This is a genomic window from Parafannyhessea sp. LCP19S3_B1, from assembly GCF_052121955.1.
Classification (GTDB): Bacteria; Actinomycetota; Coriobacteriia; order Coriobacteriales; family Atopobiaceae; genus Parafannyhessea.
The window spans coordinates 57,672-115,342 of record NZ_JBQKDH010000004.1 but is presented as its reverse complement, the minus strand read 5'-3'; the positions used below and the strand labels follow the sequence as shown (position 1 = coordinate 115,342).

General features: G+C 66.7%; 43 protein-coding genes and 1 riboswitch (2 of these 44 cut by a window edge). Of the genes, 12 read left to right on the top strand and 31 right to left on the bottom strand.

Annotated elements, in window-relative coordinates; translation table 11 throughout:
- The 12 genes from dnaE to ACTQWE_RS02860 form a co-directional block, all read right to left on the bottom strand.
- Positions 1 to 3,493, bottom strand: partial view of a DNA polymerase III subunit alpha gene (gene dnaE / locus ACTQWE_RS02915; protein WP_441856634.1) — the 5' portion only. Its footprint begins 419 nt before the window's first position; only the first 3,493 of its 3,912 coding nucleotides appear in the window; the start codon lies at positions 3,491 to 3,493; its stop codon lies beyond the left edge, outside the window.
- Between the two features lie 229 nt (positions 3,494 to 3,722).
- Positions 3,723 to 7,247, bottom strand: coding sequence for a UvrD-helicase domain-containing protein (locus ACTQWE_RS02910; protein ID WP_441856635.1), 3,525 nt, complete (start codon positions 7,245 to 7,247; stop codon positions 3,723 to 3,725).
- The gene (locus ACTQWE_RS02905; protein WP_441856636.1) at positions 7,244 to 10,585 is read right to left on the bottom strand and encodes a PD-(D/E)XK nuclease family protein; all 3,342 of its coding nucleotides are present in this window, start codon (positions 10,583 to 10,585) and stop codon (positions 7,244 to 7,246) included. Before ACTQWE_RS02905 ends, ACTQWE_RS02910 begins: the two co-directional genes overlap by 4 nt.
- 170 nt (positions 10,586 to 10,755) lie before the next feature.
- A complete protein-coding gene (locus ACTQWE_RS02900; RefSeq protein WP_170103336.1) occupies positions 10,756 to 11,421 on the bottom strand; it encodes an AAA family ATPase in 666 nt (221 codons plus the stop codon).
- 72 nt (positions 11,422 to 11,493) lie between these two features.
- Positions 11,494 to 12,141: an amino acid ABC transporter permease gene (locus ACTQWE_RS02895; RefSeq protein ID WP_441856637.1), complete on the bottom strand. Its 648-nt coding sequence runs from the start codon at positions 12,139 to 12,141 to the stop codon at positions 11,494 to 11,496.
- 3 nt (positions 12,142 to 12,144) lie between these two features.
- Positions 12,145 to 12,882, bottom strand: coding sequence for an amino acid ABC transporter permease (locus ACTQWE_RS02890; protein ID WP_170103334.1), 738 nt, complete (start codon positions 12,880 to 12,882; stop codon positions 12,145 to 12,147).
- Between the two features lie 9 nt (positions 12,883 to 12,891).
- Entirely contained in the window at positions 12,892 to 13,782 is an 891-nt protein-coding gene (locus ACTQWE_RS02885; RefSeq protein ID WP_441856638.1) for a transporter substrate-binding domain-containing protein, read from the bottom strand.
- An 8-nt stretch (positions 13,783 to 13,790) separates the two neighbouring features.
- Positions 13,791 to 14,522 carry an amino acid ABC transporter ATP-binding protein gene (locus ACTQWE_RS02880; protein ID WP_328804309.1) on the bottom strand — a complete coding sequence of 244 codons (732 nt, stop codon included), beginning with the start codon at positions 14,520 to 14,522 and terminating at the stop codon, positions 13,791 to 13,793.
- 262 nt (positions 14,523 to 14,784) lie between these two features.
- Positions 14,785 to 15,087 carry a YerC/YecD family TrpR-related protein gene (locus ACTQWE_RS02875; protein ID WP_441856639.1) on the bottom strand — a complete coding sequence of 101 codons (303 nt, stop codon included), beginning with the start codon at positions 15,085 to 15,087 and terminating at the stop codon, positions 14,785 to 14,787.
- A gap of 74 nt (positions 15,088 to 15,161) precedes the next feature.
- Positions 15,162 to 16,379: an Mbeg1-like protein gene (locus tag ACTQWE_RS02870; protein WP_441856640.1), complete on the bottom strand. Its 1,218-nt coding sequence runs from the start codon at positions 16,377 to 16,379 to the stop codon at positions 15,162 to 15,164.
- 127 nt (positions 16,380 to 16,506) lie between these two features.
- On the bottom strand, positions 16,507 to 17,667 hold the full coding sequence (gene fucO, locus ACTQWE_RS02865) for a lactaldehyde reductase (protein WP_441856641.1): 1,161 nt from the start codon (positions 17,665 to 17,667) through the stop codon (positions 16,507 to 16,509).
- Positions 17,668 to 17,879: 212 nt separating this feature from the next.
- On the bottom strand, positions 17,880 to 19,187 hold the full coding sequence (locus ACTQWE_RS02860) for a C40 family peptidase (RefSeq protein WP_441856642.1): 1,308 nt from the start codon (positions 19,185 to 19,187) through the stop codon (positions 17,880 to 17,882).
- A 384-nt stretch (positions 19,188 to 19,571) separates the two neighbouring features.
- Here ACTQWE_RS02860 and ACTQWE_RS02855 point away from each other — a divergent pair, with 384 nt between their 5' ends.
- Positions 19,572 to 20,408 carry a YdcF family protein gene (locus ACTQWE_RS02855; RefSeq protein ID WP_441856643.1) on the top strand — a complete coding sequence of 279 codons (837 nt, stop codon included), beginning with the start codon at positions 19,572 to 19,574 and terminating at the stop codon, positions 20,406 to 20,408.
- Positions 20,409 to 20,436: 28 nt separating this feature from the next.
- Here the strand turns inward: ACTQWE_RS02855 and gatB are convergent, their stop codons facing one another.
- The 5 genes from gatB to ACTQWE_RS02830 form a co-directional block, all read right to left on the bottom strand.
- Complete coding sequence (gene gatB / locus ACTQWE_RS02850) at positions 20,437 to 21,972, bottom strand: Asp-tRNA(Asn)/Glu-tRNA(Gln) amidotransferase subunit GatB (RefSeq protein ID WP_441856644.1); 1,536 nt, start codon at positions 21,970 to 21,972, stop codon at positions 20,437 to 20,439.
- Positions 21,972 to 23,483, bottom strand: coding sequence for an Asp-tRNA(Asn)/Glu-tRNA(Gln) amidotransferase subunit GatA (gene gatA / locus ACTQWE_RS02845; RefSeq protein WP_441856645.1), 1,512 nt, complete (start codon positions 23,481 to 23,483; stop codon positions 21,972 to 21,974). Before gatA ends, gatB begins: the two co-directional genes overlap by 1 nt.
- Positions 23,483 to 23,800, bottom strand: a complete 318-nt coding sequence (gatC, locus tag ACTQWE_RS02840; RefSeq protein WP_170103325.1) for an Asp-tRNA(Asn)/Glu-tRNA(Gln) amidotransferase subunit GatC — start codon at positions 23,798 to 23,800, stop codon at positions 23,483 to 23,485. Before gatC ends, gatA begins: the two co-directional genes overlap by 1 nt.
- A gap of 156 nt (positions 23,801 to 23,956) precedes the next feature.
- A complete protein-coding gene (locus ACTQWE_RS02835; protein ID WP_441921247.1) occupies positions 23,957 to 25,276 on the bottom strand; it encodes an MFS transporter in 1,320 nt (439 codons plus the stop codon).
- A 116-nt stretch (positions 25,277 to 25,392) separates the two neighbouring features.
- A complete protein-coding gene (locus tag ACTQWE_RS02830; protein ID WP_441856647.1) occupies positions 25,393 to 26,406 on the bottom strand; it encodes a bile acid:sodium symporter family protein in 1,014 nt (337 codons plus the stop codon).
- Between the two features lie 350 nt (positions 26,407 to 26,756).
- Between ACTQWE_RS02830 and ACTQWE_RS02825 the strand changes: the two genes are divergently transcribed.
- The 7 genes from ACTQWE_RS02825 to ACTQWE_RS02795 all read left to right on the top strand — a co-directional run bounded on the left by ACTQWE_RS02825 (position 26,757) and on the right by ACTQWE_RS02795 (position 34,745).
- Positions 26,757 to 27,806: a hypothetical protein gene (locus ACTQWE_RS02825; RefSeq protein WP_441856648.1), complete on the top strand. Its 1,050-nt coding sequence runs from the start codon at positions 26,757 to 26,759 to the stop codon at positions 27,804 to 27,806.
- Positions 27,807 to 29,145: 1,339 nt separating this feature from the next.
- A complete protein-coding gene (gene sufC, locus ACTQWE_RS02820) occupies positions 29,146 to 29,913 on the top strand; it encodes a Fe-S cluster assembly ATPase SufC (protein WP_441856649.1) in 768 nt (255 codons plus the stop codon).
- 2 nt (positions 29,914 to 29,915) lie between these two features.
- A complete protein-coding gene (gene sufB / locus ACTQWE_RS02815; protein ID WP_170103320.1) occupies positions 29,916 to 31,337 on the top strand; it encodes a Fe-S cluster assembly protein SufB in 1,422 nt (473 codons plus the stop codon).
- Positions 31,337 to 32,488, top strand: a complete 1,152-nt coding sequence (locus ACTQWE_RS02810; RefSeq protein ID WP_441856650.1) for a SufB/SufD family protein — start codon at positions 31,337 to 31,339, stop codon at positions 32,486 to 32,488. Before sufB ends, ACTQWE_RS02810 begins: the two co-directional genes overlap by 1 nt.
- Positions 32,472 to 33,767 (top strand): aminotransferase class V-fold PLP-dependent enzyme, encoded by a 1,296-nt coding sequence (locus ACTQWE_RS02805; protein WP_441856651.1) that lies wholly within the window; start codon positions 32,472 to 32,474, stop codon positions 33,765 to 33,767. Before ACTQWE_RS02810 ends, ACTQWE_RS02805 begins: the two co-directional genes overlap by 17 nt.
- 1 nt (position 33,768) lies before the next feature.
- On the top strand, positions 33,769 to 34,278 hold the full coding sequence (gene sufU / locus ACTQWE_RS02800) for a Fe-S cluster assembly sulfur transfer protein SufU (protein ID WP_090861429.1): 510 nt from the start codon (positions 33,769 to 33,771) through the stop codon (positions 34,276 to 34,278).
- Positions 34,279 to 34,283: 5 nt separating this feature from the next.
- On the top strand, positions 34,284 to 34,745 hold the full coding sequence (locus ACTQWE_RS02795) for an RrF2 family transcriptional regulator (RefSeq protein ID WP_441856652.1): 462 nt from the start codon (positions 34,284 to 34,286) through the stop codon (positions 34,743 to 34,745).
- On the opposite strand, the gene ACTQWE_RS02790 is transcribed toward ACTQWE_RS02795, so the two are convergent.
- The 3 genes from ACTQWE_RS02790 to fba all read right to left on the bottom strand — a co-directional run bounded on the left by ACTQWE_RS02790 (position 34,742) and on the right by fba (position 39,141).
- On the bottom strand, positions 34,742 to 35,659 hold the full coding sequence (locus tag ACTQWE_RS02790) for a zinc ribbon domain-containing protein (protein ID WP_441856653.1): 918 nt from the start codon (positions 35,657 to 35,659) through the stop codon (positions 34,742 to 34,744). The two genes, ACTQWE_RS02795 and ACTQWE_RS02790, sit on opposite strands and share 4 nt — an antisense overlap.
- A gap of 137 nt (positions 35,660 to 35,796) precedes the next feature.
- The gene (locus tag ACTQWE_RS02785; RefSeq protein WP_441856654.1) at positions 35,797 to 38,109 is read right to left on the bottom strand and encodes an LTA synthase family protein; all 2,313 of its coding nucleotides are present in this window, start codon (positions 38,107 to 38,109) and stop codon (positions 35,797 to 35,799) included.
- A gap of 159 nt (positions 38,110 to 38,268) precedes the next feature.
- A complete protein-coding gene (gene fba / locus ACTQWE_RS02780) occupies positions 38,269 to 39,141 on the bottom strand; it encodes a class II fructose-1,6-bisphosphate aldolase (RefSeq protein WP_170103314.1) in 873 nt (290 codons plus the stop codon).
- Between the two features lie 265 nt (positions 39,142 to 39,406).
- Between fba and ACTQWE_RS02775 the strand changes: the two genes are divergently transcribed.
- The 3 genes from ACTQWE_RS02775 to ACTQWE_RS02765 all read left to right on the top strand — a co-directional run bounded on the left by ACTQWE_RS02775 (position 39,407) and on the right by ACTQWE_RS02765 (position 44,738).
- Complete coding sequence (locus tag ACTQWE_RS02775) at positions 39,407 to 40,567, top strand: hypothetical protein (RefSeq protein ID WP_441856655.1); 1,161 nt, start codon at positions 39,407 to 39,409, stop codon at positions 40,565 to 40,567.
- A 133-nt stretch (positions 40,568 to 40,700) separates the two neighbouring features.
- On the top strand, positions 40,701 to 42,113 hold the full coding sequence (locus tag ACTQWE_RS02770; RefSeq protein WP_441856656.1) for an aminopeptidase: 1,413 nt from the start codon (positions 40,701 to 40,703) through the stop codon (positions 42,111 to 42,113).
- Positions 42,114 to 42,272: 159 nt separating this feature from the next.
- On the top strand, positions 42,273 to 44,738 hold the full coding sequence (locus ACTQWE_RS02765; protein WP_441856657.1) for an LTA synthase family protein: 2,466 nt from the start codon (positions 42,273 to 42,275) through the stop codon (positions 44,736 to 44,738).
- A 150-nt stretch (positions 44,739 to 44,888) separates the two neighbouring features.
- Here the strand turns inward: ACTQWE_RS02765 and ACTQWE_RS02760 are convergent, their stop codons facing one another.
- From ACTQWE_RS02760 to ACTQWE_RS02735, 6 genes are all read right to left on the bottom strand, one after another.
- Positions 44,889 to 45,734, bottom strand: a complete 846-nt coding sequence (locus ACTQWE_RS02760; RefSeq protein ID WP_441856658.1) for an ABC transporter ATP-binding protein — start codon at positions 45,732 to 45,734, stop codon at positions 44,889 to 44,891.
- Positions 45,734 to 46,783, bottom strand: a complete 1,050-nt coding sequence (locus ACTQWE_RS02755; RefSeq protein ID WP_441856699.1) for an ABC transporter substrate-binding protein — start codon at positions 46,781 to 46,783, stop codon at positions 45,734 to 45,736. Before ACTQWE_RS02755 ends, ACTQWE_RS02760 begins: the two co-directional genes overlap by 1 nt.
- 86 nt (positions 46,784 to 46,869) lie before the next feature.
- The gene (locus tag ACTQWE_RS02750) at positions 46,870 to 47,610 is read right to left on the bottom strand and encodes an ABC transporter permease (RefSeq protein WP_441856700.1); all 741 of its coding nucleotides are present in this window, start codon (positions 47,608 to 47,610) and stop codon (positions 46,870 to 46,872) included.
- 198 nt (positions 47,611 to 47,808) lie between these two features.
- A complete protein-coding gene (locus tag ACTQWE_RS02745) occupies positions 47,809 to 48,147 on the bottom strand; it encodes a thiamine-binding protein (protein WP_173455458.1) in 339 nt (112 codons plus the stop codon).
- A gap of 52 nt (positions 48,148 to 48,199) precedes the next feature.
- A riboswitch (TPP riboswitch) is annotated at positions 48,200 to 48,310 on the bottom strand.
- Between the two features lie 48 nt (positions 48,311 to 48,358).
- Positions 48,359 to 48,784, bottom strand: a complete 426-nt coding sequence (locus ACTQWE_RS02740; protein WP_441856659.1) for a Fic family protein — start codon at positions 48,782 to 48,784, stop codon at positions 48,359 to 48,361.
- A gap of 269 nt (positions 48,785 to 49,053) precedes the next feature.
- Entirely contained in the window at positions 49,054 to 50,604 is a 1,551-nt protein-coding gene (locus tag ACTQWE_RS02735; protein WP_441856701.1) for an ATP-binding cassette domain-containing protein, read from the bottom strand.
- A 668-nt stretch (positions 50,605 to 51,272) separates the two neighbouring features.
- On the opposite strand from ACTQWE_RS02735, the gene ACTQWE_RS02730 reads away from it, so the two are divergent.
- Positions 51,273 to 52,514 carry an MFS transporter gene (locus ACTQWE_RS02730; protein WP_441856660.1) on the top strand — a complete coding sequence of 414 codons (1,242 nt, stop codon included), beginning with the start codon at positions 51,273 to 51,275 and terminating at the stop codon, positions 52,512 to 52,514.
- 222 nt (positions 52,515 to 52,736) lie between these two features.
- Here ACTQWE_RS02730 and ACTQWE_RS02725 read toward each other — a convergent pair whose 3' ends face one another.
- The 5 genes from ACTQWE_RS02725 to ACTQWE_RS02705 form a co-directional block, all read right to left on the bottom strand.
- Entirely contained in the window at positions 52,737 to 54,032 is a 1,296-nt protein-coding gene (locus tag ACTQWE_RS02725) for an ATP-binding protein (RefSeq protein ID WP_441921245.1), read from the bottom strand.
- A gap of 208 nt (positions 54,033 to 54,240) precedes the next feature.
- Entirely contained in the window at positions 54,241 to 55,275 is a 1,035-nt protein-coding gene (locus ACTQWE_RS02720; RefSeq protein ID WP_441856662.1) for an acyltransferase, read from the bottom strand.
- A gap of 33 nt (positions 55,276 to 55,308) precedes the next feature.
- Positions 55,309 to 56,235 (bottom strand): ribokinase, encoded by a 927-nt coding sequence (locus ACTQWE_RS02715; protein ID WP_441856663.1) that lies wholly within the window; start codon positions 56,233 to 56,235, stop codon positions 55,309 to 55,311.
- Positions 56,236 to 56,237: 2 nt separating this feature from the next.
- Entirely contained in the window at positions 56,238 to 56,984 is a 747-nt protein-coding gene (locus ACTQWE_RS02710; protein ID WP_090864110.1) for a type 1 glutamine amidotransferase, read from the bottom strand.
- Positions 56,977 to 57,671, bottom strand: the 3' portion of a protein-coding gene (locus ACTQWE_RS02705; protein ID WP_441856664.1) for a MurT ligase domain-containing protein. It continues 592 nt past the right edge of the window; 695 of the gene's 1,287 nt are visible here — the last part of the coding sequence; the start codon falls outside the window, past its right edge — the gene reads right to left on this strand; its stop codon occupies positions 56,977 to 56,979. The genes ACTQWE_RS02710 and ACTQWE_RS02705 overlap by 8 nt, the downstream gene beginning before the upstream one ends.

Below are 57,671 nucleotides of genomic sequence, written 5' to 3'. Positions count from 1 at the left end.
CGACGAGCGAGATCTCGCCCTCCATGTCCTCAAGCGTGACGATGGCCATCTGGTCACCCTTCTTGGTGACCTTCTTTGCGACGCCGCCGACGGGGACCATGCCGGCAAGCTTTATGACCTTGCCGTCCTCCACCTTGAAGCGCTGGGAGGTCGCGCCCGTCACCGGGTCGACGTAGTCCTCCGAGGCCATCGCCTCGGATATGGTGCAGTCACGGGCCTTCGACAACGCGTACTCGAACGGGCGCAGGGGGTGGTCCGAAACGTAGAGTCCGAGGACGTCGTGCTCCTGCTGCAGCTTGAGGTGGCGGTCCCACTCGTCGTCGGGATCCGGCTCTGGCACGTCATCCGTGAAGCCGGAGCCGGCGACGTCCGCGAACATGTCGAACATGGACACCTGCCCGTTCGCCTTGTCCTTCTGGCGCTTCGCCGCCGCGTCGATGATGTTCGCGGGATTGTTCTTGTCCACGAACTCCATGAGCTGCTTGCGAGGGTAGCCCGTCTCGTCGAACGCGCCCGCCTTGATGAGGGCCTCGACCACGCGACGGTTCGCCTGGGAGGAGTCGACGCGCTCACAGAAGTCATGCAGGTTCTTGAACGGGCCGTTCGCGGCGCGCTCGGCCATGATCGCCTCGGCGGGCCCCTCGCCCACGCCCCTGATGCCGGCGAAGCCGAAGACGATGCCCTCGTCGGTGGCCGTGAAGTCCTTGCCGGACTTGTTGATGTCCGGCGGAAGGACCTTGGTGCCGTCATGGTTGCACGCCGTGACGTAGTGGACGATCTTGTCGGTCTTGCCCATGTAGGACGTGAGGACCGAGGCCATGTACTCCTTCGGGAAGTACGCCTTCAGCCATGCGGTCTGCATGACGAGGATCGCGTATCCGGCGGAGTGCGACTTGTTGAACGCGTACGACGCGAACTCGAGGACGTTGTCCCAGATCTCCTGTGCGATGTCGCGGCTATAGCCGTTCGCCTCGGCGCCGTTCATCCAGTGGTCGTAGATCGTCTCGTCCGCTCCGGTCTTCTCCCAGTGGAAGACCTGGTCGGTCAGCATCTTGATCTTCTTCTTGGCCACGGGCTTGCGCATGCGCGAGTCGGACTCGCCCGGCGTGAAGCCGGACATCTTCATCGAGATCTGCATGACCTGCTCCTGGTAGACCATGGTGCCATAGGTCTCTTCCAGGATCGGCTTCAGCCTGTCGTCGTAGTAGGAGATCTTCTCCTCTCCATGCATGCGCTTGATGTAGCTGTCGACCATGCCGGCGCCCAGGGGGCCGGGACGGTAGAGCGCGATGAGAGCGACGATCTGCTTGTACTGGTTGGGCTGCATGTTCTTGATGGTCGCGGTCATGCCGCCGGACTCGACCTGGAAGACGCCCGCGGTCTGGCCCGAGCCGAGGAGCTCGTAGATCTTCGGGTCCGAGAAGTCGATCTTGTCCACGTCGATGTCGACGCAGGTCGCGCCATCCTTCAGGCACTTCCTCACGGCCTCCGGCACGCGCTCTATGTCGGACGCCTTCGGGTACCTGCGCCTGATGTTCGCGAGCGCCTTGTTGATGACCGTCAGGGTCCTGAGTCCCAGGAAGTCCATCTTGAGCAGGCCCATGTCCGCGACCGAGTGGCCCTCGTACTGGGTGATGGTGACGTTTCCCTTCGTGTCGAGCTTCGTCGGCACGTGGTCCGTGACGGGCGTCGGCGCTATGAGCGTCGCGCAGGCGTGCACGCCCTCGCCGCGCATGAAGCCCTCGATCGAGAGGGCCGCGTCGATGATGCGGTGCGCGTCGGGGTCCTTGTTGTAGGCCTCCTCGAAGTCCGGCGAGTACTGGTCCGGCTTCTTCTCGTTCTTGTGCAGCGCGTTCGGCAGGGTCAGCTTCGGGTCGTTCGAGAGCATCTTCGAGAGCTTCTGTCCCATGAAGACCGGGAAGCCCAGGACGCGGTTCGCGTCGTTGATGGCCTGCTTCGCCTTGATCGTCGAGTACGTGATGACCTTGCATACGTGGTCCTCGCCGTAGACGTCGCGAACATGCTGGAGCACGTCCTGGAGGTGCTCGTCGTCGAAGTCCATGTCGATATCGGGCATCTCCGAACGCTGCGGCGAGAGGAACCTCTCGAACATCAGGCCGTTCTCGAGCGGGTCGAAGTTCGTGATGTTCATGGCGTACGCGACGATTGCGCCGGCGGCGGAGCCACGCCCCGGGCCCACGCCGATGCCGTTGTCCTTCGCCCACTGCACGTAGTCCTGGACAATGAGGAAGTAGTTCGCGAAGCCCTTCTCGGTGATGATCTTGTACTCGTGCTCGAAGCGGTCCTTCACGTTCCAGTCGCCTATGGTGAGGTCGCGCCAGTTCTCGCCGTAGCGTCGCGCGAGGCCCTTCTCGCACTCCTCGCGGAAACGCTCCTCCGCGGTCTCGCCGGGACGAAGCCCAGGGTACTCCGGCAGGTACATGCTCGACCAGTCGAGCTCGTAGTCGCACTTGTCCGCGATCTCGAGCGTGGTGTCCGCGGCCTCGGGGCACCACGAGAACAGGCCGCGCATCTCCTCCTCGCTCTTCATGTAGAACTCGGTGCCTTCCATGCGCATGCGGTTGGGGTCGTCGAGCGTGGTCGCCTTCCCGATGCAGCTCAGGATGTCCTGCGTGGAGGCGTCCTCGCGCGTGAGGTAGTGGAAGTCGTTGGTGCAGACGACCTTGATGCCCTCCTCGTGGGCGAGCTTCACCAGGTACTCGTCAAGCTTGCGGTCGTCCCAGCCGTTGCGGAACGTGAGGCCGTGATCCTGGATCTCCATGTAGAAGTCGTCACCAAACAGCGCATGGAACTTGCGAGCCCAGTCGCGCGCCTCGTCGAACTGCCCGTCCAGCACGCACTGCTGGATGATGCCCTGCACGCACGCGCTCTGGCAGATGAGCCCCTCGTGGTACCTCTCCAGCATGTTGAAGACGGTGTGCGGCTTGCCGTAGTACATCATCTCGTGGCCGGCGGCCTCCGACATGCACTTCAGCAGGTTGTGGTAGCCGGTCGAGTTCTTCGCCAGCAGGATCAGGTGGTAGCGCTTCTCCCTGTGGCCGCGCTCGACGTGGTCCCCCGGTATGAAGTAGGCCTCGCAGCCGAAGATGGGCTTGATCTTGAGGCGCGGGCGGTTCGCCTCCACGGCCTTCACGTCGTGGCCGCTCTCCTCCCACACCCTGACGTCGGACGCCCACTGGTCGTGCACGCGGTCGAAGTAGTCCGCGTCGTCGGGGTCCGCCGCCGGCTCCTCGAGCTTCCACTCCTTCTTGAAGCACTCGACGTCGTGGCGCCACTGCTTCATGTTCTTCTGGCCGTCGTTGTACTTGCGGCACTCCAGGTCGAGCTCGGGTATGCCAAACATGTAGCCGTGGTCCGTGATGGCGACGGCAGGCATCCCAAAGTCAACGGCACGCTTCACCATGTCCGGAATCGGCGTCGCGCCGTCCAGGATCGAGAAGTCCGAGTGGTTGTGCAGGTGGACGAAAGCCATGTAACCCTCCGAAGGCAAGCCCAAGTTTTGACCCGTCCATGATACCCCACGGCGACGCCTCGTGCAGGCGAGAAGAACACGTGTTCTTATTCCGTACACGTCCCCTGAGCTGCGGTGCCATGCAAGGTCCTCGCGCATCCGCAGCTCAGGGGGTCAACCAGGCGTCCGCCACGCTCCAGACGACGCACACAAGTCCGACGCCGCGGCCGCGAAAGGCGCGTGCCGCGCGCTACATCCGCGGGGGGTTGTCTGCGTCGAAGCGGTAGCTCACGGAGTACGGCTCGTCGGGGTCGTCCGGGTCCGCAAGCTCCACGCACACGAAGCGGCAGTCGACGGAAGCAAACCCATGGCGCATGAGCACCGACGCATAGAAGTTCGCCTGCATCTCGTGTCGCGCGCGAACCTGCTCCGCGGAAAGCCCGCGGTCACCCGTCTTGTAGTCCACCAAAAGCGCGGCGCCTGTGCCCTCGTCCGTTGCGAGCAGGTCGATCGCACCCTCGACGTACTCCCCGAACTCGGAGTCCGCGGGCGAGAAGAACGGCACCTCCGCCCGCACCCGTCCGTGGGAGAGGACCTCCCGCCGGAGCCGCGAGGTGCGCCAGCGGTCAAGAGCCGTGCGCAGGCGCACCCTGTTTCTCGCGGAGAGGCGCCAGAGGTCGCACGTCGCATCGAACCTTCTCTCGGGAAGGGTCGCCTCGCACGGGTCCCCAAGCCCCTCGCCCACCTCCACCAGGCACTGCGCAAGCTCGTGGAAGGCGGACCCAAAGTTCGTCGCCCGGTCCTCGTCGCCCGTCACGGGCGCGCCCTCCTGCTCCGCCGCACGCTCCGCGCGCGTGGGGACGCGGACGGGAAGGGGACGGGAGGCGTCCCCCGCGGCATCGCGCCCGCCTCCGGGCTCGCCCTCCGCAAAGCGCTCGGTCATCTGCTCGTGCGCGCTGCTGAAGCTGAACACGCCCTCGCGCGGCTTCCAGACGTCGACGCGTCCGGCTGTCGGCTCGTCCTCGACCGCATAGATGTCGAAGCTCGCGGCCGCCCCGTCCGCCGCGCCTTCGACGGCTTCCGGCTCCGCCGCGAGCGCCCCGTCGGCGCCGGCGAGCGACCCCGCGGAGTCCACCGCAAACTCGCCGTCCGCCTTCGTCACGTCTATCACGCGCAGGCGCCCGGGCTCCGTGCCGCCATACCCGAAGCGGTGCTCCCCCGCCGCGGGCACGCCCCCGGGCAGGAGCGCATCCAAGAAGCCGCAAGCGAGCGCAGGGTTCATGCCGTCCTTCTTCGCGGCGACGTTGCACCCCACGATGAGGGCCTCGCGGGCACGGGTGAGCGCGACGTAGAGGAGCCTGGTCTTCTCGGCGGCGGCAGCCTCGTCGTTCGCGAACGTCGCGTGACGCAGCCATTCCGCAAGGTTCGACGGCCGGTCCGTCTCCGCGATGCGATCGAGGTCCCCTATCGCGTCCTGCGGCGCGAGCACGCAGACGCTCCCCCGACCGCTCGCGAGCGTCTTGAGCCTGCCTCCCTCCGGCCTCTGCCCCCAGCACTCCGCCACGGCCGTGACGGGAAACTCCAGGCCCTTCGAAGCGTGGATCGTCATCACGCGCACGGACTCCATCCTGCCGCCCGCAAGCGACGCCGGCGGGATCTTGGACACCTCGAGCCACAGGTCGAACTCCGTGGCGGCGCGGGCGGGGCCGAGCCCCATGCCGTCCGTCAGGTCCCGTATGTAGCCCACGGCGGCAAGCACGTTCGCCTCGCGTGCCACCCCGGTGGCCCCCTCCGCCTCCAGCCGCGAGAGCCAGCCCGACTCGCGCACGACCTTAAGGCATACGTCTGCGACGGGCATGCGCCTCATCGCAAGCCGCGCGCGGGCCAGCACGTCATGCGCATGTGCGAGGCGATGCGACGGGTTCGCGCCGTGGAAGAACTCCATGGTCTCGATGCCGCGGTCGATCTTGCGCATCGTCGGGGCGTCGAGCTCGCGCTGGGCGCGGGTGCCCAGCTGCAGCAGGTCGCTGGCGTCGAGCATGAACATCTCGCTCGTGAGCAGCGGGAAGAGTCCGGACTGCGTGTCCTTGGGGTTCGCGAGCACGTGCAGGAGCTTCGCCATGGTGGCCACCTCCGGCGCGCTCGTGAACGTCGAGCCTCCCGTCACCACGCACTCGAGCCCGCGCTCGCGGATTGCGTCGATGTAGAGGGCCGCCTTCGTGGTGGTGCCCAAGAGGAGCGCCATGTCGCCCGGGCGCTCGCCGTGCGCCGCGTACTCCGCGAGCCTGTCCGCCATCGCCGCGGCGGCGACCTGCGCCTGCTGGGCGCCCACCTGTCCCCTCGTGCCCACGCCGCGCGTGACCTCCACGTCGATGCGCGGAAGGTCCCGCGCGCGATACCTGTCGTCGCGTCCCGGGTTGGGGTCCAGGTGCATGAAGTCCGCAAGCACACCGGCGTCGCCGCCGCACACGCGGTCCACCAGGGACAGCACGTCCGCGTGGCTGCGGTAGTTCACGGCAAGCCTCACGTGCCGCTCCGGGGGAAGCTCCTCCCCCCTGCCGCGAAACACCCCCACGTCGGCGCCGCGGAAGCGATAGATGGACTGCTGCGCGTCGCCCACCGTGGCCAGGTGGCGGGCGCCGCGCCCCGCCAAAAGGCCGATGAGCTCCAGCTGCGTCGCGTCCGTGTCCTGGAACTCGTCCACCATCACGAGCCTGAAGCGCCCCGCGTAGTCGCGGGCGATGGCCTCGTTGTCGCGAACGGCCCGCAGCGCAAGGCTCACGAGCTCGTCGTTCGAGAGCACGCCCGCCGCACGCTCCAGCTCCGCCACGCGCTCGTCCACCCTGCGCGCGAGCCCCACGATGTCCTCGACCCACGCCCGGGGACGGGCGAGAAGGACGCAGGCCCTTGCCTCCGCGAGGGCCGCCTTCGCAAGATCCGCCTGCTCCTTCGCCTCCTTGTTGACCCTGCGGGGAAGCGTCACGGAGTCGAGCGCGGCGGCGGCCGCGGACGCCGTGCGACGGCCCGGCGCGAGCCCCATGAACGACCTCAGCGCCTCCAGGGAGGGAGCGACCTTCTCGGCCGCTTTTGCCGTGAGCTTCTGCGCGGCGAGGGACTCCATCTCCTCCGTCAGGCGCGCCATGACCTCTGACGCGCTGTCTGCCTGCGGAAACGTCAGGCCCTCGTACCCGTCGGGCACCGCACGCGCCGCGGCGCGCACGTCCTGCACCACGCCCATGAGGCCGGAGTAGCCGCCTTGGGACCTTCGGCCGAGCTGGTACTCCCCGAACGCCTCGCGAAGCGCGGGGCTGGCGTCGCTGTCCCTGTAGGCGGAACCCACGACCTCCTCCAGGGCACGGTCCCGCATGGCCTCCGCATCGTTTCCCTCGGCGATCTTGAACTTCGGGTCAAGGCCGAGCTCGAAGGCGTGGCGTCTCAGGATCCTGGCGCACATGCCATGGATGGTGCTGATCCACGCGGAGTCGACCTGCAGCGCCTGCTCGCGCATGCCCGCCTCGCGCAGCGTGGAGCGCACGCGCTCCCTGATCTCCTGCGCGGCGGCGTTCGTGAACGTGATCACGAGCACCTGCGACAGGTCGTCCAGAAACGGCGCACCGTCCGTGCCCGAGCCGGGCGTGAGCGCCCATGCCACCCTCCGGGTGAGCGTGAACGTCTTGCCGGAGCCGGCGCCGGCCTCCACGAACAGGGGCTCGTCCAGGGTCGTGACGATCTTCCTCTGCTCGTCATTCAGTGTGGAAAGGTCGATGCCGCTCACTTCGCGATCCTCCTTACGCAGTTCATAACCGGACAGTACGCGCACGCGGACGCGTCGACGGGCGCCGCCTCGATGTCGCCGTCAAGCATGCGGGCGACCGCCGCCCGGATGGCCTCCTCCGTCGCGTCAAGCAGCGCGTCCATGCCGTGCGCCCCGTCCGTCCCGAAGCCTCCGCCCGGGTCAACGGCCACGGCCTCCGCCGTCGCCTTCGAAGGCGTGCGGCTGCCGTACACGCGGTCCATCAGGTTCGCGTCCACGGCGCCGGAAAGAGCGTGCTCCCGCCCGCGCGTCGAGAGGTACACGGCACCCCTCACGTCGAGGTTCGGGAAGCGCCGCCGAACGACCTGCCCGTAGATGAGCGATTGCACGCGCCTGGGGAGCGAGAAGGGCGAGGCCTCCCCGCCCTCGGACCCGTCGGGAAGCGCGGCGTACTCCCGGGCGAAGCCCGCGACGCCCTTGTGCTTGTAGTCGATCACGACGGCGTTGCCGTGGGCGTCGACGTCGATGCGGTCCACGGTTCCGTTCAGCCATGCGCCCGCGTACTCAACCAGGTCCCGCCCATGGCCGAAGTCCCACTCGAACAGCCTCGGCTCGAAGCCGACCAGCAGGCCGGACTCGTAGTCGATGGCGGAGAGCAGGTCCCTCTCGAGCGTCTCGAGCTGTCCCTCGTCCTGGGCGGAGTGTGGCACGAACGCCTGCGGGCGCTCGCGCCGCCGCGTGACGAGGAACTGCGTGCGGCGGTCCTCCTCCAGCGCGCGCGAGAGCACCCGCTTCGCATGGGCCACAAGCTCCGGGTCCTCCTCGCTCACGCCCGAGCCGGGGATGCGGGCAGAGAGGTCCCTCGCGACGTCCGGCTCCGCGTCCCCCGCCCCCTCGAGGGAGCCGAGCGCCTCCTCAAGAAGCGTCCGGTGCGTCACCTCGAGGACGTGGTGCGCGAACGTGCCCATCTCCATGGGGCCGAAGCCCGCGTCCGAGTCGCGCAGCCGCAGGCGGCGCAGGCTGAACCACTTGTACGGGCACTCCAGGTACGACTCTATCTGCGACGCGGAGAGGACCGGCCTTCCGTCCAGCAGGTCCGGCTTTCCCTCCGGCGGCACGTTCACGAGGGCGCGCGCGGAGGCGTCGGCCACGCGACCCGCCGCCTCCGGCTCCTCGCTCGCCACGAGCTCAGGCGCGGTCCCCGTTGCGCTGAGGTTCGCCGCGGCCTGGGTCTCGGCCAGCGAGCGGATGGCAAGGCCCTTCTCGGCGGGGTCGCCGTCCCCTCCGCCGTAGCAGGCCAGCAGCTCCGTCATCATGACGGAGGGGTAGCACTCCTTCGACGTAGCGTCGTAGAGCGTGCGCTCCAGCGTCACGTGGTGCCGCGCCACGGCAAGCCGCGACCAGAACTCCGCGCGCGGCCGCGCCATGGGGTCTTCCCGCGGCTCGACCCCCAGGGCCTCCAGCAGGGCGGAGGCGACGTCGTCCTCCGCCCTCACGGGCGCCTCCACGGACGTCTGCCCGCACACGACGACCGCGTCCGCGGAGCACTGCGCAAGCGACGCCGACCCGGCGGCGTCCAGTATGCGAACGCGCGCGGCGCCCTCCTTGCGTACGCACGGCCGCACGACGACCGCCTGGTGCTCGAGCGCCGAGGCCGCGTGGGTCACGAGCTCGGAGAGCGACACGTGGCCCGCCGCCTTCTGGTCCGCCGAGAAGCCCAGCTCCTTGAGCGTCGCCGCCACGTTGAGAACGGCCATCAGGGCACCGGCGGCCAGCGCGTCGGAAAGCCGGTCCGCCTCATGCGGGAAGCGCGCGACAACCTCGCCGCCCTCGCCAAGAACGTAGTCGTCCAGCCTGGCGCCCGCGCCACCCCGCGCAGCCGGCGAGCCAATCTGCGACGACACGTACGGGGCGAGGAGCTTCGAGGCCGCAGACCCCAGCCTCCCCTTCAGGAGCTCGCGCGTCGCCGCCGCCACCTCGCCGGACGTCTTCTTGGGATTCTGGAGCTGCAAGAGCACGTCCGCTGGCGTGAGCAGGCGGTCGCTGCGCCAGTCCGCGTCGAGCGCGTACGCCCGGGCCGTCGGGACGTGCGCGACGTCCGAAAGGAGGAAGTCAGACAGCGCCCGCGGCGGCCACCAGGACATGTCCCCCAGGCGCACGTACGTGCCCTCCTCCGCACGCACGGGTCCCGGCCACGTCGCGTCAAGCTCCGCCAGCTGCGCCACGCTCTCCGCATACTCAAGAAACGCGCGGCCGGCGGGGATGTCGCCAACGCGCACGGACAGCTGGGCGCTCACGCCCAGCCCGCGCGCGACGAGCTTGGGGGCGAGCTCGCGCCACGCGCGGCTTGCGTCCGGGACGCTCACAACGACGTCCGTGGCGCCCTCGCCCGAAAGGGCGCACACCTCGCGCGCAACGGCCTCGGCCTCCGCGAGCGGGCCCGCGGGAAGCAAGAGCGACACGGCGCCCGTGGGCGCAACGGCCTTTCCGTCGCCGGAAAACACGCTTGCGAGAAGTGCCGAGAGCTCTGGGTCGCAGTGTTTCTCGCCCGTGGGGACACTCACGTTATCGAAGCCCGTACCAGCGGAAACGCAAGGCTCTTGCACACGCCCGACGCCAATGCCGTCCCGCGCGCACGCCGTTGCCACAAGCTCTGCGGAGCGGCGCTCCCCAGCGGTTGCCTCCGCGTTCCGCGCACGGACGCAGAGCGTCACGTCCGTCGCGTCTGCGAGGGCGCGCAGCAGCTCGCGGACGGGGCGGGCGAGCGACCCCAGGCCGACCGCGACCGTGGGCCAGAGCGAGCACGCGGCGCCCGAGGCGGTCACGCGCTCTGCGACGCGGGCCATGGCGGCGGACTCCTCCGTGAACGACGACCTCGCAAGCAGCGCGCGATAACGGTCGAGCACGCGCACCACGTCCGCCTCGCGGCGCGTAAGCCCAAGGTCGAGAAGGGCGTCCGCGTCCACGCGACCATTGCTCGCGGGAATCCACGGCAGGGCGTCCTTCGCGAGGCGCCCGAGCACGTCCACGGTGCCGGCGTTGTACGCGACGTCCTCCCCCGCGGCAGATGCCGCAGAAAGCGCGTGCTGCAGGGCGACGGTGCGCGTGAGCGGGTCGACCACCTGCGTTCCGTCGCCCCAGACCTCCCAGCGCTCGCGCGTGAACGCGAGCGGCGTCGTCACCGTGACGCCCAGGCCAAGCCCGCGACGGGCGAGGTCGCGGCTGACGTCGAGCTGCACGGCAAAGCTGGGCACGAGAAGCGTCGCGCGGCCTCGCGCGGCAAGCGCCCCCCTGAGGGCGGCCTCCGCGGCCTCGCCTACGAGCCGTGCGTCGTGCGTCTGGGCAATGGTTAGGGACATGGTCGACCTTCCGTCGGTTTTGGCTGAGAGCTATGGTAACGCGACGAGTGGACATTTTTTTGCCCCACGCGCGACGCGGACGCGCATGGCGCACGAACCGGGTGCGCCGCCGTGACGACGCACCCGGTTCGACAACGCTCCTGCGCAAGCGCCGGCATGGGGCCCTGGGGCTAGTCCCTCCCCAGCTGGTGCTCCTTCAGGCGGTACGCCGCCGCGATGATCTGCGCCGCTCCTTCTCGCCCGAAGACGGAACGGTCCACCACCAGGTCCTTGTCGGTGTACATGTCCCACCTTCCGCCGCTGTAGCGCGTGTAGAACCGCTCGCGCTCGTGCTGGCGCTTGCGAACGAACGCGCTCGCGTCGTGCGTGGTCATGCCGCGCTTCGCGCGCACGATCTCTACGCGCACGTCCAGCGGCGCCGTGACCAGCACGGAAATGAGGTTGGGGTTGCGTCGCAGGATGTAGTCGGACAGGCGTCCCTCGATGATGCACGGTTGCGTGCTCCCCAGGTCCAGGATGACCTGACGGATCGCCTGGAACGCGCGGTCCGCGTCCGAGCGCTGGTCCATGCTGTCCGGCAGAAACGCCAGGGGGCCGCGCTGCGGACGCTCGTCCACCGCCGCCAGCTGGTCGACGTCGAGCCCCATGCGCAGCGCCGAGCGCACGAGGAGCTCGTTGTCGTAGAGGGGTATGCCCAGCATCACGCTGAGCAGCTTGCCCACCTCGTGGCCCTCGGCCCCGTAGTCGCGCGCTATCGAGATGACGATGGGTTCCTGGCTGTCCGGGTCCGCGGACCCGTTGACGCTTGTGCTGTGTCTGAGGTCGCTTGCGCTCATGAGTGGCCTTTCGTTTGGATTTCTATGCTGGGCGCGGGGGGGCGGTCCTTCTCGCCCGCCGGCGCCCGGGCGCTATGCCGCGGCGCTCCTGCGCTGGTAGGCGCGAACCGCGAGCGATATCGCGAAGTTGAGGACGAAGTACGTGAGAAGGACGAACCCGTACAGCAGGAGGATCTGCGGAAGCGTGGACGCCTGCCCCATGACGACGGCAGAGTTGCGCATGAACTCGTGGACGTCGATGCCGCGGAGGTAGGACGTGTCCTTGATGACCGTCGTGCACTGGCTGAACAGCGCGGGGACGATCATCTTGAACGCCTGGGGAAGCACGACGAGGCGCATGGTGTCCACGAACCCGAAGCCCTGGGACTGTGCCGCCTCGAACTGGCCCTTGGGCAGCGCGTTCAGGCCGCCGCGGACTATCTCGGCCATGACGGCGGAGGTGAAGACCGTGAACGTGAGGATGGACACGAGGATGTTGTCGCCCTGCACCGTGAAGCGGAAGATGAGGATCCACAGCAGGTTGGGCGTGCAGCGGAAGAGCTCGATGTAGACGGTCACGAGCCACCTGAGCCACGACCAGCGACCGCGGCAGTACGACTTCGTCAGGGCGAGCAGCGTGCCGAACGCGATGGACAGCACGATGGACGCGGCGGAGATGACGATGGTGTTCAGCAGGCCCTGCAGCATGAAGGCCACGTTGCTGGCGGTAAAGACTCCCATGCGCTACACCTCCGCTTCCGTTGCGCCCGCGGTTGCGGTGCGGCGAGCCTTGCGCGGCGCGCGGGAGCGCTTCTCGAGCCAGGTGACGAGCATGGCTATGGGGAAGCAGATGAGGAAATACATGGCGCAGCACACGATGTAGCCCTGCAGATAGCCGCTATCGGCCACGAGGATGTCCGCCTGGTACATGAGGTCGCCGCCCGCGATGAGCGCGAGGACGGACGTGTTCTTCACCAGGTTGAGCGCCTGGTTGGCAAGGGGCGGAAGGATGATCCTGAACGTCTGCGGCAGGATGACGTATCGGTAGGCCTGCACGCGCGTGAATCCCTGCGACTGCGCGCCCTCCATCTGCCCGCGCGGGATGGCCTCGATGCCTGTGCGGATGACCTCCGCGACGTAGGCGCCGTGGTAGAGGCCGACGCAGATGACGACGAGCACGAACGGCGCGATGCGCACGACGTGCTCCGCTCCAGTGATCGCCTGGAGAAGCATGGGACCGGCGGTATAGACGAAGAACACCTGCACGACGATGGGCGTGTTCTGGAAGAACTCCACGTAGACGCGGGAGATGCCGCGAAGCACCCGCGACTGCGTCGTAGAGAAGACGCCCAGCAGCGTGCCGACGAGAAGCGAGACCAGAAGCCCCGCGAGCGAGACCTCTATGGTGAAGAGGAAGCCCTGCCACAGCAGGTCCGTGTTTGCGAGCGTGGCGGCCCAGCGCTCGGGATTGAAGAGTTCCATGTGACCTCCCTACAAGAGCCGGTACTTCTTGGCCCACCGGTCGATCGCACCGGACCCCTTCAGGTCCTTCACGACGCCGCCGACGAGACTCGTGAGCTCGGTTGCGGACTTGGTGGTGCACACGCCGTACTCCTGCTTGCCAAAGATCAGGCTCGGCTCGAGCAGCTCGTTCGAGTCGTTCATGTACGTGCGGATGATGGAGCGGTCGATGGCGAACACGTCGATGTTGCCGGACGCGAGCGCCGCCGCGAGCGTGGGATAGTCCAGGTACTGCGGATAGCTCACGCTGAAGTCGCCATGCCCCTGGTCCTTGAGCATCTGCTGGATCTGGTTCATCGTGTCCGCGCCCTCGCCCACGCCGACGATGCGCCCGTCGAGATCGGCCACGGACTTGATGCCGGAGCTCCTCAGCACGAGCATGCCGATGGAATCCGTGTAGTACGCAGGCGAGAAGTTCCAGGACTTCTTGCGCTCTGGTGTGATCGTGTACGTGGCGCACACGAGGTCCACCTGGCCGGAGTCCACGAGGGGGCCGCGGGTCTTCGCCGTGACACCCGTGAAGCTGGCAAGGCCGCGGCGCCGTGCCTCGGACGTCGACACGCCGAACACCTTCGCCGCGATGGCGTAGCAGATGTCGATCTCCATGCCCTGGAACTTGCCGGTGGCCGTGTCCTGGTAGCCGTAGCCTATGACGTCGGTCTTTACGCCGCAGTTGAGGTGCCCTCTGCTACGGATCGCGTCGACGCTCGCGGCAGACGGCGCGTCAGAGGACGAGCAGCCGGCAAGCCCCACGACGGACGCCCCGGCCACGCCGATCATTGCGGCGCCGGCAAGCGAGACGAAGCCCCGACGTGTCAGCTGGGGACGGGCCGACTGCCAGGAATCGTACGTTCTTCTCATCGTGCCTCCTAGAGAATCTTGTCCAGGAAGGCCTGGCAGCGAGGGTTGTCGGGGTGCGTGAAGAAGTGCTCGGGCGTGCCCTCCTCCAGGATCTGGCCGTCCTCCATGAAGACGATGCGGTCGGCCACCTGGCGCGCAAAGCCCATCTCGTGCGTGACGCAGATCATGGTGATGTTCTCCTGCGCGAGCTCGACCATTACGTTCAGGACCTCGTTCACCATCTCTGGGTCGAGGGCGGAGGTGGGCTCGTCCAGCAACATGATGGGCTGCTTGGTGCAGAGAGCACGCGCGATGGCGACGCGCTGCTGCTGGCCGCCCGAGAGGTTTTGCGGGTACTCGTCAGCCTTGTGCGCGAGGCCGACCCTCTTCAGGCTGCGCATGGCCTCCGCCTCGGCCTCCTCGCGGGTCTTCTTCTGCAGCTTTATGGGGGCCAGCGTCAGGTTGCCCATGACCGTCATGTTGGGATAGAGGTTGAACTGCTGGAACACCATGGACGTGTACTTGCGCGTGATCTCGAGGTGGTTCTTCTTGGTCATGAGCTCGCCGTTGATGCGCACCTCGCCGCTCGAGGGCTCCTCGAGCCAGTTGATCGAGCGGATGAGCGTGGACTTACCGGAGCCGGACGGTCCGATGAGCACGACCTTCTCGCCCTCGCGCACGGAGAGGCTCACGTCCTTGAGTACGTGCAGGTCGCCGAAGTACTTGTTCAAGTGAACGATGTCGATCATGTTGTTGGGCATGTGCGGACTCCTCTCACCGCGCTTCGCGGCATGTGTCATGCGGCGACGCGCGGCCGTCGCGGACCTTGCGATGAGGCTCCCGCGCTCGCGTCACGGGGCCGCTGCGATTGAGCTGCGTTTGACGAACGTGGCAACGCTGGATGTAGGCACATGCGCAGGTACGAGCCACGAAATCGTATGTAATTCTGAACGAACGATGACAAGTTCGGTAAAAACTCTACAAGTACGACACCTGCCTGACACGCAGGCGCGGCACATGTTCCTAGACGCCGCCCTCCAGGCGCGACAACACGGTACGATAGCCGCCCACCTCGCCGTTGAGGCATTTCGAGACGCGACTCACGGTCGTTGAGGACGCGCCGGTCTTGCGTGACACGTCCACGTAAGAGCAGCCGTCCGAGAGCAGCGTGGCCACCTGAAGCCTCTGGGCCAGGTCCTCGATCTCCTTCGGACTGCACACGTCCAACAGGAAGGCACGCGCCTCGTTCGCATCGCGTAGCGACCCGAACGCTGCGAACAGCCTGTCCTCCTCCTCGCGCAGCCTCTGCGTCTGTTCCTCTGTCATGTGCGCTCCTCGCGACAGTCGTTGCGTGGAGAATACTTTATCGCAATAAAGCATGCCGTGTGTTACGGCAACGTTTATTCAGCATGCGACTGGCGGCGCGGAAGCGACACCGCAAGGCCGCCCGCCGCATTGCGCGCGCTCTGGACGACCCCCTCGTACGCCCTGCGGACGACGTCTGACGTTCTTTCCGCCTGCTTTGCCACGACGCACTCCACGAGCTTCCACACCAGGCGCTTCGTCTGGTCGCTTGCGCCGTTTGCCGCGGTCATCACCTTCGGCAGCCCCTCGCGAGACGTCACGTCGGTAAGCTCCGGGCCACCGGCGGACAGGATGTCGAAGAACTCGTTCGTGAATCGCTCGCGCTCGCCCATGTCCACGGGCCCCATCCACTCGTCGAGGGCGGCATCGAACGCAGCGGCGTCTGGGTCGAGCCCGCCGGCAAGCACAAATCCAGAGGGAAGAACCCTCCACGTGAGCGGATCGTGTTGGAGCATGCCCGAGCCCGTACTTGCGACATACGTCCTTGGCTCGTCTGCCCGGTCGAACAATTGCCCTATGACGCTATACGCGGGCTGGTAGCGCACGAACCTGTCGCCGATGGCATCGCGCGCGTCGCGCTCGACAACGCGCCCATCAAGCCCGGGCCCATCGAAGCTGTAGCACCGAAGCAGGTGGTCCGCAAGCGTCTTCGGCATAGCCGCGACCGCATACGAGACCAGGTTTCCGCCCTTGGAGTGCCCGCCCGCCATAAGCGGCTCCCCCGCTGTCGCAGAGGCCTCCAAGGCCCTGCTCAGGTAGTTCGCCGCAAGCCTCTGGGCACCGGTCACCTCGAAGCTCAGCATGAAGTCCTCTCGCCAGCCGGCAAGCGTTAGGTCCGTGCCACGAAACGACACGTAGCGAATGCCTCCCTCGCAACCCATCACGGACCCAGGCGGCAACAGTACCTCAACCGCGGCAAACTGAACTGCTCGATCGTGGTCCATCACGTCCACGTACCGTCCGATTCTCAGACGCCCGAAGCGACGACTTTCCACAACCGCCTTGAGGTATCCCGCATCGATCGTTGCAAGCGACCGCACGTACGGCGTGACGTCGCCCCCTGAGAGCTCCAGGAGCTCGCCCAGGGCAGCGCCTACCCCGACCGTCCCGCCAGCCGCCTCGTTCGGGACGATGCCGACGAGGTCGATGTAGCTCAACGTCGCAAGCACCAGGGCGTCCACGTCGTTGAAGGGTCGCTCGGCAAAGTCAAGGTCGCCGCGCCACCTTGCGTAGTCAATCAGATTATCGGCCACGGTCACCTCCCACGCGTTGCATCGTCCTGCCGTCGGGTCGATCGAGAAAAGCCGCGTCGCTCCTCGAGAGGAGCATCGGGGCGGCGCCCGCATGGGCACCGCCCCGTAAAGTCCTCTTCTCGACAGTCTACGCCATGATCTGGCGGAACATGTCCTTCACCTGTTCGGGGGTCGCCTCACGCGGATTGCCGGGGTAGCAGGCATCGGCAAGAGCGTCTGCCGCCAGCTGGTCGAGATCCTCTTCGACGAGGCCCTTGCACGTCTTGGGAATGCCGACGTCCTCGCCCAGCTTGCGAACGGCGGCGATTGCGGCATCCGCGGCCTGCTCGTCCGTCATGCCCTCCTCGTACACGCCCATGGCGCGTGCGACGCCAGCCTGCTTGTGCGCGGCGACCGGCTTGTTGAACTCCATCGAGATGGGCAGCAGCATGGCGCAGGCGACGCCGTGCGGCGTGTCATAGTGCGCAGACAGCGTGTGCGCCATGGAGTGGTCGATGCCCAGGCCGACGTTCGAGAAGCCCATGCCCGCGATGTACTGGCCAAGCGCCATCTGCTCGCGACCGTGGCCAGGCTTCTTGTCCTTGGCCTCCTGGACGGCGTCGCGCAGGTTGTGGCTGATGATCTCGATGGCCTTGTAGTGGAACATGTCGGACATCTCCCACGCGCCCTTCGTGGTGTAGCCCTCGATGGCGTGCGTGAGCGCATCCATGCCCGTGGATGCGGTAAGCCCAACCGGCATGGATGCCATCATGTCGGGGTCGACAACCGCCACGTCGGGGATGTCGTTGGTGTCTACGCAGACAAACTTGCGCTCCTTCTCCGGGTCGGTGATCACGTAGTTGATGGTGACCTCGGCGGCCGTGCCGGCCGTCGTCGGGACCGCAATGGTGAAGACGGCATGCCTCTTCGTGTCGGCAACGCCCTCGAGGCTCTTGACGTCCGCAAACTCGGGATTGTTGGCGATGATGCCGATGGCCTTCGCCGTGTCCATCGCGGAGCCGCCACCAATGGTCACGATCGCGCTCGCGCCGCTCTTCTTGAACGCCTCGACGCCATCCTGAACGTTCTTGATCGTGGGATTGGGCTTCACCTCGTCGTAGAGGTCCCACTTGATGCCCGTCTCGTCCAGCAAGTCCGTCACCTTGGACGTCACGCCAAACTTCACGAGGTCAGGATCAGAGCTCACGAAGACGTGGTCGTAGCCGCGACGTTTGAGCTCGCCCGGAATCTCCTTGATGGCCCCTGAACCGTGATAAGAGATGCCATTGAGAACGAACCTGTTCGCCATGTTTCCTCCTCGGACGTTGAGATTCTGTCATCACGCTCTGTTGCGGATGGTTTCAGCTATACCCCAACGCCCGGTATGCGAACACATGTCCGTATCGCCATCCGCGAATGGTAGGTTGTCGCCCGCGAACGCAATTCTACACGCGTAGGAAAAAGGGCACGCCCCTTGGACGCGCCCTTCTCAAACAAGTTTTTCTAGTGCCGACCCGCAGCCTACACGGGCGAGCCGCACCTGGAGAAGCTGCTCACGCTGCCGTAGCCAATGCCCTGGCTGGGCGAGAACGCCTCGATCGTGACACCTCCGCCAATGTAGATGCCCACGTGGCCGGGACGCCAGACGACGTCGCCAGGTACCGCCTGGGAGATCGGCTTCGTGCAGAACGAGGCCTGCGACGCGGAGCTGTGGCTGATGCCGATGCCCGCGACGCCGTACGCATAGCTCGTAAGTCCCGAGCAGTCGAACGTCTTGGAACCGGGGTCAGAGGCACCCCAGACGTAGGTGCCGCCGACCATGCGCGTCGCCGCCGCGATGACGGTGTTGCGCCATGCGCCGGAGACGCTGGAACTGCCCTTGTTCGAGCTGCCTCCCGCATTGGAGCTCGAGCCACCGTTGCCCTTGTTCGAGCTGGCGCCCGCATTGCCGTTGCCCTTGTTCGAGCTGGCACCCGCGTTGGAGCCCGTGCCGGCATTGCCCTTGCTCGAGTTCGTGCCGGAATTGGTGTTCCCCTTGCTCGAGTTCGAACCGGAGTTGTTGCTCTTGCCGGAATCGGAGTTGCCCTTGTTGGAGTTTGCGTTGCCTTGGGTGCTCGCGTTGTTATCGGGCGTGTAGTACGCGCCGCCGTTGGCCTGGGCCTTCGCGGCAGCCTCCTCGGCAGCCTTCTTCGCCGCGGCCTCACGCGCCGCCTGCTCCTCGGCAAGCGCCTTCTGCACCTCGGAGCTCAGGCTGTTCACGTAGTCCTGCGCCTTCTGGGACTGCGCGTTCAAGGCCTCGCTCTGGGCCTTCTTGTCGGCCACGAGCTTCTCCTGGGAGGCCTTCTGCTCCTCGAGCTCGGACTTCTGGGACGACAGCTGGCTCTCGAGCGTCTTGACGTCGTTGATGGCGTTGGAGTCCTTCTCGCTCACCTTGTTCGCGTACACGATGTTGCTCGTAAGCGTATCGAACGAGTCGGAGCCAAGCAGGATGCTCAGCAGGTCGGTGTCGCCATACTTGTAGTTCGCGGCAACGCGCTTGCTCAGGACGGCCTGCTTCTCCTTCAGCTCCGCCTGCGTCTTCTCGATGTCGGAGTTAAGGGAGTTGATCTTGGAGTTTGTCTGGTCGAGCTCTACCTTCGTCTGGTTCAGGTCCTCGGAGGCCTGCTCCGCCTTTGCGTATAGGCTGTTCAGCTTCGCCTGGGCGTCACTCAGCTGTGACTTCAGCTCGGAGCTGGAGGGAGTTGCGAGCGCAGGAACGGCTGCGCCGGAGAAGACTAGCGTCGCGGAGAGTGCGGCAGCTATAGCTTTTTGGGCCTTATTTCGCTTCAAAACCCGCCTCTTTCGTATTGCATCGTCGTTTGTAAGGTCCCGAAGATTCTATCATTTTGAGGACGTCGCTTCCCAAAATCCGCCGCGCGCACGTCGTCACGACCCCGGCCCACCCGTTTTGGACCGCATGTCTCTCGAATGCGAGAAGGGAGCCTTTTACCAGATGGCACGTAGGTTTTTAGGTATCCCCAAGCCGTCCCGAAGCAGGCGTTAAGCGTCATGGGGGCTTCGTGAATGTGCAGACAATTTGGAGCAGTTATGAACAAACGCCCAGCTAAACCCTCAAGCCACCCTCAAGCGTCCTCGCATGGGGCACGCGGGGCTGTCGCCGTGCGCCCCGCGCGAGCCTCCACGCTCGGAGGCTCCGAGCGCCGCTGGCGACCCGTGGTCTACGCCGTTTGCGCGGCCTCGCTTGCGCTTGGCGTCGCGTTTCTCGCGATGGCGCTTCCCGCCGGGGCGCCGCGCCCGAGCACGTTCCTTTGGGTTGTCTGCGCGCTCGCCTTCGCGGCTTCGTGCGCCTCGAACGCAGCCTACCTCGCACGGCATCCTGGCCGTCCCACCATCGGCATGGCGCCCGTCGCCGTCGCGTCCGCCGGCGCGGCGGCAGCTCCCCTCGCGACGTCCGCGACGGTCGCGTCCCCGCCGCTGCGCGTGCTTGCGGTTGCGGCGCTTGCGCTGGGCATCGCCTGCGCCGCCGTGTTTGGGTACGTGTTCGCCAGGATGCGCGCAGCGTACGCAAACGCGCCCGCGCCGGGCGAGAAGAGCGTGCTCATAGTGCTTGGCGCCGCCGTGCGCGACGGCAGGCCCTGCCAGACGCTGGCCCGAAGGCTCGACGTGGCCGCAAGCCTTCTGCTTGGACATCCCGGCCGTGTGGCCGTGCTTTCGGGCGGTGTCTCGGCCACGCGGCCCGGCGAGCCGACTGAGGCGGAGGCAATGTCACGCTACCTGCAGGATCGAGGCGTGCCGACAACGCAGCTCCTGTTGGAGCCACGTGCAGCGAACACCAGGCAGAACGTGTCCTTCTCGCTCGAGGCGCTACGCGACGCGGGGCTTGCGGGGCGGCAGCTGTGCGTGGTGTCGAACGACTACCACCTGTGGCGCGCGCTTCGATGCGCGCGGCGCCAGGGCGTGACGCTTGTGCCCGTGGCCGCGCGCACGCCGCGCGCGAGCGCCCCCCAGCAGTGGTGCCGGGAGGCGCTCACGATCCTTGCGGGACGCTAGGCGGCCGCCGCGATGGTCCCCTCGTCGATCACGCCTCGAGCCGCGCGGTCAGCAGCTTGTTGAACAGCTTGGGGTTGCCGGTGCCATGGCTCGCCTTCATGCACTGCCCCACCAGGTAGCCCACGACCTTCTTGTTGCCGTCATGGTACTGCTGGACCTGGTCGGTGCAGCATGCGAGGACCTCGTCCACGATGGGCTCGAGCGCCGCTGTGTCCGTCACCTGGCGCATGCCGCGCTCGTCCACCACGCGCTCCGGGTCCTCGTCGGTGCCGTTGACCGCCTCGAGCACCTCGCGCGCCTGGGCGAAGGTGATGGCGTCCTCGGCGAGAAGCCCGGCAACCCGCCTCACCTGCGCGGGAGTCAGCGCATCGAAGCTCGGCGCCAGGTTCACCATCACGTTGGCGATGGTTGCCACGACCTTTGCCGGCGCGCCCTCGAGCGCCTCCTCGAAGAAGGACGCGACGGCGGGGTCGCCGGCGATCTGGCGGGCGTCGGCGCGCTTCAGTCCCAGCTCCGCCACGTAGCGGGCCGCCTTGGCGTCCGGAAGCTCCGGGATGCGAGCGCGGGCCTCCTCGATGAAGTCGTCCGTCAGGTCGAACGGCGCGAGGTCGGGGTCCGGGAACAGGCGGTAATCGTCCGCGGTCTCCTTGACGCGCATGACGACGGTGCGCCGGCGGCTGGGCTCCCAGTGGCGCGTCTCCTGGTAGATGATGCCGCCCTCCTCGAGCACCTCCGCCTGGCGGCAGATCTCGTACTCGAGCGCGTCGTGCAGGCTCTTGAACGAGTTGATGTTCTTCATCTCGGCTTTGGTGCCCAGGCGGGTCTCGCCGCGGCGGCGCAGGCTGATGTTGCCGTCGCAGCGCATTGAGCCGTTCTCGAGCGAGCAGTCGCTGATGCCGAGCGTCTTGAACGTCTGCTGCAGCTTCTCCATGAACAGGCGCGCCTCCTCCGGCGTGCGGAGGTCGGGCTCCGTCACGAGCTCGATGAGTGGCGTGCCGCAGCGGTTGTAGTCGATGAACGACTCGGACGCGCCGGTGATGCGGCCCTCCTCGCCACCGGAGTGGACCATCTTCGCGGCGTCCTCCTCCATGTGGATGCGCAGGATGCGGATGGGTACCGTGTACGAGCCGTCTTCCGCGCGCGCGATTGGGGTCTCGCCGTCCGCGGCGACGTCCTCCCACAGTGGGCGCTCCGCGGCGCCGGCGCCCTCGACCTCGAGGTCCAGGTGGCCGTGCATGCAGAACGCGACCGGGCCCTGCGTGGTCTGGAAGTTCTTAGCCATGTCCGGATAGAAGTAGTGCTTGCGATAGAACATGGAGTGCTTCATGATCTGGCAGTTGGTGGCAAGGCCGGCCATCACGATGGACTGGATGGCCTTGCGGTTTGGCACCGGCAGCGCGCCGGGCATGCCCAGGCAGACGGGGCACACGTTCGTGTTGGGCGGGTCGTCGTGCGAAAGCCGGCAGTTGCAGAACATCTTGGTGTCGAGCGCGGTGAGCTCCGTGTGCACCTCGAGGCCGATCACGGCCTCCCAGTCCTTGAGGACGTCCTCGAGCTTCCTCATCACAGGTCACCTCCCCTTCCGGCGAACGCGGGCGCGACGGGGGCGCCGCCTCCCAGGCCCAGGCCCTGGTCAACCCCGCGCTCGATCGCACGGGCGAACCGGAGCAGCCTGCGGTCGCTGAACGCGGGGCCCTGCAGCTGCGCCGAGACGGGCATGTGCGTCTGGGCGGAAAGGCCCAGCGGGACCGAGACGCCACCGTTGCCGCAGATGTTGTTGGAGATCGTGAACATGTCGGACGCGTACATCTGCGTGGGGTCGCTCACGTCGCCGAAGCGCCACGCCGTCGTGGGGGCGCTCGGCAGCAGGATGACGTCACAGCTTTGGTACGCGCGGGCGTAGTCCTGCGTGATGAGGGTGCGGACCTGCTGCGCGGGATAGTAGTACTTCTCGTACACGCCGCTGGAGAGCAGGTACGCGCCGAGCATCTGGCGGCGCTTCGCCTCCTCGCCGAAGCCGTGGGCGCGCGAGAGCGACGTCTGCTGCGCGAGCGTGGCGCAGTCCGGCTCCTGGTAGCCGTAGCGCACGCCATCGAAGCGCGCGAGGTTGCTGAACGCCTCGCACGGGGCGATGACGTAGTACGCGGCGATGGCGGACGCGATGTTGGGAAGGTCGACCTCCACCACGCGGGCGCCCTGGTCGCGCAGGGAGTCGAGCGCGGCCGCAAGGGCGCTGCGCACCTCCTGCGAGAGGCCCTTGGCCTCCATGAGCTCCGGCACGACGCCGACCGCGAGGCCGTCGACGGGATCGTCGAGGTGCTCGAGGAAGTCGACGGCGCAGTCCTGGCTGGTGGAGTCGAGCGGGTCGCGGCCGGGCGCGGTGAGCGCGTTCATGGCGAGGGCAACGTCCTCCACGCGGCGGCCGAACGGTCCCACCTGGTCGAGCGAGGAGCCGAACGCGACGACGCCGTAGCGGCTGACGGCGCCGTACGTGGGCTTCATGCCCACGACGCCGCAGAAGCTGGCCGGCTGGCGGATGGAGCCGCCCGTGTCGGAGCCGAGCGCGAGCGTGGCCTCGCCCGCGGCGACGGCCGCGGCCGACCCGCCCGACGAGCCGCCCGGCACGCGCGAGGTGTCCCACGGGTTGTTGGTGCGGTGGAACGCGGAGGACTCCGTGGTGCTGCCGAACGCGAACTCGTCCATGTTGGCCTTGCCGACGGGCGTGGCGCCCGCGTCGAGCATGCGCCGCACGCACGTGGCCGTGAACACGGACTCGTAGTTCTCGAGCATCCTGGACGCGCAGGTGGTGCGCGTCCCGACCAGGTGCATGTTGTCCTTGAAGGCCACGGGCACGCCGGCAAGGGGGCCGATCTTCTCGCCCGCGGCGCGACGCGCGTCCGTGCGCGCGGCGGCCTTCAGCGCGAGGTCCGCGGAGACCTGCAGAAACGCCTGGACGTCCTTCTCGCGGCCGTCTATGGCGTCCAGCGCGGCCCGCGCCACCTCCGTGGCCGTGAAGTCTCCGTTGCGGACGCCGGCCGCGATCTGTGCGGCGGAAAGTGAGTCGAGGCTCGCCATCAGAAGTCCTCCTCTGAGTCGCCCAGGATGGAGGGCACGCGGAAGTAGCGGCCGTGCGCGGACGGCGCGTTCTCGAGCGCCCGGTCGATGGGCAGCGCGCGGACGGAATCGTCCACGACGTCGGCCCCCATCACGTTGGAGAGGTCCCCGATTGGGTGAAACGTCGGCTCGACGCCCTCGAGGTCGTACTCGCGAATGGGCTCGAGCAGCTCGACGGCCTCGTTCATGTACGTGGTCATCTGCTCGAGCTCGTCCGGCGTGAGCGCGATGCGCGCGTAGTCCGCGATGCCCGCCACGTCGTCTTGGGACAGTGCCATGTCTGCCCTCCTTGCAGGTTGGGTCTGCGGCACGGCGTGCCGCACGTGTGTCACGACCATGATACGCAAAGCCGGCCGGGCGAGCGCCGCGCCGGCGCGGGGCGCAACCGCACCGTTACGTTGCCGTCACGCCGGCGACGCGGCCGGCGCAAGACGCTAGCCCAGGAGCTCGCGGCGCGAGCGGGTGCGCGCCACGAACAGCGCCGCCACGGCAGCGACCATGGCCGACGCCGCAAACAGCGTGGCCTGCACGCCAAGGGCGTCCGCCACGAACGGCGCCACCAGCAGCGGCAGCACGCCCGCGCTGTTCATGCCGACGCGCATGACGGACGTGACGCGCCCGACGTGGGCGACGTCGCAGCGCGCCTGCGCGAGCGTGGTGCGCGTTGGCCCCATGGCGCCAAAGCCCAGCCCGCTGACCAGCTGGCCCACGCACGCCCACGCGACGGACGCCGTGCCGACGTATAGCATGGACCCCACCCCCGTGACGAGGAGCATCGCGGACAGTGCCGTCATGTCGAGCCTGCGCGAGGGAATCCGCAGGACCGCAAGCGAGCCCAGCGTGCCGCCGACGCCCGCTATCGCGGAGAGCCATCCCATCCACTGCGCGCCGGCGCGCAGCACGTCGCGGTAGAACAGCGACTCGAGCGAGTCGAACGCGCCGTACGCGAAGAACCCCAGGAACCCGATGAGGAAGAGCGTACGCAGGCCCTCGCTCTGCCAGGTGACGCGCACGCCCTCGGCAAGGTCGCCGAGAAACCCGCGCACGCCGGTCGCGGGGCACGCCTTAAGGTCGGGGTCGCCGTCGCCCGTGCCCGCGGTGCCCATGCCCGTGGCGCCGGCCTCCCCGGACGCCGGCCGCTGCCGAGAGGGCGCGATCTTCTCGACCGTTGCCCAGACGAGCGCGAGCGCCGGAAGCGACGCGAACGCCATGATCGCGAAGTCGCACTTTGTGGGAAGCGCGCTCACGATGAGGCCGCCGAGCGCCGGCCCCGCGATGACGGCCACGCTGGTGGCGGTGTAGACGAGGCTGTTGACCCTCTGCAGGTAGCGCGGGTCGTCAGACACGAAGCGCGGATAGGCGTCCATGGAGGTGCTCCCGACGCCGAATGCCGCGCCCTGCACGGCGGCAAGGGCGTAGAGAAGCGCGTAGCTCAGCGGCAGGAGCCAGCCGGCGAGCCCCGCCACCGCCATGACGGAAAGCGTGGCCGCGAGCGTGCGCCTGGGACCCACGGCGTCGACCAGGGGGCCTGCCACGAAGCTCATGACCACGAGCATGACGTTGAGCACCAGAACGAGCGAGGAGACGACGAGCGCATCGGCACCCAGGTCGTAGGTGGCGCATCCGATGATGCCCACGAAGTATATGGCCTGGAGCCCCAGCTGCATGAGGAAGTTTGCCGCCACGATGCGGGCTTCCGGCTTTGAGAGGAGGTTGGACGAGAAGATCTTGGATGCGAAATCTTGCAAACGCATGGGTGCGGCCTTTCTGCATGGGGCGGAGGGACGAGGTGGGGACCGCCGTGCCGACGGAGAGGAGCGGCGCACGGGCCGCTTCCGGAAGGTGAGGCCGGCCGGGGTCGAGAAGGCCGTCAGTGCGCCGCCGGTGCTGTTGGCACGGACGTTGCGGACGTTGCGTCGCCAGGGGCGGGCGCATCGGGCCGGACGCCGAGGACCCTGCCCATGACCTTGCCGTACGTTGCGGCAAGCACCTGCTGGAACAGCGTGCCCGCCACGACGGGGAACATGACCGCCGGCGGGAAGAACTGCGCCGCGATGACCGCGCCGCACGAGATGTTGCGCATGCCGCACTGGAAGACCATGGACACCGTGCCGGGGACGTCCTGCCCGGCAACGCGCGCGAGGGCGAGCCCCGCGAGATATCCCGTGGACGCGAACAGCAGGATGAAGACCAGGACGCCCACGAGCCGGGACGTGAGGTTGGTGAGGTACGGAGCCGCGGACGTTGAGTTGGAGGCGATGACCAGGACGATGGCGACCCGCGCCGCCGGCATGAGGTCCGGCGAGAGACGCCGGGCGGCCCATCCGCGCGTGGCGTCGTTCAGGACCATGCCGAGGACGGCGGGGAGCGCGACGGTGAGCACGACGTTGAGCACCATGGGTAAGGCGTCGACGCGCACGGCATGGCCGAGAAGGACCTGCAGCGTGGCGGGTATGGTCACCGGGGCGATGACGGACGAGACCATGAGCGTTGCCAGGCCCTGCGCGACGTTGCCCCCGTACATCGATATCCACATGGTGGAGATTGCCGCGACGGGAACGCTGTATTCGAGCACGATGCCGGTAACCAGGTGCACGCTGCTGCCAAACAGGGCCCTGGCCAGCAGAAACGCGACGACCGGCATCACGCCGGACGCGAAGGCGATCGTGATCAGCATGGGGGCCGGCCGCCTTGCAGCCTCTGCCAGGTTGCGAAGGCCGTTGGTGAGTGCGCCCTGAAAGGACACGAGCGCGAAGAGCCACGGGACGGCGGGCGCGAGGTGGGACAGCTGCGCGGGAAACGCGCACGCCGCCACGACGCACGCGATGGCGATGGGCGCCATGTGGGCGCCGATGAACTTTCCGAACGAGTGCCAAGCGTCCAAGATGGCCTTCTCCCCCGCCGTGGCCGCGTTGGCCCCGAGCCGACGCCCCGACACGAGAAATACTAGCAGACGCAACGCCCACAGCGCCGCACCCGGGCAAACTCGACGCAGATGTTAATGCGTGGGCAACGCGCGAGTGCGACAGGAGTGAGCGCGGGGGCTTCGTGTTGTTCCCGTGGAGGACGGATGCCAGCCATTGGGCGCAAAGGCCGAGGAGCGGATGGACGCTCTTCTCGCCCGCAGCGTCTACCTGCGAGAGCGACGGGCTTGCGACGAGAGGTGACAGGTGCAGCAGACAGCGGAAAGCGGGGTGAAGGCCATCTGCAAGTGCCGCATGGCACCATACCCGCATGAGCATCTACATCTCACATAGGACGGCGCTGTGGCTTATGTGCAGCCCCGGCATTTGGCCACTCGTAGCGGGCGGACGGGGCGGCGCGGGCCCGAAGCCGACATTTGGAATCGGCCGCACCAGCGGCATCATCGCAGAAACGCGAGCGCTCCTCCCGAAGATATGCGCTCTGGCCGAATGGGACGACGGGCGCGTCAACCCCCTGGACATGCTCGTCCCGAAGGGGGCCAGCAGAAGGAGAAACGACGTTTGCGTGCGGCACTCTTGGGGCCGTGCGCTACCGGAGAACGCCGTCATCAGGCTCGATGAGGGGATATACCTATCGACCCCGGAGTTTGCCTTCCTGCAGATGGCAAACAGCCTCGACGAGATGGAGCTCGCGATTCTGGGATGCAGCCTGTGCGGCTGCTATTACCCTTGCGAGGGACCTACGGGATTTGTCAGGCGACCGCAGCTGACGACGATCAAGCGGCTCCATGGGTTTCTCGCTCAGTTTAGGAACGTGAAGAACGCCTCGAAGGCGCGCAGGGCGCTGAGATGGGTGCACGAGGGCTCCAGGTCTCCCATGGAAACCGCGACAGCCATGCTGCTGTCCGTTAGCAGGAGGATGGGAGGGTATGGGCTTCCAAAACCTGTGCTCAACCAGATGGTCGAACTTTCGGGAGGGTCATCCGCGATTGCGGGGACGCCCTACTATGTGGTGGACCTCTATTACCCGAAGTCGAACGTAGCGGTGGAATACCTTGGCAAGGCGTATCACAAGGACGTCGACCGCGACGTGACGAGGGAGTACGTCCTGAGGGGCGAGGGCTGCACCATGTTCAACGTGACCATTACGCAAGTGGTGACGAGTTCCCTAAGAAACCGTCTGGTGATGGACATCGCGCGGGCGATTGGGTATCGCCTTCGAAAGAGCACCCCAGCCATAGGTGAAAAGAGGAACGCCTTCCTGAACAGGATTCTTCCTCACCCGTCCCAGATCTTGAAATCGGGAGAGGTCGTCTGGAAAAGCGCCCCCTGGGCACTGCCCTCGCGACGGCCAGATTAGGCGTTTGCAAATTCGCGCAGCATCGGACGCACGCACACACAAACAAAGACATGCCAACGCCGGCAACGTTTTCCATCTGAGCATGGCACGCGGCGAAGATACATCCCCTCGTGCCTGAGACTAAATGCGGGCAACAGAGGCAATGCGCTGGGGGACTCCCGCGACGAGGCTATGGCCTTTGCAGAGTGAGTCTTGCGCGGCCGCAAGGCAGACCCCCACACGCCCCACCGGCCCCGCTGGATAAACGAGCTCGCAAAAGGTGCGCCCATATGCGGAAACCCAGCACGCCCAAGATGAAAACTCTAAGCTTCGCGAAATGACTCTTGGAGCACACCTGCAGCTTTGGCGCTGCCGCACACACCCCGGATGAGCTTGCGCATCCGCGCGAGCTCGGGGCGGGTGTGTTGCGCGGCCGAGTGTCCCGCGACAGAAACCTTCAGGTATGTACCCGGGTTGTAATCAAAAAGCTCGTGACGAGGCCCATCTGCCTGCAATCATACATTATTGAATCTCTTGCGCATGTACCACACCCAAGATGATCTCGCATTTGGCGCAACACACCCGCCCGTCCCTGGCATCATGCGCCTTATTCGGCAACACACCAGAGGCGAGCTTAAGAAATCGCGCTAAGTGAGCGCGAGTGTGTACCCTCGGCTTTGGCACCCCCGCACACACCCCGCCTGACCTTGCGCACCGGCGCAAACTCGGAGCGGGTGTGTTGCGCGGAGGGACATCCCGCGACGAAAGCCGCCTGGTGTGTACCAAGAACGTAGTCGGGCGCTTCGCAGTGCATGCCACATACCTCCTGCTATGACAAATTAAACCAACATGGAATGTTTCACACCCGGGGCTTCCTTTCATTTCGCGCAACACACCCTGGGATTTCTGGCTGCGGCCCCCTCTTCTCGCAACACACCCGAGGCAGACTTGCGAGGTCTCGTGAGCTGAAGGCCGGGTGTGCGACCTTGCCCCGCAATACCCATCACACACCAGCACCAACCCCGTAAAGTCGCAAAAGCTGGGGGCGGGTGTGCACCCCATCCGCAATGGCTCCTGCGCACACCCGGCACGAGGCTGCGGACCGCGCAGGATGGCCCTTGGTGTGTACCGCACGCTTTAGGTCGCCTGCTGCCCTACCTCCGTCCACACCCAAATTCCCACCTCTGCACCATGAATTAGCTGTGACCAAAGAAAAACATGCCCCAAACGATTGAAAACACCGCGCACGTCGGGGTAAAATCCCCCTTCGTAAGTAGGATTTACGCCGAGACCGCCACGACAGACACGCGACCGCCCCGGCACAGACAATTCGGAACTTCCCGAAGCAGAGAGAGGCGTCATGTCACAGCTACTCACCATCTCAGGGCTTTCCGCAGGTACGGACGAGAAGCCCATCCTCCATGGCATCGACCTTTCCGTGGGCGCGGGCGAGACCCACGTCCTCATGGGGCCAAACGGCGCAGGCAAGTCCACGCTCGGCCACGTGATCATGGGCGACCCCGTCTACAAGGTGACCGGCGGCGCCATCTCCTTCGACGGCGAGGACATCACGGACAAGACCCCCGACAAGCGCTCGCTCGCCGGCATCTTCCTCAGCTACCAGGCTCCCGTCGAGGTCCCCGGCGTCCCCCTGTACAGCTTCCTGCGCACCATCACCCAGATGCGCCCGGAGCTCAAGACCACCGCGCGCAAGTTCCGCCAGCGCGTCGGCGAGATCTGCGACCAGCTCGACATGGACCAGGGCTTCCTCACGCGCGAGCTTAACGTCGGCTTCTCCGGCGGCGAGAAGAAGAAGGTCGAGATGCTCCAGCTCCTTCTCCTCCAGCCTAAGCTGGCCATCCTCGACGAGACCGACTCCGGACTGGACGTCGACGCCCTCTCCGTGGTCAGCCGTGGCATCGAGGCCTACCGCAAGGAGTGCGACGGCGCCCTGCTCATGATCACGCACAACACCCGCATCCTCGAGAAGCTCGACGTCGACAAGACCCACGTCATGGTCAAGGGCCATCTCGTCGCCGAGGGCCCCGCGTCGCTCATCGACGACATCGACCAGAACGGCTTCGCCCGCTTCGAGCAGGCGCCCGCTGGCCAGAAGGTCGAGGCGTAGCAATGGCCGAGAAGAGCAAGAGGACCGAGGTCGAGGACGTCGACCGCTCCCTCTACGACTTCGTGAAGTCGGAGGAGGGATACGAGCGCTACGCCGACGGCCTCACGCCCGACATCGTGCGCTCCATCAGCGCCAAGAAGGACGAGCCCCAGTGGATGCTCGACATGCGCCTGAAGGCGCTCGAGATCTACCAGGACAAGCAGATGGCCCCCAACTGGGGACCCAGCATCGCCGGGCTCGACATGGACCACATCTCAACGTACGTCAGCCCCAAGACGAAGCAGGCCAAGGACTGGAACGACGTCCCCGCCGACATCAAGGACACGTTCGAGCGCCTCGGCATCCCCGAGGCCGAGCGCGAGTCCCTCGCGGGCGTCGGTGCCCAGTACGACTCCGAGATCGTGTACCACAACATGCGCGAGGAGGTCGCGAAGCAGGGCGTCGTCTACACCACGATCGAGGACGCGCTCCACGACCCCAAGTGGGAGCCCGTCGTGCACGAGTACTTCGGCACGCTCATCCCGCCCACCGACCACAAGTTCGCGGCGCTGCACTACGCCGTGTGGTCCGGCGGCTCGTTCGTGTACGTCCCCAAGGACGTGCACCTGGACTACCCGCTCCAGAGCTACTTCCGCCTCAACGCCCAGGGCGCCGGCCAGTTCGAGCACACGCTCATCATCGTCGAGCCCGGTGCGGACCTCCACTTCATCGAGGGCTGCTCCGCGCCCAAGTACTACGAGGCGAACCTCCACGCCGGCGCGGTCGAGCTCTTCGTGAAGGACCACGCGCGCCTGCGCTACTCCACGATCGAGAACTGGTCCAAGAACATGTACAACCTCAACACCAAGCGCGCCACCGTCGGCGCCGACTCCAAGATGGAGTGGGTGTCGGGGTCGTTCGGCAGCCACGTCAGCTACCTCTACCCCACCACGATCCTCAAGGGCGATCGCGGCAGCTGCGAGTACACGGGCATCACGTTCTCCGGCGCCACGCAGGACCTCGACACCGGCTGCAAGTTCATCCTGCTTGGCAAGGACACTAACGTCTCCGCGGACGCGAAGTCCATCTCAAAGGACGGCGGCGTCAACACGTTCCGCTCGTCCGTCTTCGTCGGCAAGGACGCCCAGAACGCCCGCGCCACGGTCAGCTGCTCGTCGCTCATGCTCGACGACATCAGCCGGTCCGACACCATCCCGCAGATGGACATCCGCAACAACACCGCCCAGGTCGGCCACGAGGCCACCATCGGGCGCATCTCCGACGACACGGTCCTCTACCTCATGAGCCGCGGCTGCTCCGAGGCCGAGGCCAGGACCATGGTCGTCAACGGCTTCGCCGACCCGGTCTCCAAGGAGCTCCCGCTCGAGTACGCCGTCGAGATGAACAACCTGATCAAGATAGAGATGGAAGGGGCGATCGGCTAATGGCAGACAACGCCAAGACGGAGCCCATGGTCACCCTCGAGCGCGTCAACACGCCGCCCGCGCAGACCTGGAACTACCTCAAGACCAACGACATCACCCTCACCGTCCCCAAGCTGTCCCGCAAGGGCGACGTCTACTTCGCGCTCCCCCGCCTGTTCGACAAGGTCGAGACCGGCATGGGCCCCAAGGTGACCGACTGGGTTACCTCCCAGGCCGCCGACGCCACCTACGTCGAGGTCAGGGCGGGCGAGAAGAACCATGCCCCCATCGTCGTGGACGTGGACTCCAACGCGGGCGTCGTCAGCGACTGCGGCGTCATGGTCCGCCACGACGCCGACGCCACCGTCGTCGTGGTCTCCCACGGCGCGGACGACGTCGAGCGCACCTCCGCCGCCCTCGTCAGGATCGTCGTCGAGTCCGGCGCGCGCCTCAGGCTCGTCGAGGTCGTCGCCGAGGGCGACGCCCACCAGCACCTCGAGTCCGTCGGCATCTCCGCGGACGAGGGCGCCACGGTCGAGGTCCGCCAGTTCTTCCTCGGGGCGGGCACCACGGCCGCAGGCATCTGCTGCGCGCTCAGGGGCGACAACGCCCGCGTCGACCTCCAGAGCCACTACCTCGGCCAGGGCGCCCAGGTGCTCGACATCAACCACGTCGTGCGCATGGCCGGCAAGAACGGCCGCGCGGACGTGCGCGAGTCCGGCATCCTCAACGACGCCGCGCACAAGTCGCTGCGTGCCACGATCGACCTCGTCCACGGCGGCTCCGGCTCCAAGGGCAACGAGATCGAGTCCGTGCTCGTGAACGGAGACGACGTCGTCAACAAGACCATGCCCGTCATCCTGTGCGACGAGGACGACGTCCAGGGCAACCACGGCGCCACGATCGGCTCCGTCGACCCCCAGCAGATGGACTACCTCATGGGCCGCGGCCTCTCGCGCGAGCAGGCGCAGGACCTCTTCGTCCGCGCCCTGTTCGATGACGCCCTCATCGAGGCCGCCCATCCGCTCGCCCGCAAGGCCGTCTTCGAGCGCGCCGCGGCCGTCCTCGGCCAGGAGGTCGCGCGCGACCTCATCGACACCCTCGGCATCGAGCTTTCCGCGGATGCCGAACCCACCGCACCCACTACCAGGGAGGATGCAAGCAATGCTTAGCGAGCAGCAGCTCAAGGACATCGAGAAGAGCCCCTACAAGGTAGACTTCCCGCTCCTCTCCCAGAACCCGGACCTCACGTTCCTGGACAGCGCGGCCACGGCGCAGCGCCCCGGGGTCGTGCTCGACGCCATGCGCGAGTTCTACACCACCATGAACGCGAACCCGCTGCGCGGCCTGTACCGCCTCTCCGTCGAGGCGACGTCCGCGATCGACGAGGCCCGCAACAAGATCGCCCGCTTCATCGGCGCGGTGGACGAGAAGGGCAACCCCCAGGGCAGCCAGATCGTCTTCACGCGCAACGCGTCCGAGTCGCTGAACCTCGTCGCGAGGACCCTTGGTCCGAAGGTCGTGCTCGGCCCGGACGACGAGGTCGTCATCAGCATCATGGAGCACCACTCCAACCTGATCCCGTGGCAGCAGCTGTGCAGGCGCACGGGCGCGAAGCTCATTTACCTGCGCCCGAACGAGGACTTCCGCATCACGCCGGAGGAGGTCGCCGCCAAGATCGGTCCGCATACCAAGATCGTCTCCGTCACGCAGGTCTCCAACGTCCTCGGCGTCCAGAACGACGTCAAGGCCATCGCGCGCCGTGCGCACGAGGTCGGCGCGTACATGGTGGTCGACGGCGCGCAGTCCGTCCCCCACATCGCGGTCGACGTGCGGGACCTCGACTGCGACCTCCTGGCCTTCTCGGCGCACAAGCTCGGCGGCCCCATGGGCATCGGCGTGCTGTGGGGAAAGCCCGAGGTGCTCGACGCCATGCCGCCGTTCCTCACGGGCGGCGAGATGATCGACGCCGTGACCGAGACAGATGCCGTCTGGGCGCCGGTGCCTCAGAAGTTCGAGGCCGGCACGCAGGACGCGGCCGGCTCGTTCGCGACGGGCGTCGCGATCGACTACCTCACCGGCCACGGCATGGACGCGCTGGAGCGCCGCGAGCGCGAGCTCGCGACCTACCTGTGCGACTCGCTGGCGGCGCTGCCCTACGTCGACCTCATCGGCCCGGCGGACGGCAGCCGCCACGTAGGCGCGGTGGCGTTCAACGTGCGCGGCGTGCACCCGCACGACGTCGCGTCCATCCTGGACATGTCGCAGGTGTGCATCCGCGCCGGCCACCACTGCGCGCAGCCGCTGCTCAGCTACCTCAAGGTGGAGAACGGCGCCACGTGCCGCGCCAGCGTGGCCTTCTATAACGACAAGCAGGACGTCGACAGGCTCGTCGAGGGGCTGGACAGGGTCTGGTCTCTCTTCGGCGGCGCCGTCACGGGAAAGGCGTAGCATGGACCGCTCTACTCCGGCAAGCCTCTACAACGCCCAGTTCATGGACCACGTGGCTCACCCAGACTACAAGTACCAGATGGACGACCCCACCCTCACGCACCACGGCGTGAACCCCTCCTGCGGGGACGAGCTCACGTTCTCCGTGCGCATCGGGGACGACGGCCGCATCGAGGAGGCCGCGTACCAGGGTCACGGCTGCGCCGTGAGCCAGGCCTCGGCCGACATGATGAGCGACCTCATGGTCGACAAGACCCCCCAGGAGGCCATCGAGCTCTGCCGGCTCTTCGGCCGCATGGTCCGCGGCGAGGAGACGGACGACTCCAAGCTCGCCGCCCTGGACGAGGCGGCCTCCCTCAAGGACGTGAGCCACATGCCTGCGCGCGTGAAGTGCGCGGAGCTCGCGTGGCGCACGCTCGAGGAGATGCTCCAGAACGGATCGGACAAGCCCGGCTCCACCGCCACGGCAAGCTGCGTCATGCCGCCCCACACCCACGACGGGCAGGAGTAGTCGCCATGGCCTCCATGTTCTCCACAAAGGGACGCTATGCCCTGCGCATCATGGGCGACCTCGCGACGCACCCCGGCTGGGTCTCGCTCGGCGACGTCGCCAAGCGCCAGGGCATATCGCGCAAGTACCTCGAGCAGGTGGTCTCGCTCATGCACAAGGCGGGCTTCGTGGAGAGCCTGCGCGGCAAGGGCGGCGGATATCGCCTCACGCGCGACCCCAGCCAGTACACGCTCGGCGCCATCCTGCGCGCCGCGGAGGGCTCGCTCGCGCCCGTCGACTGCCTGGACTGCACAAACGACCGCATCTGCCCGCAGTTCGAGACGTGCCCCACGGTCACCATGTGGCGCGACCTGGGCAAGGTCACGGCATCCTACCTCGATAGCAAGACGCTGCAGGACATCGTGGACCAGATGCGCGAGCGAGGCACCACGGGCGAGGAGCCCCACGGGCCCGGCGCCACGTCCTAGGCGCCCGCGCCCACGGCCTTTATGTCCCAGGGCACGGCCGAAAGGTAGTCGTGCGCCCCCATGCCCACGAGGTCGTCTCCCTCGCCGCGCCTCACCGCGTCGTCGTAGGTGAGCGAGCCGCCGGTGGACAGGTCCACGAGCGCACGAAGCTCGCTGGTGCTCGAGACCCCGGTGTCGCCAGCGTTGCCACTCGCCACGAGCCACGGCCAGTTCGTGGCCCACACCTCTACGTGCTGGCCGCCCAGGGTCTGGCTGTACACCAGGAAGTTGCCGATGTCGCCGGCGACGTCGGGCTCCGTCCCGTCCTCCAGCTCGAGTGACGCCAGCGCCCCCTTGTCGTGGTCGTCTCCTGCGGTCGGCGCGTATCCCTTGGGATAGACCTCCACCTCGTCCTCGTCCACGACCACGTCCACCTTGCCGCGCCAATAGCTCGGCAGCGCAAACTGATAGCCTTCCGCACGGACCACGTAGGACGCGTCGCCCGTGACGGCGTTGCCGCCGGCACCGCCGTCCTTCTCGTTCGCGCCAGAGTTCGCGCCAGAGCCTGCGTTGTCCGCGCCAGACGTGTCGGAGGCGTCGGGCTTGCCCGCATCAGCCTTCGCTCCGCCCGTGGGCTTTGCGGACTTCTTGCCGCCGTCGGCCTTCTTCCGCACCGTCTGCGACGCGTCCGCGCCCGGCTCCGTGGCCGCGCGCGTCAGCGCGTACGAGCCAACGCCCACCACGGCAACGGCAAGCACGGCCACGAGCGCAATGAGCCACCTTGGCGTCGGCCTCTTCGCCGGCGCGGGTGTGGGTGCCGCCGGCGCATCCGGCGCATCCGGCGCGGTCGGCGCGGGCGCCGTCAGGTCGCGGCCGCAGTTCGTGCAGAACTTCGCTCCGTCGGGAACGCTCTTCCCGCAGCTTGGACAGAACATCGCATCCTCCCAGGTCGTGGCCGTGAGGCGGCCTCCCGCCACGGCGTGGCGCACGGGCGCGGGGGCTTCCCCGCCTTCAGTATGGAAGACGGAGGGCCCCCGGGCGGACGCGATTCGGCGTGCGGCGCGGCCGGCGCCTACACGCGCGAGCCAAACTCGTAGTAGAACATGGTGCGCAGGTCCGCAAGGTCCTTCTCCTGGGCGCCCTGGGCGTCGGACATAGCATGCCACGTGCCGTCGGGCGCCTGGTAGCCCAGCGAACTGACCTGCGGAACGACGGTGGTCGAGAAGAGCTGGGCCTTCTGGTAGCGACTGAGCGGCGCGCCGATGGCGTTCATCAGGGTCGCGCCGAGGTTGGACGCGGAGACCGTCGCGTCGGCCGCAAGCTGGTCGCATCCCGCGACGTCGTAGTTTGCCCAGATCACGTAGCGCGTCTGGTACGTGCGCGCGGAGTGGCCGGGCTCCTCCTCGCCCGGGTACGACACGTCGTTGTACGCCGGCGAGATGCCGGGCTGGTGGTCGCCAAAGAACACGAGCACGACGGGCTTGCCAATGGTGCGCAGGCGCTCCACGAACGCGCGCAGGTCCTCGTCGGACGCGCCAATGACCGAGAGGTACTCGTTCAGGTCGTCGTTGTTGCCCGCGCCCTCCACGTTGTAGCCCGTCAGGATGTCCGCCGGCGTGTTCCGCAGGTTGTAGCCGCCGTGGTTCTGCATGGTGATGTCGAGTATGAACTGTGGGCCGTCGCCCTTCTCCACAAGGTCGAGCACCTTGTCGTACGTGACGGAGTCGCGCACCCCCGCGTGGAGCGTGGGTGCGTCCCTCGGGAAGGAGTCGATGTCCAGGAAGCGGTCGAAGCCCAGCTCGCGGTAGGCCATGTTGCGGTTCCAGTTCGTGCCCAGGTTGGGGTGGAGCGCCACGGTCTTATACCCCAGGGCCTTGAACTGCCGCGCGAGGTTGTCGACGCGGCGCAGGCTGTACGTCTGGTACGGGAAGACGTTCGCCGGCACGAAGCCCATGGATATGCCCGTCAGGAACTCGAACTCGCTGTTGCACGTGCCGCCGCCGCGCACGGACACGTCGAGCGCGCCCTGCTGCAGCGAGTCCGTGAGGCCGTATTTGAGGTACTGCGGCCCGTCGTAGCCGGCGGCCTTTATGTCCTCGAACACGGACATGTCCGAGAAGGACTCGTTCATCACGGCTATGACCGTGGGCTTGGTCTGGGCAAACTGCTGCTCCGCGGCCTTGCGGGCATCCGTCTGGTTCTGGGCGTCGAACTTGGCGGCGTAGCTCTTCTCGAGCCTCTTCGCGCGGGATTCGCGATAATCTGCGGGGCGCCTGATCTGGGCCTCGCGCACGCCCATCACGAACGAGGGCAGGAAGCCGTACTGCTTGTAGCTGGCCACGCTGTCCCAGTAGCTTATGTTCACGCCAAACGCGGTGCGGTAGTTGGGCACGAGCACCAGCGCGAGCGTGGCGGCGCACGCCACGGCGCCGGCCGCCAGGTTCGTGGCGCAGCGCCGGCGCCACCACGGCACGTCGCGACGCGCGGGCGCCCATGGCACCAGGTAGCCGGCGAGCACGTACGCGATCATGGCGTACGTCGCCGCGACCGCCACGTCGTCCGTGAGAGTGAACGTGTAGCCGGAGCTCACCTCCGCCGCGGTGCCGAGCGCGTGAAGGTCGGAAAACGTGATGGCGGAGTTCCTGAACAGGATGACGAAGTACTCGGCTATGCCGATGACCAGGCACGCGACCGCGACGATCGCGGGGCCCGCACCATGGCCGAGCGAGAGGAAGTACGCCGTCACCACCACAAGCAGGACGATGGCGGCCTCCAGCAGGAAGTATCGCGCCGCAAGCGACTCGATGGCGTCGTTCGACGGAACCTCGATGGCAAGCGCGCTCAGGATGGAGATGGCGACCAGGATGACGACGGTGGCGCCGGCGTGCAGCGCCCGCAGGTTGGAGCGGAGGAAGCGCGCGGCGCTGGCACCGTCGAGCCGCCGCAGCGAGTCTTCGTCCGAGGCGTCCGCGTCCTTCTCGTCCGCGGAGCGCGCGTCCGTACGCGCCGCCCAGGCCGAGGCGAGCGCTGCGAGCCGGTTTCGCACGAGCAGGAGCGCGATGCCCGCAAACGTGACGACAGACAGCCGGTCGACGGAGTTTCCGCCCGTGAACAGGCCCTGGCTCACCATAGACTGCAGCGTGGCCAGAAGCGCAATGGGGACGACGGTCCACGCCACGACGCTGGGCTCGAGCACGCTCACGAGCGTGCGAACGTAGCCGCGCTGGCCGTCGTGGCGTGCCGCCTCGCCCATGAGGCGACGCCTCCGGTTTGTGCGCACGAGCACGTCCGCGACGGAGTAGGCGACGACGAGCAGCACGCTCGAGAAGACGGTGGCGGAGAGGCTGGTTGGAAGGGAGGAGGTTCCGGGGTCGTTTGCGATCAAAGGTGGTTCCTAACGCGCAGACCGCCCGGACGGCGCGGCCCGGACGGCAAGGTAGACGAAAAGGGGCCAGCCCGGAGGCTGACCCCTTAGAAGTGTAAAGGAATCTTAAGGAACGCAAAGACTCTTTACAAACGCGCTCCCGGCGAAGCGGAAGCCGCGCTATGCCCAGCCCTTGCCGTCGGAGCCGAAGTCCCTGATGAGGCCCTCGGCGGTCTCGACGATGGCGTCGAAGCCCGGCTTCAGGAACTTGCGCGGATCGTAGTTCTTGCCCTCGAGGTCCTTGCCGCTCTCGACGTACTTGCGCATCGCAGAGTGGAAGGAGAGCTGGAGCTCGGTGTTGATGTTGATCTTGGCGACGCCCAGGGAGACGGCCTTCAGCACCTGCTCCTTGGGGATGCCGGAGCCACCGTGCAGGACGAGCGGCAGGTCGCCGGTCTTCTCCTGGATGGCGGCGAGCTGGTCGAAGTTCAGGCCCTTCCAGTCCGCGGGGTACGGGCCGTGGATGTTGCCGATGCCGCAGGCCAGGAAGTCGACGCCCAGGTTGGCGATGGCCTCGCACTGCGCAGGGTCGGCAAGCTCGCCCTCGGCCGTGACGCCGTCCTCGGTGCCGCCGATGCCGCCGACCTCGGCCTCGATGGAGAGACCCTTCTGGTGGGCAAGCTTCACGAGCTCCTTGGTGCGCTCGATGTTGGTCTCGAACTCGGGCTCGTGCGAGCCGTCGTACATGATGGAGGTGAAGCCGGCGTCGATGCACTTGAAGCAGTCCTCGTAGGAGCCGTGGTCAAGGTGCAGGGCGACGGGGACGGTAATGTTCATGGACTCGACCATGTCGTGCACGACGTCGGACACGACCTTGAAGCCCTTCTGCCACTTGGCAGCGCCCGAGGTGCACTGGATGATGACGGGGGACTGGGTCTCCTCCGCCGCGGTGAGGATGGAGCGGGTCCACTCGAGGTCGTTGGTGTTGAATGCCGCGATTCCGTAGTGGCCGGCCTTTGCGGCCTTGAGCATGGGTGCAGCGTTGACGAGCATGTGTACCTCCATATGACGTGATGGACGTTCCCACTTAGGACATATTACAGCGAAATTACGGCCCCGTGTCGCAGGGCATGGCACCGTATGCAGATTTTGGTGGTAGACGCGCCCGGTTGACGCTGATTCGAATGCATTTCGTGAAGTTTGGCCCGCGGCGCGGTCGATGCCTATAGTCGGGTATCCAAGAGCTAGGCGGGCACCCGTTGCCGAGCCCGCCCGCGCTCCACGCAACGCGGTCGGCAACAAGAAGGAGACTTCCTAAGTGGCATTCGATCAGCAGGGTCGACAGGTCGACCAGACCATGTCCCAGGGCAGGACCTCCGTCTATGGGACGCAGCGCTACCAGCAGCCTCAAGGCGCAACGCAGGGCCAAGGCACGCAGCGGTACCAGCCGTACGGGCAGGGCCAGGCGCAGCAGGGCCAGGCGCAGCAGGGCCAGGCGCAGCCAGACGCGGGCGAACCGCAGAAGAAGGGCGTCCTGAGCGAGTTCTCGGGGTCGGCCGTGATCGCGAGCGCGCTCGCGGCGGTCACGTCGTTTGCGCTGCAGTCCAAGATCGGACTCGCGGGCTCCATCATCGGCGTGGGCGTCGCCGCGGCGGCGACCACCATCGCGTCGCAGGTGTACAAGGGCATGCTCAACGCGTCCGCGCAGAAGCTGAAGGACCTTTCGGACCAGGCGCCCGCGACGGACGACGCATACGGGGTCACGCGCGACCTGCGCGCGAGCTCCGGCACCACGCAGGCGTGGGCAACACCCGTGAGCCTGGACGACGCCGCGAGCGAGGCCGGCGTCGCGGACTCCGGCACGCCCATCGCGCCCCAGAGCGTGCGCGACGCGGCACAGAGCCGCAAGGGCGCCCTCATGCGCAAGCGCATGGCCATCGTGATGGTGGTCGCGGCCGTCGCCGCGGTCCTGGTGTACGCGCTCATCGTGAACCTCGCGACCGCGGGCCAGGGCATCGGCAGCACGGAGCCCATCGTGGCGACGAGCAGCCAGGGCCAGGACGACCAGCAGTCGCAGGACGCAGACGCCAAGAAGGACAAGGACACGCAGTCGCAGCAGACGAAGGGCACGACGGACGGCGCAGAGCAGGACGGCAAATCGTCCGGCGCCACGTCCGGCACCACGTCCGGCTCGAAGGACTCCTCCGGCACCACCACGGGTGGCACCTCCGGCTCGAAGGACTCCTCCGGCACGAGCGGCACCTCGGGTGACAACGCCAATGGCACCTCCAATTCTGGCACGGGCGACTCCGGCACCGGCACGAGCGACGGCACCTCGGGCAACTCCGGAACGAGTGGCGACTCCGGCACAACGGGAGACTCCAACACGGGAACGACGGACTCCAAGGGCACGTCCGGCACCACCACGTCCGGAACGTCCGGCACAAGCGGCGCCACGACGACCACGAGCGGAAACTAGCGACGCGACCAAAGGCCAGCCGGCCGGCCGCACTTTCGATATAGTTAAATATATATAAGCGACCGACGGCACGCATGGGAAGCCGCCGGCATCGGGCGCCCGAGGGGGCGCCCGACGTATGGAAGGGAACCACATGGAACGACCGAACGCCTGGCTCGACTACACGGAGGAGCAGCTGCAAGACCTCGACCGCGTGTGCGAGGGCTACAAGCGCTTCATATCTGACAACAAGATAGAGCGCGAGGTGTGCGCCGCCTCCATCGAGCAGGCCCGCGCCGCCGGCTACCGCGACCTCGAGGAGCTCGTGGCCCATGGCGTCGCCCTCAGGTCCGGCGACAAGGTGTACGCCTCGAACCACGGCAAGGGCGTGCTCCTGGTGCATCTTGGCACCGAGCCCCTGGAGAGCGGCCTCAACATCCTGGGCGCCCACATCGACTCGCCGCGCCTGGACGTGAAGCAGAACCCGCTGGACGAGAAGAACGAGCTCGTCACGCTCGACACCCACTACTACGGTGGCATCAAGAAGTACCAGTGGGTAGCCATCCCCCTCGCCATCCACGGCGTCGTGTGCAAGAAGGACGGCTCCACGGTGAGCGTGTGCGTGGGCGAGTCCGCGGACGACCCGGTGTTCTGCGTGTCCGACCTGCTCATCCACCTGTCGAAGGACCAGCTCTCCAAGACGGCGTCCGAAGTGATCGAGGGCGAGCTGCTGGACGTGATCGTCGGCAACCGCCCCGTAAAGGTCGAGGGCGACGCGGGCGAGAAGGGCGAGGGAGGCGCCGCGAAGTCTGCCGTCAAGGCCGCGGTGCTCGATCTTCTCGCCCGCGAGCTGGGCATCGACGAGGAGGACCTCCTCTCCGCCGAGCTCGAGGTCGTGCCGGCAGGCCCGGCGCGCGACCTTGGCCTCGACCGCTCGCTCATCCTGGGCTACGGGCAGGACGACAGCTCGTGCGCCTACCCCAGCCTCGTGGCGCAGCTCGAATGCGAGGCGCCGGAGCGCACCGCCGTCACGATCCTGGTTGACAAGGAGGAGATCGGCTCCGTCGGCGCGACGGGCATGACCAGCCGCTTCTTCGAGGACGCCATGGCCGAGGTCCTAGACCTGGCCGGCGAGCGCGGCCCGCTTGCGCTTAGACGCTGCCTGCGCAGGTCGCGCATGCTGAGCTCCGATGTGAGCGCCGCGTACGACCCGAGCTACGCGTCAGTGTTCGAGCCGAAGAACTCCTGCTACCTGGGACACGGCCTCACCTTCAACAAGTACACCGGCAGCCGCGGCAAGTCTGGCTCCAACGACGCGGACGCGGAGTACGTCGCGCTCATCCGCCGCTGCATGGACGATGCCGGCGTGCACTTCCAGACGGCGGAGCTCGGCAAGGTGGACGCGGGCGGCGGCGGCACGATCGCCTACATCCTGGCCAAGTACGGCATGGACGTGATCGACTGCGGCGTGCCGGTGCTGAGCATGCACGCGCCCTGGGAGGCAACGAGCAAGGCCGACGTGTACGAGGCCTACCGCGGCTACAAGGCGTTCCTGGGCCTCAGGTAGGGCCCGGCCGGGCGGCCGGGAGCGCGACTCTGACCGCCCGCGGCCGCCCACCCGCCAAGTTTCCTATCAATTGTCTGTTTATCCTGCTAGGCGCACATTCGCCACACGCTGCCCACCTATACTCGGGCCTATCTGTTTACTTGACGTCTACGGAGAATTATGTCTGCACTGAACATCCTGTTTGCCGCCGTGGCGTTCGCGACAGCCGCGGTGGTGGTCTGGCTTTGCGTGCGCTGGCACCGCCTGAGCAAGACCGAGGGCTACAAGAGGCTGTCCGCCCGCACGTACGCGTGGTGCCTCTCGTTCGCCATCATTCCCGTCGCGTTTGGCGTGCTGTGCCTGATGGACTACTACAAGGGCAGCCCGCTCGCGCCGTTTCTGCTTGCCGCGGCCACCATCATCTGCGCCATGGCGACGCTCCATCGCGAGAACGGCAAGACGTTCCTGCGCACCGCGCGCGACTTCGTGAGTGCGTACGCACCGTGGGACTCCCGCCCGCGCAAGATGCGCGCGCCGCGCTTCCTGAGCGCGCCCGCCGCCCGCATCCGCAAGGCGCACGCCGCCCGCAAGGCGCGCCGCGACGAGCGCCTCTCCGCGCGCGAGGCCTCCGACGGCAAGCCGTCCGCCGCACGCGCCTGGCTGCACGGCACGTTCGCGCCGTGGGCGAAGACCGACCTCGTGCGCCTGGCCGTCGCCGCCCTCTTCGCGTTCGTCTCGCTCGAGATCTGCTGGCACGTCAACCTGGTGTGGATGAACTTCCTCAGCCGCCTGATCGACTGGGCCATGGTCCTTCTTGCCATGGGCGCGATGTACTTCCTGTTCCAGCGTCGCAGCTGGGGCGCCATCGCCGTGGCCGTCGCGCTGTACGTCCTCGGCATCGTGGAGTACTTCGTCGTGGTGCTCAAGGGCTCCGTCATCCAGGCCGGTGACATCTACGCGCTCGGCACCGCGGCGGCCGTGTCCGACGGCCTCAAGTTCGACTTCGGCGGCACGGTGCTTCTGGGCGCCATCGCCCTCGACCTGTGCTTCCTCGCGCTCCAGCGCATCAGCCCCGTCGTGAGGCGCTCCGCCGTTGGCCTGGACTCCCCCGCCGATGCCAGCGAGGCAGCCGCGCCCGCATCCGCGAAGCCCGCCACCGCGGGCGAGAAGGACGCGGTCCCCTCCGCCGCGACCGCACCCTCGCGCCGCACCGGGCACAGGGTCCTCGGCGTCGTTCTGAACGTCCTTCTCGCCTGCGCCTGCGTCCTTGGCGCGTGGGGCACCACCCACGCCGCGTACGCTTGGACGCAGTTCTTGGGCACGAAGTTCTGGCAGCCGGTCGTGGCGTACTCCGACCACGGCTTCCTCACCAGCTTCTTCAGCATGTGGTACGGCATGCCCATCGAGGTTCCGCGCGGCTACTCGCAGCAGAAGGCCAAGAGCATCGAGAAGAAGCTCGCCAAGCAGTACGACTCCTCGGATTCCGCGAAGACGTACGCGCGTGCGAAGGCGCAGTTCGACCAGGTGAAGCCCAGCGTCATCTTCGTGCAGAACGAGACGTTCTCGGACCTCTCCAAGTTCTACGACATCGGCTACACCGGCTACACCGGCCCGGAGTACTTCAACTCCATGAGCGACACCCTCTCGCGCGGCGTGCTCAACGTCTCCGTCGTGGGCGGCGGGACGTGCAACTCTGAGTTCGAGTTCCTCACGGGCAACTCCATGGCGTACGTGGGCACGGGCAAGTATCCGTACAACCTGTACAACTTCTCCAAGGTCAACAGCCTCGCCAAGCAGTTCAAGAGCATCGGCTACGGCACGGCCGCCATCCACCCCAACATCGCGTCCAACTGGAACCGCGACAAGGTGTACCCGCAGCTGGGCTTCGACCAGTTCCTTGACATCAACGACTTCCAGGGCGCGCCCGTGTTCCACAACGGCGTGACCGACCTCTCCACGTACCAGAAGATCCTTGAGCTGATCCAGGGCTCTGACAAGCCCATGTTCATCACGGACATCACCATGCAGAACCACACGGGCTACGACAAGAACAACATCCCGGCGGACCGCCTTACCAACTACCAGCTCAAGAACGTGAGCGCGTACGAGAACGCCGAGTTCAACGAGTACGTATCGTGCATCAAGGCGTCCGACGAGGACCTGAAGACGTTCATCCAGGAGCTGCGCCAGCTGAACAAGCCCGTCGTGCTCGTGTTCTACGGCGACCACCAGCCCAACATCAGCTCCAACTACCTGAACGACTCCGTGTACCCCAACGAGGACAAGAGCTCGCTCTCGCACCAGCTGCGCGCCTTCAAGACGCAGTACTTCATCTGGGCAAACTACGACGTGGCCGGCACGCCCGCCAAGAGCACCAACAAGGAGATGAGCATCGGCTACCTCAGCAGCTACATGATGGAGCTCATCGGCGCGCCGCTGAGCAACCACCAGAAGGCGAACCTCCAGACCATGCTCAAGATGCCGTTCCTCACCCTGATGGGCTACTCCGACACCAACGGCACGTGGCGCGAGTCCTCCACCGAGCTCACGGACCCCTCCGTCAGCGGCGACTCCGCGGCGGCGAAGGCCTACCGCAACCTCGACATGGTGCAGTACCTGGAGTTTGGCTCCAAGGTAAAGCACTAGCGAGAAGACCCCGGGCGCGGGGCCGGCACACGCCCGGGGTCCCCGGGAGCCTCGCCACGCCCCACTCGCCCGCACGCACCCCACATGCACCTCGCACGCACGCACCCCGCACGCCACATGGCATGCGGGGTGCACTTTTGGGGTACGTGCTCAGCCCAGAAGCCCCAGCACTTCTCGCTTGCAGTCCAGAAACGCCGGAGTGAGGGCAAACTCCGCGGCGGAAACGTCGCCCTCCGGCCGCGGCACCGCCACCTCCGCCGCGATGGTGCTGGGCACGCCGGAGCGCGGGTCGCCGCGCAGCACGTAGATGCGGTCCGCCATGGTCACGGCCTCGTCCACGTCGTGCGTGATCGCAAGCGACGCCATGCCCAGCTCGCGCGACATGCCGCAGTACCAGCTGCGCATGTCCGCGCGCGTCAGGGCGTCAAGCGCGCTGAACGGCTCATCCAGAAGCGTCACGTCGTTTCCCATCAGGTAGGTGCGAAGGAACGCCGCTCGCTGGCGCATGCCGCCGGAAAGCTCGCTCGGCCACATGCGCTCCGTGCCACGGAGCCCAAAGCGCTCAAACAGCGGCTCCGCCTTCGCTCGGGCGTCGCGCGCCGGCATGCCCGCGATCACCAGCGGCAGGCACACGTTGTCCAGTATGCGCTTGCTCGGCAGAAGCAGGTCCTTCTGCAGCATGTAGCTCACGCGACCAGGGTGGCCGGTCACGTCCTCCCCGTGCAGAAGGACGCGCCCCTCCAGCGGCCGGGTCAGACCGGACAGCGCGTGCAGGATGGTCGTCTTGCCGCAGCCGGAGCGACCGACCAGGCACACCACCTCTCCGGCGCCCACCTCAAGGCAGACGTCCCTTGCCACCACGTGTTCGCCCTCGTCCCAGCTCAGCGTCAGGTGTCGCGCCTCCAGCGCCGGGGCGCCCGCGGCCGCGCCGGCCGCGTCCTTCTCGCCCGTGGGCGCCCCCTGCGCGGGGACGCCGTCAACCGCAGCAGTGGCCACTATGCCTCCAGGTAGTCCATGGTCCAGCCGGAGTTCTCGTCCAGCTTGTTCTCGACCAGGTTCTTGTCGTTCAGCCACTTGAAGTACGTGTCCCAGCGCGACTTGTCGATCACGCCCCAACTCTTCGCGTCGGCCTGGTACTGCTTTGCCAGGTACTTTGCGGATGCCTGCACCAGGTCGGAAGACAGCTCCGGCGCGGCGTCCAAAAGGATGTCGCCGGCGGCCTTTGGGTGCTTGATAGCATACTCGTAGCCGCGCTTCGCGGCGCGCACAAACGCCTTCACCACGTCGGGATACTTCTTCGCGAAGTCGTCGTTCGCCGCAATGACCGGGGTGTAGAAGTCGAACACCTTGTCCATGTCCACAAAGCTGAAGTAGTTCACGTCGTAGTGCTGGACCTTCGCGTTCTGCACCGCCCAGCCCTCGTACACCCACACGCAGTCGAACATGTTGGCCTTCAGGCCCGCGACCTCGTCGTCCACCTCGTACGGCACCAGCTTCAGCTTGGAATAGTCGCCGCCGTCGGACTCCATCACCTGCTTGATGGTGGCCTGCTCCACGGGCATGCTCCACGTGGCGTACGTGTGCCCCTCCATCTTCTTCGCAGAGGTGATGCCGTCGGCCTTGCGGCTCATAATGCCAGACGTGTTGTGCTGGATGATGGCGGCCACGGCCTCGATGGCCACGGGGTTCTTCGAGCTCAGGGCGTTGGCGATGTAGTCCTGGTAGCTCACGCCCAGCTGCGCCTGGCCAGAGCCGATCATGGCCTCCGCCGTGCCGTCCGCGGGCTGTACCACCTTGACCGTGAGGCCCTCGTCCTTGAAGTAGCCCTTCGCCTGCGCCACGTAGATGCCCGTGTGGTTGGTGTTGGGGGTGTAGTCCAGGCAGAACGTGATCTTGCGCGCGGACTTCGGCGCGGACTTCGCGCTCGAGTCCTCCCCCGCGCTCGCGGACGCGTCGCCCGAGGCGCCCTTGTACGCGCCGCAGCCGGCAAGCGTCGCCGCGGCGGCAAGCGCGCCGGCGCCCTTGATGAAGTTGCGACGGCTCATGTCGCGCTCGAACGCCGCCTTGTGCTCCGCAAACGTGTACGGGCGAGAAGCGCCGCGCATCTGGTTGGCACGCTGCTTGTAAGACATCAGTCTTCCTTCCTTTCGGCACGCTTCCAGGGCATCGCGATGCGCTGGAGCCAGTCGACCAGCCCCATGAGGGCCAGCGACAGAACGGAGATCAGTATGATGACCGCGAACATGCGGTCGTATGCAAACGACTTGCGGACGCGCGTCATGTAGACGCCCAGCCCGCTGAACCCGCCGAGCCACTCCGCGATGACCGCGCCCACGATGGCATAGGTGGCGCTTATGCGCAGCCCGCTGAAGAACTGGTCGAGCGCGGCCGGCATCTTCACCTTCCAGAAGATCTGCCAGCGCGAGGCCCGCATGGTGCGCATGAGGTCTATCAGGTCCGGGTCGACGGAGCGAAATCCCCCCACCAGGCTCACCGTGATGGGAAAGAACGTGGAGATGACCACCAGCACCACCTTCGGCGCAAGGCCGTAGCCAAACCACAGCACCAAAAGCGGCGCGATGGCCACGGTCGGGATGGTCTGGCTCACCGTGACGATGGGGTCGAGCGCCAGGCTCACGGTCTGGAAGCGGTCCATCAAAACCGCGACCACAAAGCCCACGCCCGTGCCGATGACCAGGCCGAGCGCGGCCTCCGTCAGCGTCGCCGCGGAGTGCATCGCCAGAAGCGACGCGTCGGCCACCAGCGCGTACACCACCTGCACGGGGCTGGGCAGCAGGAAGTTGGGCACGATGCCAAACGCCACCACCGTCTGCCACAGCGCAAGGATGCACGCCACCGTCAGCGTGGGCACCGCGACCCTGCGCCTGCGCGCGCGCCGCTCCCGGCGCTCGCGGGCACGGGCGCGTTCGCCCCCCGCCACGCCTTCCTGCAAAGAAGCGCCGTCCTTCTCGCCCGCGGGCGTCCCCGTGGCCACAGGCTGGGGCTTGCCTGCAGACGTCTTGGGACGGGCGCAGGCCTGCGCCGTGGACTCGCCGGAGTCGGGCTGCACCTACGCCACCTCGGACTTCGCGTGCGAAAACTCGCTGTCGGTGGGATGGTACTTGCCGATCTTGTGGTCGGTCGACATCACGTCGCCGTCGGGGCGGTAGTCGATCTTCGCGTACGTCATCATGTGGCGGCAGCCGGCCTTCGCGGCCACAAGCTGGCAGTTCTTCAGGCACTCCATGCAGGCGTCGTAGTCGCCCTCGATCGCGGTCTCGAACGGGCCTACGAAGTAGTCCAGCCCCGTCGAGTCGATGTAGGCGATCACCTGGTCGACCGCGGAGCAGGTCTCGTCGTCGGTCGTGGCGTCCATGGGCAGAAACTGAATCGCGACGGAACAGTTCATGCGCCCTCCCTTCCGGGCGCCAAAAAGGCACCCACGTATCCGTAGGTGCCCGAACATGCGGTGCTCTGGTCCCTACGCCGGCATTACCCGGATCAGGTTATTGGGTCAGGGCCGCGTTGGGCCCATTCTCAGCCGGCGTGCGCCAGCTCCCCTGTCGAGTCGTAATGGTAGCACTCATCCCCCTCGGCCGCGACACCACGTCGCGTCATCATCACGGCTCGTGGCGCTCGGGAAAACGGCGGGTGTCGCGCAGCACGCACATGAACTCTTTCGCCATCGGCATATACGTGACCTCGGTAATGATGAACGGCGTAATGCCCGCCCTCAGGCATTCCTTAAACATCACGAGTCTTCCCACACGACCGTTTCCGTCGGAAAACGGGTGTATTCGCTCCAACTCCCTATGGAAGCGAACGATGTCCTCAAACTGGCGCACGGACTTGCCCTCGTAGGAATCAATGAGGTCGCCCACCAGGTGGGGGACGTCCTCCGGCGAGGCAGTCTCGACGTCAGAGACGGCTCCCCCTATAACGTTGGAGAACTTCTTGAACTCCCCCACCGCCATGACAGGATTCGCGGCATCCGCGGTGCCGCTCTTCAGAATGCGATGCATTGCGCGCAGATAGTATGGGCCCAACGGCTCGTTCCAGGTATCCAGAACATGGTCGAACGCTCGAAAGTGGTTTCGCGCCTCCACGATGTCGTCCACCGCCGCAGTGCCCGAGAACGTTGCCCTGTCAAAAAATCTGAACCGTCTGGTCATGAGTCAGGGTCGAACCCTCGATATGGTTCATGCGAGCACACCAGCAATTTACAACTTATACAAGTCTATCGAAACACGTAAGATGGCCGTCTTCCCACGCGAGAAGAACAGCCGCCCCAGCTGTCAGCACATGCCAACCTCACCTACCTGACGCGCAGCACGGCGTCGCCCTCCCCCGCGCGCTCGACCTCCCAGCGGGTGCTCGTCGCCGCGTCCAGCAGCGCCGCGTCGTGCGACACAAGCAGCAGTGCTCCCGGAAATCCCGTAAGCAGCTCCTGGAGCGCCTGCGTGGAGTGCAGGTCCAGGTGGTTCGTGGGCTCGTCCATCACGATGAGCGCCGGCTTGTCCAGCATGCCGAGCGCGAGCATCAGCTTGCGCAGCTCACCGGGGCTCGGCTCCCCGCCCTCGAGCAGGCGCGCCGGGTCAGAGTTCAGTCGCGCCACGATGCCGAGCACGAAACCGCGCTCGTCTGGCAAGAGCTCGCCCAGCCGATCAAGCGCGACACGGCGCTCCGCCTCCGCAGGCTCCTGCGGCACGTAGCAGCACGGAACGCCGGGATCGAGCCTCGCCATCACATGGCGCACGAGCGTCGTCTTCCCGCTGCCGTTTGCGCCCACAAGGGCCACGTGCTCCGTGTTGCCAATGGTCAGGGCCGGCACGCGCAGCACAGGGGCCGCCTCGCCGGCGACCGCGCCATCTTTCTGCACGCCGCCAGCGGACGCGCCGGCAGATGCACCACCGTCAAGCGGGAGCACGCCCGCCGCAGCGCGAAACAGCACCTTGCGCGCACTGGGTTGCACGTCCATCCACACGCTGCCGTCATAGCGTCGCTCCACAAACGTCGCCTCGGCCGCGCGCTCCGCGCGCTCCAGGCGCGCAGCCGCCACGGCGCGGGACCGCCCCGCGACCCCGTCCTTGCCCGTGACCACGGCGCGCCCGATCTTCTCGCGCGTGTCATGGTCCCGGGGGTCCACGCCGCGAAGGCTCCGGCGCGCCGCGGACTGCTCCGCCCGCTGGCGGCGGCGTTCCGCCTCTCGACGTATGCGCGCAGCCTCCGTCCGTGCGACGTCGCGGGCATGGGAGGCCTCTGCTCGTTCGCGCTCCTCCTGGGCGGCACCCTCGCTCCACGTGCCCGGGCGCATGACGGCGCCACGCGGCCCCATGAACAGGCAACGCCCGCACAGAGCGTCCAGCAGCTCGCGGTCGTGAGAGATCAGAAGGCCGATGCCGCGAAACTCCGCAAGAGCGCCCATGATCGCACGGCGCGTGGGGGCGTCCACGTGGTTGGTGGGCTCGTCCATCACCAGCAGGTCAGGGCGCTCCCACAGCGCCACGGCCACCTGAAGGCGCTTGCGCTGGCCGCCGGAAAGCTCGTCAAAGCGCCACGGCCAGTCGTCCTGCACGCCCAGGCGCGCACGCAGGCGCACGGCGTCCGCGGCGTAGTCGCACGCGAACTCAGCCAGGCGCGCAGGCGCCATGTTCGCGTCCTGCTCGCACATCGCGCACACCAGGCCATGCGTGAGCGTGCCCTCGCTTGGCGCAAGCTGACCGCACACCACGCGCGCGAGCGTGGTCTTGCCGCAGCCGTTGTCGCCCACGATGCCACACCACCCCGGCACCAGCGCAAGGGTAATGCCAGAGAGCACGGGCTCGGCCGCGCCAGGGTACGTATAACCAATGTTGGTGAGATTCATCTGCAAGGTAGGCCTCCTCACGAGGCCGACCGCCGGGCGCAGGTGCAACGCCCCCGCCCAACGCGGGCGAGAAGGACGTGCATTCCAAGAAGAGCGGCTGTGCGCGATGCGCGGCACCCAGCGGACCGGCGTTGCCAATCCAATACGTGTTTGGGCGCCCGATGCGGGCATCGCTAGATGAGCAAGCTCTTCTCCCCTCCTGACCGGCGCTTGCCAAAGGCGCCGGCAACTTCACGAGCGAGGCGATTCTATCACAAGGCCACGGCCGCGAACGTCCTTTGTTTCTGTTGGCGACCTGATTGGCAGAAGCGCCCTTCATCTCAAACGGCCAGATTTGGCTGTTTGAGATTTCGGAAACGGCCAGATTTGGCTGTTTGCGACGTCTCAAACCGCCAAAAATGGCGATTTGCGAAACTTACCGTTCGACCGCCTGATCAGGCTCCCAAAAGATGCGCCCACCAGGGGCTTGCCGGCTGCACCGGCAGCGCCGCTGTGGCAATTTCCCTCCGGGCGGACGTTCGCGGGCCTCTGGGCTATAATCGCAACCGTCAATGAGCTGCCCCGCGGCGTAAGTCCAATTGATGGCCACGTCGCCCAGCCTTGACGCCCGTGCACGTCGCGCACGGTCCCAGCTGGACGGTCACTTCGATCCGTCTGGAGGGATTCTCTTGTACAAGCCTGCAAACTCGTCAACCGCCGCACCCGATAAGACAACCGCCGCGTCCACCAAGACAGGAGCCGCGCCCGCACGGCTCTGGACGCGCGACCTCGTCCTTATCATCCTCGTGAACCTGTGCGTGTTCACCAACCACATCATGAGCCTCTCCACCTTCCCGTTCTACATCAAGAGCCTTGGCGGGACGGAGGCGGCCGCCGGCATGTGTGCCGCAGCGTTTTCCCTGGTGGCCGTGGTCGTGAGACCGTTCGTGGGCTGGTGGCTGGACAACGGGGCAAGGCGGGCCGCGCTCGTGGCGGGCGTCGTGCTCATGGGGCTGGCGCCCTTGGGCTACGTGTTCGTGCCCGTGCTCAGCGCGGCCATCGCGATCCGCATGCTGCACGGCGTGGGACTTTCTTTCTCTAACTCGACCACCGCGACCGTGGCGTCAGACGTGATCTGCCGCCCGCGCTTTGCGGAGGGCATGGGATACTTTGGCATGGCGACGGCGCTGGCGTCTGCCATCGCGCCCGCCCTGGGCCTCTCGCTCATGGAGGGCCTGGGGTTCAAGGCGCTCTATGCCACGGCAGCCGCGATTGCCGCAGTTGGCCTCGTGCTCTTCTCGCTCGTGCGGGCGCCCCGGTCGAACGTCCCCAAAAAGCGCCTCGACATGCGCACCATCATCAACCGCGACGCGCTGCCCGCCACGGTCACCATGCTCGTGTTCATGTTCACGTTTGGCGCGCTAGAGAACTTCGTCGCGATCTTCGCGGCACAGAGGTCGCTGCCGTCCGGCTCGATCTACTTCCTGGTGATGTCCGCGATGCTGCTTCTGGTGCGCGTCACGCTTGGCAAGCTCGTGGACCAGCGCGGCGAGGCGTTCTTTGTCTACACGTGCAACGCCGCCATGCTCGTGGCGTTTCTGCTGCTGGCGCTGGCGCCCAACGTCGTGACGTACGTGGCCTCCGCCATGCTCGCCGGCTACGCCTTTGGCGGGCTCGAGCCGTCGCTGCAGTCCATGGCGGTGCACACCGCAACGAACCAGACGCGCGGCTCGGCCAACTCCACGTTCCTGTGCGGGTACGACATCGGATACGGCCTGGGCGGCGGCGTCGCGGGCGCGCTCATCACGGGCACGGGATACTCCGCCATGTGGACCATCATGTCGCTTGCCTGCGTCGCGGGCGTCGTCGTCTACGTCGCGTGGGCGAGAAGATCTGACACGTCGTTCTCGAAGGCGCTCTCTGGCAGATAGTTGTCGGGCGCAGGCGGCTGTGGCTGCAGGCGGCCGCGGCCGCTACTTGTAGAAATCCGCCAAAGTAGCAACAACAAAGCTCAGCACGATGCTCTTATTTATATGAATCGTCATTTTTTACAAACAAGGGAAGGGCTTCGGCTCCGTATTCAGCGCTTTTCTCGCAAGATACAAATGCGAAGCCTACGCCCCAAAGAGAAAGGGCAATTCTGCAAGCTTGGGCTATGCCCCAAGGAGCGCAGCCGGAATCACGCAGACGCCGTCGTCGCGCGTGTAGGCAAGGCTTCCCCGCCCCACCACCACGGCGAGAAACGCGGGTGCCGCACTCTGGGCTGCCGAGTTCCTCAGTACCTTGTTGCGCAGCCTCTTGAGGTTCTCCGCGGCCTCGTCCGCCTTTGTATCGCTCAGCTTGATCTCGATTGCGCCCCAACGGGTACCACACTCGACAACTGCGTCCACCTCCAGGCCAGCGTCATCACGGTAGTAGTACAGCTGGTTGCCAACCCCGCCATAGGTGGAGATGAAGGCGCGCAGGTCGCGAATGACGAGGTTCTCGAAGAGGAGCCCCAGCGTCTGCATGTCCCGCAGGAGCCCATTCGGCGTCGCGCCAAGGAGCGCGACCGGAAGCGACGGGTCGCAGAAGTAGCGCTTGGGCTTCACGCGCACTCGCGACTTGCCACGCAGCGGGGGCTCCCAGCCGTGTAGCTCTTCCGTCAGGTACAACCTGTCAAAAAGCTCGAGGTAGGAGGCGATAGTTCCAACATCAGGGGCAGGGCGCCCTCCCGACATGTCCCTCCCAAGCGTCTTGTACGTGACCGCCTGGCTCTCGTTCACCGCAAGGGCCCGCATGAGCGCAAGCGCGGTATCGGGCGAAAGACGTTCGTCCAGGACGTTGACGTCCAGCACGGAGCGTATGTACTGCGCGGCGGTCTCGAACGCCACCTCGTCGGGCAGGTCGAGGTTCGCAGGCCAGCCGCCTCTGCAGCACCAGCGGGCGACGTCCTGTATTCCCGTCTCGCAGCGCGCGGGCACCATTGCTTTTCCGTCGAGAAGAGCACGTAGCGACACGCGTGCGGCGGATTCCCCAGATTCGCACAGCGCCATTGGGCCCATGGCGAGCCTGGCAATCCTTCCCGTCCCAGAATGGCGGACCTTCTCGCGCTTGTCACTCGCAAGCGATGTCGAGCCCGTAAGAAGCAGCAAACCGCGCTCGCCACCCGCATCATCCACCTTGCGCCGGGCGGCGTCCCACACCTCGGGAACCTCCTGCCACTCATCCACAAGGTGCGGCGCATCCCCCACAAGTGCAAGCGCTGGATCCATCTGAGCTGCTTCGCGCTGGGAAGGGTCGTCAAGCCTCGTGGCACTTGCGGACCGCGAGAGTGCCGTCCACGTCTTGCCACACCACTTTGGGCCCGTTATCTCCACGCAGCCGAACGCGCGCATCAAGACGTCCAGCCTCTTCTCAACCAGCCTTGGTCTGTACCCCTTGGGAATAAGCGTCGTATTTGAAGACATTGCCATCACCTACCTGCGCACTTGGCACTGCACGGATTTCTGCCCCCTATTTTACACATGTATCGTTCCATAAATTACGGATCGTCCATTCCCTAAATTACGAACAATTCGTTCCCTAAAAAAGAGATTGACGTACCTCAAACCCCAAACCACGGCCCTCAGGCATGGTGGCGGCACGGGAACCATAGCCGCACGCGGAGTGCCAACCCTAGATCTTGCCCCTAAACCCCGGCAGCAGCCTCAGCGCGCGGGTAAACGCGACGGATCCCAGCACGCCCGCCACAAAGATGCCCGCCTGCAGTGCGGGGACGGAAAGCGCCCGGTAGTCAATAAACCAAATCGCCAGGTGCCCAAAGAGCGGGTGCATAAGGTAGATGCCAAAGCTGTCCCTCGCAAGCGCACGGGCCACGGGATGACGCTCCATCGGCACGTCGAGCACCCGGCGCAGCAGCAGGAACACGAGCAGCGCATACGGCATGATGACGCCATACTGGGGAAGCGACAGCACGCCCGCAAGGGAGCCCGCAGACAGCGCGTTTGGCAGGCACGCGAGCACGAGCGACGCAAGACCGGCCGCCACGACGCGCCAGTCAAGCTCAAGGTAGTTGTAGGCATAGTAGCCCGCTAGGTAGTATGCGACGGACGCGTCCAGCGTCACAAAGCGGTACAGCCTCACGCCCAGCACAAGGTTCGCCGCAGGCACCAGCGCAAGCAGCGCCCACGCCAAGAGCACGGCAAGCCACAGCTCGCGCCGGCCGGTATCCCGCACAAACGGCCGCAGCACGGGCGTGAGCAGGTACAGCCCGATGAGCGCGTACAGGTACCACAGGTGGTCCCAGGACTTCCCCTCCAGAAGGTGCATGAGGGACGTCCCCACCATGGGCGGCGTCAGCGCATACGTACCCGCAGGGCCAGGGTTCTTCGCGACGGTCTCCATAAGGCAGAACGCAAACCCAACCGTCAGCAGGATGAACGCCATCCGCCAGACGTAGCGCCCCACCTTGCGAAGGGGCATTTCTCGCCCAGGGTCCAGAATCAGCGCGCCGGACATCATGAAGAACACCGGCACCGCCCAGCGGGCAAGCGGAATCTGCACGATGCCCTCGACCCAAAAAAGCGACGGATGCGCGGCGGCAAGCCCGGGCGCCAGCTCAGTCGCGCGCATCGCGTGCAATGCGACGATGGCGAGGGCCCCCAAGGCCCTCGCCCACTCAAACCAGTCGATTGTCCGCCTGCCCGTCAAGCCAAGACCGTCGCGTCCGCACGAGAAGGGCGGCTACTCGCCCTTGTAGGCCTTCATGAACTTCTCCACCTCCGCGAACGTGGGCATCGCGGCTTGCGCGCCCACCTTCGTCACGCATAGGGCCGCGGCGGCGGAGGCGTACACCATGCTCTCCTGGATGTCGCCGCCAAAGCACAGGTGGGCCGCCAGCTCGCCCACGTACGCGTCGCCCGCGCCCGTGGTGTCCACGGTCTCGACGGAGAAGCACGGCACCTTGACCATCTTGTCGTCCACCAGCGTGACCGATCCGCGACGGCCGAGCGTGATGACGGTGTGGCCCACGCCGCGGCGCTCGAAGAAGCGCAGCGCCTTCTCGCGCGAGGCGTCGTCCATGCAGCTGATGCCGCTCAGGAACTCGCACTCGCCCTCGTTGATGCACAGGACGTCCAGCGCCTGGTACACCTCCTCCGGGATGCTGCGCGCCGGCGTCGCGTTCAGGATGGTGAACAGCCCGTTGCGCTTTGCGCACAGGATGGACTGCATCGTGGCCTCGAGGTCGCAGCCCAGCTGGCACAAGAAGACGTTGTCCTTGCCCGCAAGGCCGTGGATGGCGGCGCGCACCTCCTTGTACGTGATGGTGGCGTTCGCGCCCGGGTCGTACACGGCGCGGTTGTCGCCCTCGCCGCGCATCACCAGGCCGATTCCCGTGTGCTCGTCCGCAGAGAGGCTCACGTTCGAGCAGATCACGCCGTGCCGCGCGAGCGACGCCATGAGCTCGCGGCCATAGGCGTCGTCTCCCACCTTGCCCACCATGAACGTGTCCGCGCCCATCCTGGAGCACATCACGGCCTGGTTTCCGCCCATGCCGCCGGGCGTGGTCAGGAAGTCGCTGCCCACGGCGGTCTCTCCCCTGTGCGGAATGGCGCGACACTTAACGGACATGTCCATGCTCAAGCTACCGAAGACGATGACCTTCTCCATGCTCACTCCTCTACCTCGCCCGCCATCAGGCGGTCGTACATTACCTTGTTGGCCGCAAGCTCCTCCGCGTCGTCCAGGGGCTCCAGCTCACCACTACCATACTTCCTCTGCAGTGCGCGCGCTATCAGGTAATCCGCGACGCCCGGGTTCTTGGGCAGGAGCGGCCCGTGCACGTACGTGCCCACGACGTTCTTGTACAGGCAGCCCTCGTAGCCGGACTCGCCGTCGTTCCCGTGGCCGTACAGCACCTTGCCCATCGGCTCCACGCCCGGCCCCAGGTGCGTGCGGCCGCCGTGGTTCTCGTAGCCCACGATGGGCTGCGGGCTAATGCGGCTCTCCACCGCGATGTTGCCTATCAGCCGGGGCTCGCCCCGGTCCGTGTACAGGTCCACGAGCTCGAGCCCCGGGACCTTCTCGTCCCCCATGAGGTAACTCTCGCCCAGCAGCTGGTAGCCTCCGCAGACGGCGCCCAGCACGCCGCCGTCCTCCACGTACGCCTTCAGCTCCGCCTGCTCCGCCAGAAGCTTGTCGCACACGATCTTCTGCTCGCGGTCCGAGCCTCCGCCAATGAAGACGATGTCCACGCCCGAGAAGGACGGGCGGTCGTCCACGTGGACCTCCATCACCTGCGGCTCTATGCCGCGCCAGGCCATGCGGCTCTTGAGGACGAGTATGTTTCCCGAGTCGCCGTACAGGTTCAAGAGCTCCGGGTACAGGTGGGCGATCCGCAGGGTCCTGCCGCTAGTCATGACGCTCACCCATCCTCTCGAGCTCGGCCTTCGCCGGCCAGAGCGCGCTGTAGTTCGTGAGCACGTACAGCGGGCACGCCAGCCCCATGTCGCTGACGCGGCCCAGCGCGTCACCCACGCTGCCCGCGATGTCAGCCTTGATGCCGGCGTACTTCAGGCGCACCTGCACGTCGTTCGCACGGTGCCCGCCGCAGACCACGCGGATGTGCTCCGCCGCCAGCCGCTCGAAGTCAACGTCCCAGATCCAGCTGATGTCCTTGCCGTCGTTGAAATCGTCGTTTATCACGAAGTACGCCGCCTTCTCGCGGTCGTCCGCAAGCAGGAGCGAAATGTTCTGGTTGAAGCCGGTGGGGTTCTTCGCAAGGTTCAGCACCACCTCGCGACCGCCCACCTCAAAGTGCTGCAGGCGCCCGTTTTCCGGGTGGTAGCCGTCGAGCGTCCGCTGGAACTGCTCGCCCGTCACGCCCGCAAGCGATGCCGCGGCAAACGCGGCCAGCAGGTTGTACGCCATGTACACGCCGCCAAAGCCCGCCCTCAGGTGGACCTTGCCGTCCAGCCCCAGGCCCTCGACGTCAAACGACACGCCGGTGCGGTCAACGCGCACGCCCGTCGCCCTGAAGTCAAGCTCCGGGCGCTCGAAGTCGCCGTTCGGGCAGCGGAACTTGCCCAGCTGCGCGTACGAGCGCC

Coding starts and splice junctions, on each gene's coding strand:
- ACTQWE_RS02715 (WP_441856663.1), bottom strand. CDS start 56,235: ATGGAGAAGGTCATCGTCTTCGGTAGCTTGAGCATGGACATGTCCGTT.
- ACTQWE_RS02825 (WP_441856648.1), top strand. CDS start 26,757: ATGAGCATCTACATCTCACATAGGACGGCGCTGTGGCTTATGTGCAGC.
- ACTQWE_RS02745 (WP_173455458.1), bottom strand. CDS start 48,147: ATGAACTGTTCCGTCGCGATTCAGTTTCTGCCCATGGACGCCACGACC.
- ACTQWE_RS02835 (WP_441921247.1), bottom strand. CDS start 25,276: ATGCGTTTGCAAGATTTCGCATCCAAGATCTTCTCGTCCAACCTCCTC.
- ACTQWE_RS02900 (WP_170103336.1), bottom strand. CDS start 11,421: ATGAGCGCAAGCGACCTCAGACACAGCACAAGCGTCAACGGGTCCGCG.
- sufU (WP_090861429.1), top strand. CDS start 33,769: ATGGACCGCTCTACTCCGGCAAGCCTCTACAACGCCCAGTTCATGGAC.
- fba (WP_170103314.1), bottom strand. CDS start 39,141: ATGCTCGTCAACGCTGCACCCATGCTCAAGGCCGCAAAGGCCGGCCAC.
- gatC (WP_170103325.1), bottom strand. CDS start 23,800: ATGGCACTGTCCCAAGACGACGTGGCGGGCATCGCGGACTACGCGCGC.
- ACTQWE_RS02765 (WP_441856657.1), top strand. CDS start 42,273: ATGTCTGCACTGAACATCCTGTTTGCCGCCGTGGCGTTCGCGACAGCC.
- ACTQWE_RS02890 (WP_170103334.1), bottom strand. CDS start 12,882: ATGGAACTCTTCAATCCCGAGCGCTGGGCCGCCACGCTCGCAAACACG.
- ACTQWE_RS02710 (WP_090864110.1), bottom strand. CDS start 56,984: ATGACTAGCGGCAGGACCCTGCGGATCGCCCACCTGTACCCGGAGCTC.
- ACTQWE_RS02905 (WP_441856636.1), bottom strand. CDS start 10,585: ATGTCCCTAACCATTGCCCAGACGCACGACGCACGGCTCGTAGGCGAG.
- ACTQWE_RS02895 (WP_441856637.1), bottom strand. CDS start 12,141: ATGGGAGTCTTTACCGCCAGCAACGTGGCCTTCATGCTGCAGGGCCTG.
- ACTQWE_RS02810 (WP_441856650.1), top strand. CDS start 31,337: ATGGCAGACAACGCCAAGACGGAGCCCATGGTCACCCTCGAGCGCGTC.
- ACTQWE_RS02880 (WP_328804309.1), bottom strand. CDS start 14,522: ATGCCCAACAACATGATCGACATCGTTCACTTGAACAAGTACTTCGGC.
- fucO (WP_441856641.1), bottom strand. CDS start 17,667: ATGGCGAACAGGTTCGTTCTCAATGGCATCTCTTATCACGGTTCAGGG.
- gatB (WP_441856644.1), bottom strand. CDS start 21,972: ATGAGGAAGCTCGAGGACGTCCTCAAGGACTGGGAGGCCGTGATCGGC.
- ACTQWE_RS02805 (WP_441856651.1), top strand. CDS start 32,472: ATGCAAGCAATGCTTAGCGAGCAGCAGCTCAAGGACATCGAGAAGAGC.
- ACTQWE_RS02875 (WP_441856639.1), bottom strand. CDS start 15,087: ATGACAGAGGAACAGACGCAGAGGCTGCGCGAGGAGGAGGACAGGCTG.
- ACTQWE_RS02790 (WP_441856653.1), bottom strand. CDS start 35,659: ATGTTCTGTCCAAGCTGCGGGAAGAGCGTTCCCGACGGAGCGAAGTTC.
- gatA (WP_441856645.1), bottom strand. CDS start 23,483: ATGGCGAGCCTCGACTCACTTTCCGCCGCACAGATCGCGGCCGGCGTC.
- ACTQWE_RS02770 (WP_441856656.1), top strand. CDS start 40,701: ATGGAACGACCGAACGCCTGGCTCGACTACACGGAGGAGCAGCTGCAA.
- ACTQWE_RS02795 (WP_441856652.1), top strand. CDS start 34,284: ATGGCCTCCATGTTCTCCACAAAGGGACGCTATGCCCTGCGCATCATG.
- ACTQWE_RS02725 (WP_441921245.1), bottom strand. CDS start 54,032: ATGTCTTCAAATACGACGCTTATTCCCAAGGGGTACAGACCAAGGCTG.
- sufB (WP_170103320.1), top strand. CDS start 29,916: ATGGCCGAGAAGAGCAAGAGGACCGAGGTCGAGGACGTCGACCGCTCC.
- ACTQWE_RS02735 (WP_441856701.1), bottom strand. CDS start 50,604: ATGAATCTCACCAACATTGGTTATACGTACCCTGGCGCGGCCGAGCCC.
- sufC (WP_441856649.1), top strand. CDS start 29,146: ATGTCACAGCTACTCACCATCTCAGGGCTTTCCGCAGGTACGGACGAG.
- ACTQWE_RS02885 (WP_441856638.1), bottom strand. CDS start 13,782: ATGAGAAGAACGTACGATTCCTGGCAGTCGGCCCGTCCCCAGCTGACA.
- ACTQWE_RS02755 (WP_441856699.1), bottom strand. CDS start 46,783: ATGAGCCGTCGCAACTTCATCAAGGGCGCCGGCGCGCTTGCCGCCGCG.